At 36.4% G+C, this 57,671-nt stretch carries 38 protein-coding genes, 1 other RNA gene and 1 pseudogene (1 of these 40 running past the window's edge); 6 read left to right on the top strand and 34 right to left on the bottom strand.

From position 1 onward, the window contains the following. Positions 1-242, top strand: the 3' end of a protein-coding gene (locus tag BM157_RS06195) for an NAD(P)-dependent oxidoreductase (protein WP_022502502.1). It extends 994 nt beyond the left edge of the window; the window shows 242 of its 1,236 coding nt (coding positions 995-1,236); its start codon lies beyond the left edge, outside the window; its stop codon occupies positions 240-242. A gap of 324 nt (positions 243-566) precedes the next feature. Here BM157_RS06195 and BM157_RS06190 read toward each other — a convergent pair whose 3' ends face one another. The 12 genes and pseudogenes from BM157_RS06190 to BM157_RS06135 all read right to left on the bottom strand — a co-directional run bounded on the left by BM157_RS06190 (position 567) and on the right by BM157_RS06135 (position 19,506). Beyond that, positions 567-1,718, bottom strand: a complete 1,152-nt coding sequence (locus BM157_RS06190) for a CapA family protein (protein ID WP_055306964.1) — start codon at positions 1,716-1,718, stop codon at positions 567-569. 131 nt (positions 1,719-1,849) lie between these two features. After that, a complete protein-coding gene (locus tag BM157_RS06185; RefSeq protein WP_022502504.1) occupies positions 1,850-2,134 on the bottom strand; it encodes a hypothetical protein in 285 nt (94 codons plus the stop codon). Between the two features lie 193 nt (positions 2,135-2,327). Beyond that, a complete protein-coding gene (locus BM157_RS06180; RefSeq protein ID WP_055306965.1) occupies positions 2,328-7,505 on the bottom strand; it encodes a right-handed parallel beta-helix repeat-containing protein in 5,178 nt (1,725 codons plus the stop codon). A gap of 247 nt (positions 7,506-7,752) precedes the next feature. Then, positions 7,753-8,451 (bottom strand): hypothetical protein, encoded by a 699-nt coding sequence (locus BM157_RS06175; protein WP_055177451.1) that lies wholly within the window; start codon positions 8,449-8,451, stop codon positions 7,753-7,755. Positions 8,452-8,543: 92 nt separating this feature from the next. Continuing rightward, positions 8,544-8,897 carry a helix-turn-helix domain-containing protein gene (locus BM157_RS06170; protein ID WP_055177448.1) on the bottom strand — a complete coding sequence of 118 codons (354 nt, stop codon included), beginning with the start codon at positions 8,895-8,897 and terminating at the stop codon, positions 8,544-8,546. 29 nt (positions 8,898-8,926) lie between these two features. After that, a complete protein-coding gene (locus BM157_RS06165) occupies positions 8,927-9,916 on the bottom strand; it encodes a hypothetical protein (RefSeq protein WP_055177443.1) in 990 nt (329 codons plus the stop codon). Positions 9,917-10,326: 410 nt separating this feature from the next. Continuing rightward, on the bottom strand, positions 10,327-11,658 hold the full coding sequence (locus BM157_RS06160) for an MATE family efflux transporter (RefSeq protein ID WP_090140360.1): 1,332 nt from the start codon (positions 11,656-11,658) through the stop codon (positions 10,327-10,329). Positions 11,659-11,909: 251 nt separating this feature from the next. Further along, positions 11,910-12,941 (bottom strand): annotated as a pseudogene (locus tag BM157_RS06155) (branched-chain amino acid aminotransferase); the annotation flags it as partial. Between the two features lie 425 nt (positions 12,942-13,366). Then, a complete protein-coding gene (locus BM157_RS06150; RefSeq protein ID WP_022502510.1) occupies positions 13,367-14,344 on the bottom strand; it encodes an aldolase catalytic domain-containing protein in 978 nt (325 codons plus the stop codon). Positions 14,345-14,525: 181 nt separating this feature from the next. Then, positions 14,526-18,107 (bottom strand): transcription-repair coupling factor, encoded by a 3,582-nt coding sequence (gene mfd, locus BM157_RS06145; RefSeq protein ID WP_090140357.1) that lies wholly within the window; start codon positions 18,105-18,107, stop codon positions 14,526-14,528. 12 nt (positions 18,108-18,119) lie between these two features. Then, positions 18,120-18,680, bottom strand: a complete 561-nt coding sequence (pth, locus tag BM157_RS06140) for an aminoacyl-tRNA hydrolase (protein ID WP_055306968.1) — start codon at positions 18,678-18,680, stop codon at positions 18,120-18,122. A gap of 160 nt (positions 18,681-18,840) precedes the next feature. Continuing rightward, positions 18,841-19,506 (bottom strand): ATP-binding cassette domain-containing protein, encoded by a 666-nt coding sequence (locus BM157_RS06135; RefSeq protein WP_055306969.1) that lies wholly within the window; start codon positions 19,504-19,506, stop codon positions 18,841-18,843. Between the two features lie 367 nt (positions 19,507-19,873). Here BM157_RS06135 and BM157_RS06130 point away from each other — a divergent pair, with 367 nt between their 5' ends. Continuing rightward, positions 19,874-20,710, top strand: coding sequence for a helix-turn-helix transcriptional regulator (locus BM157_RS06130; RefSeq protein ID WP_022502514.1), 837 nt, complete (start codon positions 19,874-19,876; stop codon positions 20,708-20,710). 97 nt (positions 20,711-20,807) lie between these two features. On the opposite strand, the gene glgD is transcribed toward BM157_RS06130, so the two are convergent. Together glgD and BM157_RS06120 are read right to left on the bottom strand one after the other, a co-directional pair. Then, positions 20,808-21,923: a glucose-1-phosphate adenylyltransferase subunit GlgD gene (gene glgD, locus BM157_RS06125; RefSeq protein WP_022502515.1), complete on the bottom strand. Its 1,116-nt coding sequence runs from the start codon at positions 21,921-21,923 to the stop codon at positions 20,808-20,810. Next, positions 21,920-23,194: a glucose-1-phosphate adenylyltransferase gene (locus BM157_RS06120; RefSeq protein ID WP_055177438.1), complete on the bottom strand. Its 1,275-nt coding sequence runs from the start codon at positions 23,192-23,194 to the stop codon at positions 21,920-21,922. The genes glgD and BM157_RS06120 overlap by 4 nt, the downstream gene beginning before the upstream one ends. A gap of 212 nt (positions 23,195-23,406) precedes the next feature. Between BM157_RS06120 and murC the strand changes: the two genes are divergently transcribed. The 4 genes from murC to BM157_RS06100 all read left to right on the top strand — a co-directional run bounded on the left by murC (position 23,407) and on the right by BM157_RS06100 (position 28,666). Then, complete coding sequence (gene murC / locus BM157_RS06115) at positions 23,407-24,786, top strand: UDP-N-acetylmuramate--L-alanine ligase (RefSeq protein ID WP_055306970.1); 1,380 nt, start codon at positions 23,407-23,409, stop codon at positions 24,784-24,786. A gap of 303 nt (positions 24,787-25,089) precedes the next feature. Continuing rightward, positions 25,090-26,217, top strand: a complete 1,128-nt coding sequence (locus tag BM157_RS06110) for a DnaD domain protein (protein WP_055177435.1) — start codon at positions 25,090-25,092, stop codon at positions 26,215-26,217. 13 nt (positions 26,218-26,230) lie between these two features. Further along, on the top strand, positions 26,231-27,229 hold the full coding sequence (locus BM157_RS06105) for an ATP-binding protein (protein ID WP_022502519.1): 999 nt from the start codon (positions 26,231-26,233) through the stop codon (positions 27,227-27,229). Between the two features lie 255 nt (positions 27,230-27,484). Further along, positions 27,485-28,666 (top strand): ribose-phosphate pyrophosphokinase, encoded by a 1,182-nt coding sequence (locus BM157_RS06100; protein ID WP_090140354.1) that lies wholly within the window; start codon positions 27,485-27,487, stop codon positions 28,664-28,666. A gap of 243 nt (positions 28,667-28,909) precedes the next feature. Here BM157_RS06100 and BM157_RS06095 read toward each other — a convergent pair whose 3' ends face one another. From BM157_RS06095 to BM157_RS06000, 20 genes are all read right to left on the bottom strand, one after another. Then, positions 28,910-31,138: an ABC transporter permease gene (locus tag BM157_RS06095; protein ID WP_090140352.1), complete on the bottom strand. Its 2,229-nt coding sequence runs from the start codon at positions 31,136-31,138 to the stop codon at positions 28,910-28,912. A 116-nt stretch (positions 31,139-31,254) separates the two neighbouring features. Further along, positions 31,255-31,953 carry an ABC transporter ATP-binding protein gene (locus tag BM157_RS06090; RefSeq protein ID WP_090140349.1) on the bottom strand — a complete coding sequence of 233 codons (699 nt, stop codon included), beginning with the start codon at positions 31,951-31,953 and terminating at the stop codon, positions 31,255-31,257. A gap of 818 nt (positions 31,954-32,771) precedes the next feature. Continuing rightward, complete coding sequence (locus BM157_RS06085; protein WP_022502522.1) at positions 32,772-33,983, bottom strand: iron-containing alcohol dehydrogenase; 1,212 nt, start codon at positions 33,981-33,983, stop codon at positions 32,772-32,774. Between the two features lie 267 nt (positions 33,984-34,250). Continuing rightward, positions 34,251-35,531, bottom strand: a complete 1,281-nt coding sequence (locus BM157_RS06080; RefSeq protein WP_090140346.1) for a DNA cytosine methyltransferase — start codon at positions 35,529-35,531, stop codon at positions 34,251-34,253. A gap of 91 nt (positions 35,532-35,622) precedes the next feature. After that, positions 35,623-37,014, bottom strand: coding sequence for a hypothetical protein (locus tag BM157_RS06075; protein WP_090140344.1), 1,392 nt, complete (start codon positions 37,012-37,014; stop codon positions 35,623-35,625). Further along, positions 37,004-38,089, bottom strand: coding sequence for a hypothetical protein (locus tag BM157_RS06070; protein ID WP_090140342.1), 1,086 nt, complete (start codon positions 38,087-38,089; stop codon positions 37,004-37,006). The genes BM157_RS06075 and BM157_RS06070 overlap by 11 nt, the downstream gene beginning before the upstream one ends. 155 nt (positions 38,090-38,244) lie before the next feature. Further along, on the bottom strand, positions 38,245-40,236 hold the full coding sequence (gene tkt / locus BM157_RS06065; protein ID WP_055177433.1) for a transketolase: 1,992 nt from the start codon (positions 40,234-40,236) through the stop codon (positions 38,245-38,247). A 50-nt stretch (positions 40,237-40,286) separates the two neighbouring features. Continuing rightward, positions 40,287-43,331 carry a hypothetical protein gene (locus BM157_RS06060; protein WP_090140340.1) on the bottom strand — a complete coding sequence of 1,015 codons (3,045 nt, stop codon included), beginning with the start codon at positions 43,329-43,331 and terminating at the stop codon, positions 40,287-40,289. A 117-nt stretch (positions 43,332-43,448) separates the two neighbouring features. Continuing rightward, positions 43,449-47,903, bottom strand: a complete 4,455-nt coding sequence (locus BM157_RS06055) for a hypothetical protein (RefSeq protein ID WP_090140338.1) — start codon at positions 47,901-47,903, stop codon at positions 43,449-43,451. Positions 47,904-47,944: 41 nt separating this feature from the next. Further along, entirely contained in the window at positions 47,945-48,649 is a 705-nt protein-coding gene (locus BM157_RS06050; RefSeq protein ID WP_055306976.1) for a DUF6063 family protein, read from the bottom strand. Next, positions 48,639-50,171 carry a hypothetical protein gene (locus BM157_RS06045; protein WP_090140335.1) on the bottom strand — a complete coding sequence of 511 codons (1,533 nt, stop codon included), beginning with the start codon at positions 50,169-50,171 and terminating at the stop codon, positions 48,639-48,641. The genes BM157_RS06050 and BM157_RS06045 overlap by 11 nt, the downstream gene beginning before the upstream one ends. Before the next feature lie 136 nt (positions 50,172-50,307). Next, positions 50,308-50,904: a recombination mediator RecR gene (gene recR / locus BM157_RS06040; RefSeq protein WP_022503083.1), complete on the bottom strand. Its 597-nt coding sequence runs from the start codon at positions 50,902-50,904 to the stop codon at positions 50,308-50,310. Beyond that, complete coding sequence (locus BM157_RS06035) at positions 50,904-51,254, bottom strand: YbaB/EbfC family nucleoid-associated protein (RefSeq protein ID WP_022205992.1); 351 nt, start codon at positions 51,252-51,254, stop codon at positions 50,904-50,906. The genes recR and BM157_RS06035 overlap by 1 nt, the downstream gene beginning before the upstream one ends. Continuing rightward, on the bottom strand, positions 51,254-52,915 hold the full coding sequence (gene dnaX, locus BM157_RS06030; protein WP_022503084.1) for a DNA polymerase III subunit gamma/tau: 1,662 nt from the start codon (positions 52,913-52,915) through the stop codon (positions 51,254-51,256). The genes BM157_RS06035 and dnaX overlap by 1 nt, the downstream gene beginning before the upstream one ends. Positions 52,916-53,125: 210 nt before the next feature. After that, positions 53,126-53,388: signal recognition particle sRNA large type (ffs, locus tag BM157_RS06025), an RNA gene on the bottom strand. A 43-nt stretch (positions 53,389-53,431) separates the two neighbouring features. After that, positions 53,432-54,760, bottom strand: a complete 1,329-nt coding sequence (locus BM157_RS06020) for a GGDEF domain-containing response regulator (RefSeq protein WP_090140332.1) — start codon at positions 54,758-54,760, stop codon at positions 53,432-53,434. A 71-nt stretch (positions 54,761-54,831) separates the two neighbouring features. Continuing rightward, positions 54,832-55,539, bottom strand: coding sequence for a hypothetical protein (locus BM157_RS06015; RefSeq protein ID WP_090140329.1), 708 nt, complete (start codon positions 55,537-55,539; stop codon positions 54,832-54,834). A gap of 19 nt (positions 55,540-55,558) precedes the next feature. Next, positions 55,559-56,242, bottom strand: coding sequence for a hypothetical protein (locus BM157_RS06010; protein WP_090140327.1), 684 nt, complete (start codon positions 56,240-56,242; stop codon positions 55,559-55,561). Between the two features lie 13 nt (positions 56,243-56,255). Beyond that, the gene (locus BM157_RS06005; protein WP_022503088.1) at positions 56,256-57,131 is read right to left on the bottom strand and encodes an ABC transporter ATP-binding protein; all 876 of its coding nucleotides are present in this window, start codon (positions 57,129-57,131) and stop codon (positions 56,256-56,258) included. A 1-nt stretch (position 57,132) separates the two neighbouring features. Then, positions 57,133-57,498, bottom strand: coding sequence for a GntR family transcriptional regulator (locus BM157_RS06000; RefSeq protein WP_055177418.1), 366 nt, complete (start codon positions 57,496-57,498; stop codon positions 57,133-57,135). Positions 57,499-57,671: the final 173 nt, after the last annotated feature.

Here is a 57,671-nt window from a genome sequence, read left to right as displayed (position 1 = left end):
TTATTATCTCAATAAGCCAGGGACCAATGACAAGACTTGTCAACAGCACTAAAGGCTTAAATGCCAATAAACGTGGTCTTCTTGAAGCTGACGAAACAGGTCATACATCACGCCCGGGAATATTCGCATCTGGTGATGTCGTTAATGGGGCAAGAACTGTTGTAGAGGCTGTGGCACATAGTAAGATTGTTGCAGAATCTATGCATGAATATATGCAGTCGCTTAAAGATACTACAGACTAATACACATTGCTTCACGATAGTCATTCAATATATGACACTAATAAATGCTTTAGCTAAATAACAGTAATAACTAACAGACGACAGTAAATAAAATCGCGGTTATCATCAACGTCAGGCACGCTCTCGCTACTCTCGCACGTAGCGGATACTAAGGTGCTAAAATACAGCACCTAAGTACCGGCGTGCTCAAAGTACCTGACTTTTGATAATAACCGCGATTTTCTTTGCAATCTGTTTTATAACAATATCCAATTAAATATTCTGGCGTAAGCCCCTGATACCAGCCGCCACCTAAGCCATATACCGTCCGTTATGCCACCACACTTACTTAACCTGCGTAACCGTTCCGTCATCTGCCACATTTGCATTAATACTCACCTTATTAAGAAGGCTGAATATTCTGCTTTTATCTTCTTCCTGTGTGCATATACGTGTCACACAGCCCTGTAATGTGCCGTCCTGAACAGCTGGCACTACTGATACATCAATTTTATCACCATCATCATTGCCGCTTATTCTGATATTAACGAGCATTGTATCAACATTATATTCATCGAACCAGAAATTACCAAGACTATAGAATATAGGCTTATCCTCATAATACTCTATACCCTGAAGGCAATGGCTGTGACCGCCGATGATAACATCTGCTCCTGCATCTATATATTCCCTTGCACTAGACCTCTGAACGTCCTCAAGCACAGTTGTATGCTCAGTACCCCAGTGGACAACAGCAACTACATAATCTGCATTAGCTCTGGCCTCTTTAATTGTCTGGACAAATAACTCTGTATCATAACATCTGAGTATTCCCGGCGTAGTATCTGTAGCCTGTGGTGTCATCTTATACTTTTCAGCTCTTGAAGCTGCCACGATAGCTATCTTCTTTCCGTCAACTTCTGTATAATATGGTTTCATTGCTTCTTCAAGCGTTCTTCCAGCACCAACATACGGAATCCCAACTGCTTCTAAAGCAGAAAATGTATCATACATTGCCTCCTGTCCATAATCATATACATGATTATTAGCAAGCTGTGCAACATCTACTCCAAGTGCATTAAGCACCTTTGCTCTCTCTGGACCAGCTCTGAATGTCCACATTTTATTAGCAAGAGGTGCACCTCTGTCACTGTAGCAGAATTCATTATTAACCAATGTAATATCTGCATCTTTCATATACTTTATAAGCTCTGGCGATATACATTTAGTAATATCTCCGTTATTCTTATCAAGTTCTTTAGTTGTCGGCTCACCCTCCGCAATGTTAATATCACCTGTAAATGTCATTGTTATGTCAAACGGGTGTGTATCAATTGTTGTTTCTTCCTGTGTTGAAACCTCGCTTGTATCTAATACATCATTACTGCTTACACTTGATGATTTCCCACACCCTGATATAAACAACACACTCATAATGACAGCTATAATAACGGCTGATTTCGTCTTTAAAGCATTTTTTACTATGCTCTTTCTCATTATATAGTATTCTCCATTCCTGACCTATATGTATTCTGTTCTCGTTCAATCATTCATAAATAATTATTGATTATTATCAATTATTGATTATTCACAATTACTTATTACTATCAATCATTTATTCTTAACAATTATTTATTCTTAGAGTTCTTTGAATCCTTATGTTCACTGACTGATTCGTCCATAACGCCTCCTGCCGCAAGCAGTGCTTTAGCTCTCTCAAACGAATCCATATGAACTAAAATATCACATTTGGCATTCTTATCATTATTAAGAAATCTAAGAAGTCCTGTATGTAACTTCCATCTTTCAAAATATGAAATATTGTTCTTTCTAAGAACCTTCTCTATCTTCTTACATTCTTCCATTGATACATCAGAACGAATTACTCTTTCCATTGTTGAAACTTCACTCATCACATAACACCTCTTTTATTATAGTTTCAATTCACTTTTTCAGCCTAAATTTTATCACATAAGAATCAAAAAATCTATAAAAAAATAAAACTGCCACTTTATGTTAATCATAAAGTGGCAGTTTTTGTTACTATATATTAGGTTTTAGAAACATATCTTTTTAAGATGTGTTATAAGAAATAATCTACAATAATTACTTGCTTACAACTTTTCTTTTCTTACTATATACTATAGCACCTCCTGCTACAGCCATACTTGCTAAAAGAAGCACAACCATTACTGCAATATTATTAGAATCTCCTGTTAACGCACCTTCTGCACCATCTCTAAGGATAAATGCTGATTCTAATGATAAACCTAAAACTCTGTTCGCTTCATCATATCCTAATGCATCAATTACTAATGCATATCCTTCTGATGTAAGCTGTGGTGCTTTATCAAGACTATCTGCTCCAATACCAACACCAAGAGCTTTTCTAGTATCTGCTGTTAACATTCCCAAACCATTCATATTTATTGTGCCATTAGCGTTTCTTGTTACCTTAACATCATTTGTATTAAGAGTTACAAAATTAGCATCTGTTAATAATGTACTTGCTTCTTTAGCATCACCTGATGCTGATAACCAATAGTAATCTGTAGCATCGTATAATTTAGCTGTATCCTGAGTTCCTCTAGCCTTTAAATTATCAGCAACCTTAACATAAGCATTTCTGTATGAAATTATACCATTTGTTCTATAATTAGTATTCTTAGCATCATTAGTATATAATGCTACATTGCTGTTTTCATTGTTGAATGATGTACAACCAACAACTACATTATCTGGACAAGAGTTACTATCAATACCTTTTGCCTTATTATCAAATGCTACACTGTTAATAATAACGTGGCTTCCTGGAAGGCTTGAACCACCCATCTTAAATCCATTACCATTACCTGCATCGATTAAACCATTTTCGCTCTCAATATAACCATTGCCATATGCTACACAATTCATAATTACTACAGATGGAATATTTCCTGTTTCAACCTTAGCGAAGAAATCCCAACCATCATCTGCATTATGATGTGCAATACAACCAACGAATACATTTCCCTTACCGATTGTTAACTTAGCTGCAAATCCATCAGCATCTTCATAACCAGCATCTGCATTATTATGAGATGTACAATTCTTAATTGTATTATATGCTGGCCAATCAGCCTTATCCTGAGCTGATGAATATCTACTAATCTGAATACCTGTGTTACCATTCTTATATGTATTAACAGTATCAAGTACATTGTGACTACCACATACGTGAATACCATCTTTACCATTCGCTGAATTAGTAACATCTACATTTTGAATATACCAATAATTACCACAAAGTGTAATACCTTCTCCTGTAGTTCCTTCAAAATCAAGAACAACTCTTGAATCTGATGACTCTGACATAAGATATATAGGCTTCTCATCTGTACCATCAATACCAAATGGTATTAATAAATTATTAGCTACCTTATAATCTCCATCAAGAAGAAGAATCTTCTGACCTGGTCTTGCATATGCTACCGCATTGTAAATATCAATTGGATTATCTTTAGTTCCTTTACCTGAGTTAATCTGAGCCTTTGCTGAATATGTTTCATTAGCTTTTGCTTCATCAACTGCTTTAGTAGCATCTGCACTTACATATATAAGATCTCCTGTAAAGTAAGCATATGTTACTGTCTTTGAAACTTCAATTGGATCATATGATGTTGGAAGCTCATATTCACCGAACTTAAAGTTTTCATCTGGTGTAAATGTTGCAACGAACTTATTATCACCTGCTACAAGCTTTGTATCAATTGTAAATGATTCATTAGCTGTAACATCTGTTTCCCCTATAACATCATCACCCTTTGTTACTACAACGTGTCCATCAGCATTAGACATTCCCTTAAATGTATAATCTTCTGAACTAGCTGTTGAAGAAGATGTAACACTCACCTGAATATCCTTATATTCAACAGGTCTTTCTTCTGCTGGAGCATCGTCTGCTGGATCAATTGTTGTAAGTGAAATATCACTATATGTAACATCAAATGTTCTTGAAGCGAACATACCTACATAAACATTATCAGAATCAATCTGGCTTAATGCTTCTGTATCGTAATACTTCTTTGTTGTTGTGTTACCTTCAGCATCTGTATAGCTTACAAAGTAACCTGTATTATTCTTCTGAATTGTTAACTTAACTTCTGTTATTGGATTTTCTACTGTTGTTCCTTCAAATGTTGCATCTGTATTAGAATAGTTTCCAATAAGGTTAAATGTTCCTGCTGCAGAACCTAACTTAGAAGTTTCAAGTGTTGACATTGTTGTCTTAAATTCATTATTAACTGTATCTGAGTCATTATCTAATAACTTGCTAAGATTATTCTTATTAACACCAATCTTTTCCTGTGAACCAATACCAAGTTTCATAGATATCTTTTCGCCAGAAGTCTTACTTACTGTAGCTTCACCTGTCTCTTCATCAACATTACTATAGTATTCTACCTTTGTAACTGATGCCATATATGAGTTATTCCAGAATACTGATGAATCTCCATTATTGCCTACTGCATCCGCAGCCATAAGGCCGAAACCTTCCTGTCCATTAGTATACTTCCAGTTATTAACCTTAGCTGTTGCTGTAAGTGTAAAGTTCTTATTAGTTGGTATTGTAGCATAGTAGAATGCAACACCATCTGTAGAAGCTGGTACTAACTTACCCTTACTATCAAGCGACCATACATTTACTATACCTTCATCTGTATTAACGCCACCTGAGTAGCCATTCTTTGATTTATCTTTATCTGAAAGATTGTCATTGCTTACTGAAACACCCTGTCCAAATGCAGAGAACTTCCATGTAAACTGTTCATGCTCTGCAACCTTTAACTGTGCTTCGTTAGACATTTTTGTCTGTCCATCTACACTTCTAACAGCAGTTACTCTGAATATATAAACATCGCCTACTGTTAATGATGGTGTCTTTGCTGAAAGGTTAGTTGTTTCTTCTAAGAATGTAAATTCAGCTGCACCTTCTTTTTTGTACTCAACCTTATAAGCTGTAGCTTCTGGAACTGCATCCCATGTCACTTCAATCTTACTCTGTTCAGCTGTTCTTAACTGTAATACAGCTGCCTTAAGAGGAAGCATATATCCCTCTGACTTATACTTGCTTGATGCATATGTCTTCGCAACACCTGTTCTCTTAGCAACTGCTTCAAAATAATATGTTCCACTTGCCTCTGGCTCGAATTCAACTGTATTAGAAGTTGTGTTCCAAGCTGTTACTGTCTTTGTATCCTTAAGTTCACCAGCTTCATTGTACATATTAACATCTATTGAACCAGCACCATATGTACCAATTTCACCTGCAACTGTTACCTTAACTTTACCATTTTCATTATCATTTACTGCTTCTGTAACTGATGTTCCTTCATACGAATCCCAATTGTTACTAAATGGTGAGAACGAACCTTCAAATGTAGAAGCATCAATTAATGTATCAGAACCAGATACTACCTTTAAGTTATTAACAACTGCTGTAGTTCCTATTATAGCAAAACCTACATTAACAGCACCCTTAAGGTCTGCTGATGGTTCTTCACTAACGCTCTTTAAATCGACCTTACCATCTGCTGATTTTACTGCTGTAGTATAACTGCCATTTTCTCTTGTTACTGTTACAGAATATGTTGTATCAAGTGTATAAGCATTAACAGTACTATTATACTTACCGCCAGAGTAGCTATTATCAGCTTTATTTCTATAGTATACCATATCATAAACACCGCTATTAGCTCCTCTAAATCCAACCGCATAAAGCTTAGCTGCAGCTTTTTCAATGTCTGTAAATGCACCAACATACACACCACTTCCTGATGATGCCGGATTAGCCTTTACTGTTACATCTGCTGTAAGTGTAAAATCTTTATCTGCTGCAATCTGGTCATTTAATATAACATATGATGTATTAGCAAAACCTTTTGATGAAACGCCACCAGTTGTTGCTGGCTGGAATGCTGTAATTTCACTCTTATCTCTAATTACTGTTACAGGAAGTGTTGACTCCTGATTAACAAGCTTCATACCTGTAATAGCCTTAGATGTATCAATGTCCTCTAATACTCTTACTGTAACTACTTCACCACTCTTTACACCTGCTTCTCTTACAGCATCTACCTTTACATTATACTTAACACCTGCTGTAAGTCCTTCTGCTGTATAAGATATATCTGTCTTAGCTTCTTTAAATGCTGCTATCTCTTCTGTTGAAATAGTCTTTGTTGGTGTGCTTGGACACGCCTCTGTATTCTTATAAACATATACATTATAAGATGTTGCTGTCTCGATATCTGCCCATGTTGCAGTTAACTTATTAACATCACCTGTTACACTAACCTTAACATCAGCTTCATATGATACACCTGCTGTTGTTGCTGTACCTTCTGAATCATTAGCAGCTACACCTTTACCAACAACTCTGTAATAATATGTACCAGACTTGCTTAATGTATCTTCATATGTAAATGATGTTTCCTTACCTGTATATGTGCTTACTTCTTCTGCCTTAGTCCAATCTGGAGTAGCATCTGAACCATATGCAACCTTAGCTCTCTGTAATAAATAATATACATCTGGCCCTTTTTCATTAACAGCTAAATCCTTTACATCAACTGTTACCTTTGTTGCATCTTCTGCACTATTTGTCGCAGTTACAACTGACTTTGTTGCATCTGGTGCTGCAATATATTTAAAAGCACCTGTTACTTTAATTGCATCTTCACCAGTTATTTTTAATCTTTTAGCTTTATTAGCATATAAATATATTACATCACCGGCTTTAACATCTGTAATTTCTTCATTTGCTAACACTTTATTTGTTACAGCTTTATTACTTGCAATTACAGTCACTGTTCCATCTTTACTGACTTTTACGCAATTTGCATAATCACCTGTACTTTCTATATAATAATCTATACTTATCTTTGTACAGTCTTTTTTTACAGATATTTTGACATATCCATAATCTTCAGTAGGAACATCTCCATTTGCCTGTGATTTAACACCCTTAAGCTTTAAAGTATTTCCTGCTATTGAAAATTCTTCCCCTTTTCCTTTAACAGCTGTCACTTCATAAACTATACCATCTCCATCTTTTATTTCTGCTGACGATGATGATTTATCTTTACTAAGATCAGCTTCTTTAAATGTGTAGCCTAATGTCACATCATCATCTGCCTTAGCTGTTGTAGCAAATATACCACCCAACAGCCATGTTGGGACTAATGTCAACACCATAAGAACTGCCATAAATGCTGCCATAAGTCTTTTTCTGTTCTTCTTCATAACATACCTCCTTATAATATTACGGCTTAGCCGTTGTATTCGTCAGGCTCACCTTAACGAACGTTTCTCTAAGTATCTCATTTTCGTGTATAAAAATCAACTTTATTTTGGACATTTTTTATATTTTCAGCGAAATATATAATTACATTTTAGATATTTTGTACAAAATTAATGAAGATTGTATGAAAAACCTCTTAAATTTTAATTGTATACCGGTACAACCGTAATCCTGATATTAACAATTTAATTACCACACATTAGTTTCAATATGATGCTTTTCTTTTTTCTTTGCAATAATTTCAGTAATGTCCTCGTAATTCTCATCAGTTTTTATAACAATCCAATCATCAAAATACTGATATATTGCCTTATATTTACTGTATAAATTCATAATCAATAATTTATCATCTTCAATAATATCTTCTACAACTGTTTTCCAATCATAACCTTCATTTATAATAAAATCATTAAACTCTGGATGTGTAACTCTATATTCTTCCATTATATACCTAAGCACTTTATCCCCTACTGTTAAAATATATTTAAATTCATCATTATTTTCATCAAGGTTATTATTTATCAATCCTAATGGAATTTTAATCTGAAATGGTCCTCTCGTAATATAATACCATTCGTTATCTAAATCATAAAAATATGTATAATCCGTCATTATTTCATTAAATATATCCTGCTCAGTTTCTCCAATCCAAAACTCTTTTCCTATAGGTGAGTGTGTCAAATATGCAGGAAACCCTCCATTTTCGCTACCTTTTTTACCTATTAATCTTGTCTGTCCCAATCCGAAAAGATAATCAACATCTGCTGGGTTATCATACCAGGCTAACAAACGAATTCCTACTGAACTATAATATCCACCATTACCGCTCCAGCCATATTCCACATTTCCATTCTTAAGTCTTCTTGCTATTATACTTATATCTGCCATCTTGCATTTCTCCTTTTAGTATCGCATATACGATATATATTACATAATAAAACGTATGTCAATATATCAACATACGTTTTTCCTATATTATTCTAATTATCACTTTCCTGCAAAGCTTCCAGATATCCAAGTAATCTTTCCTTTTGCTTGTTCTTAAGATTTCTAAATCCCCTAAGTAACAATTCTTCATCTTTGTTCAATACAATTGTGTAGTCCATACTTTCCTTACGATTTTTATCACCTTTAATCCAGCTCTCTGAAAGCAGCTCGTATGGTGTAATATTTAGCACCTCGCATATTTTTAAGATTTTATCTGCTGACGGATTGGTCTTTTTTCTTCTCCAATCACTTATTGTGCTTTGTGAAATCCCCGTGCACTGTGAGAATTCTTTCTGTGTCATACCTTTCTGTTCCATATACTTATATATTTTTTCACTAATTAACAAATCTTCTCTCCTGTCTGTGTTATAATACTCTACTTCTGCTTATTTAATATCTTTCGATATTCCTCCCTATCTTTTTCCTCTATATCCAGCGTATCCATTGCCTCTTCTGCTGTCTGATTCAACTTTCTCATTAATGTTCTTATGCTGTCAAGACGCGCCTGTTTCTCCCCTCGTGCCATTCCACGTTCCATTCCTCGTCTTTCTCCGCGTTCCTCGCTTTCTTCTACCAGCAAATCACTTATATTACACATATCATTCACACACCCTTCTAATTCTGTTGTCATCTCAAGTCCGTATTCTTCTAACCGGTTCATCTTATCCTGTCTTGCCCTGCAAGAAAATAATACTTCCAGCATTGCTATAAGCTTATTTTTTGATTCTTCGACATCTGCCCTGCTTCTTATTCTTATAACCGCTCCATTCATTATGCTTCGCTGTGGAAGCCAGCTTGTATTGCCATAGATTACTCTTGGCTGCAAGCCTAATTCTATTATAGAGTCTTCATCGGCTTCTGTATCCATACATATCCATATGCTGTATACATCTTTGATGTCATCATAGTTTGATTTTATGAATTCTACATTTTTCTGTGAAGACACTAGTCTTGCCATATAATACACCATTCTTGATTCGATATGATAACCAAGCTTTGTATATGAAATACTTTTCTGTGCCTCAACATTTACAAGTATTTTAATTGTTCTATTATTATAATACAATGGAAATCTTATGTCGTAAATAATTTTTCCATCTTCTATATCTACGTCTTCGGTTCCATCACTTTCAATTTTAATGCACAGCTTTTCCGGAACTGTAAGTGATACTATTGTCTCTCCTATGCAGGGAATTATGTCTTTTATGCTGTATTCCCTGAATTCTGGCACTATTACTTTTACTATATTGGCTAATATCTGTGGGTCTGCCAATATACATTTAGCATAGTCGTCTCTCATTGCTTTATCTACATCAAGCTTTGACATTGTTTCTGCAAGATGTGTGGTTACTCTCTGATACTTCATTAAACCTCCTTTTCATTGGTTATCATTTATCCACCATAGTCAGTTATTCGCACTAAAATTTTAAATATTGGAATTATATTGGCGAATTGCCATTAGATTTCATATATAGTTCCGATATGGTTGCCACATATTACTATCAAACATTATTATATTTAGATTAGATACTATATAAATAGAATACCACATATCACTATGTATTGCAATAGAATATTTAGAAAACAAAAAGGCATTGCCAGACCACTCAAATGGACTTTCCTTCCGTGCACACCTGGCCAGTCAAGAAAGCCCATACCATAGGCCCGATAATACCTCTCTTTATTAATTACATTAGGTGATTGCGGTTACTTGTGTTCACAGTACAAATAACAATCAATTTTGCTGAGTTTCGCAAACGCCTATTAATTACATAATTATGCCAATGACCCTCTCTTAAGCCATCTTCCACTAACAAACCTTACAACAAAGCATACTGACCTTGCTGCCCAGTCAATGAACATTCCTATCCATACGCCAAGAACTCCCATTCCAAGCATTACGCCAAGGACGTAGCTGCTTCCGACCCTGAACAGCCACATCGAGATAATACTTGCTGTCATTGTAAATTTTACATCTCCCGCCGCTCTTAATGGGTTGGATAATGTAAATGAAAGCGGCCATATAAATAATGAAACCACATTAAAGCACCTTAAAATCATTACTGTAATCTGTGTTGCCTCACCTGATAAGTTAAACCACGAAGCAATAAATGGTGCTAAGAAGAATAATGGAATATTACATATCCAGTCGCCGAAATACGCATATTTAAGTACCTTTTTAGTATACATTTTTGCCTGCTCTTTTTCCCCTGCACCTATGCACTGTCCAACAACTGTGATAAGCGCAAGTCCCATAGATGAAGCCGGAATATTTGCAAAATCGATAACTGTATAGCCAACCGAATTAGCGGCTGTAGATGCTGTTCCAAATGTTGCAACCATACTTACAACCATAAGCTTTCCTATCTGGAACATACCATTTTCTATGCCTGATGGAATACCTATTGTCAGAATCTTCTTTATATATATCCAGTCTGGAACAAAATATTTTATATGATCTATTCTTATCGGATTAGTCTTTCCGCATACAAGTACTGTCATAACTATTCCAGCTGCAACACGGCTAAGCGCTGTTGACAGTGCAACACCAGCTACACTCCACTTAAATACGAATACAAACAAAGCATTTCCAGCTACATTAATCACATTCATAAGTATGCTTATATTCATACTTACCTTACTGTTGCCTACGCTCCTGAATATTGCAGCTCCTGCATTGTACATTCCAAGGAAAGGATATGAAAGGGCTGTTATCACAAAATATAACACAGCACAATCCATAACTGAATCTTCAACAGTTCCGAATATCACCTTAAGTAATGGTCTTGTAAATGAAACTGAAAATGCTGTCATTATAACTGAAAATATTAACAAAACAGTTTCAAGCTGTGCTCCTGACTTTCTCGATTCATCATCCCTGCCTTTACCTATATACTGACTGCAGACAACAGCGCCACCTGTCGCAAGTGCTGCCATAACCTGTATGATAAGCCTGTTGATATTATCAACAAGTGCAACTCCTGCAACTGCCGCTTCTCCTGACTGTGATACCATAAGTGTATCAACAAGTCCAACAAGCACTGCAAGAAGCTGTTCAAACATGAGCGGAATTATAAGCTTCCTTAAATCTTTACTACTAAACAACATATGTTTACTCCATCTATATTTTCATTTTATGGTGTAAGTGTTAATTGCACAACTATTCTGCACAGCTTATATTAAAGAGCTGCAGAATATGCCTTTAACCCCATCACCAATCATACATTTATCACACAAAAATTCGGTCAGAACGTACTTTTAACATTCTGACCGAATATAATAATTACATTATCAGCTGTAATAAACATCTATAAACCAGTTATCTAAGCTTCTAACCAGCCTGTTAACCATCAGCAATATTAGTCTACTGTGTAAATCCAGCCCTTAGGAGCTTCGATTCTGCCCATCTGGATACCTGTGAGTGTTTCGTATAACTTCTTAGTTACAGGTCCCATCTCGTCCATACCGCTTGGTAAGCAGATTTCCTTGCCGTGATCAACTATCTTTCCTACAGGAGAGATAACTGCTGCTGTACCGCAAAGACCACATTCAGCAAAGTCCTTAACTTCATCAAAGAGGACTTCTCTTTCTTCAACTTCAAGTCCAAGGTATTCCTTAGCAACGTGTACTAATGAACGTCTTGTAATAGATGGTAAGATACTATCTGACTTAGGTGTTACAACCTTGCCGTCCTTAGTAACAAAGAGGAAGTTAGCTCCACCTGTCTCTTCAACCTTAGTTCTTGTAGCTGGGTCAAGATACATATTCTCAGCATATCCTTCTGCGTGAGCTGTAACGATTGCGTGAAGGCTCATTGCATAGTTAAGACCAGCCTTGATATGACCTGTTCCGTGTGGTGCTGCTCTATCAAAATCTGAAACCTTGATTGTAAGTGGCTTAGCACCTCCCTTGAAGTATGGTCCAACAGGTGTTGTAAATACTCTGAACTGATATTCATCAGCAGGCTTAACACCTATAACTGGATTGCTTCCGAACATATATGGACGTATATAAAGTGATGCACCTGAACCATAAGGTGGTACCCAGTCCTCATTAGCTCTTACTGTTTCAGCAATAGCTTCTACAAACTTATCTTCTGGGAATACAGGCATCTCAAGTCTTCTACAAGAATCTGCCATTCTGCTTGCGTTCATATCTGGTCTGAAAATAACTGTGTGACCATTCTCTGTTGTGTATGCCTTCATACCTTCAAAACATGACTGTGAATACTGTAATACACCAGCACATTCGCTGATAACGACTTTATCATCATCTGTGATAACACCATTATCCCATGCTCCATTCTTATAATTAGCTACGAATCTCTTATCAGTCTTTACATAGCCAAATCCTAAATTAGACCAATCAATATCTTTCTTTGCCATAACTTTATACTTCCTTTCGTATTCGACAGTCTACTCACCTTACTGTCAGGAGCTTCTGCAATACCAGCCATAAATGTCTGCTTTGCTGTAAAATGTCCTTACAATACCGCTGACAACCAGTAAATACGCTGACCCCTTGGCATAACACTCTTTCTTTGGTGTTTACTATAATGGATCCCATCGATTAATTAAATTAGGGATATTTTATACCCACATTTTATATAAGTCAATAAATTTTGCCTATCTAATAATTTCACAAGTATATTTTTTATGTATTTTACAGCTTTTTGAGCCGCACTATTAGTCCAGCGCCGCTTCGCCGCACTGGACACGCGGGCGTTCGCCCTATCAGACATAATGCAAAGCCACAATTTTGTGCAAGCACAACTGTGTCTTTACATTATGTCTGGCACGGCTCATTGCTTTCGCGATCATTCATAGCTTGTAATCTGTGTGTAGAAGTTGTCGTAGTCTGTTCTGCCTTCTCCTGTGAATGCGATTGCTGTTCTTGGGTGCTGGTTAGCATTTCCTGTAATCATATACTGGACGTCACACCCCCATACAACTCCGGCTTTCTTAAGTGGAACCATATGATTTTCAATGAACTTAAGAACTGGTGAAATTCTGTACTTTGGATTTCTTAAGAAGCCCATAAGAAGTTCTGTATAACAGTTACCTGCACCTCTGCCCATTCCGCTCATTGTAACATCAAGATAGCTTACACCTATTGTGCACGCCTCAATAGTATTGGCAAATGCAAGCTGCTGGTTATTGTGTGCATGTATACCAACTCTCTTTCCGTATTTCTCAGCAATCCTGATATATTTATCTGCAAGTCTTCTTATCTGTTCAGGATAAAGTGAACCGTAGCTGTCTACAAGGTAGATTACGCTTGCCTTGCTCTGTGCAGCAAGAAGTTCAAGTGCAAGGTCTAACTCATTCTCACTTGCTGTAGAGATAGCCATAATATTAATAGTAACTTCATATCCCATATCTGCACAGTAATTAATCATCTCTATAGCCGCAGGTATAGTATTAATATATGTAGCTACCCTTACCATATCTATAACACTTTCAGACTTAGGAATTATATCCTTCTTATAATCAGTTCTTCCTACGTCTGCCATAACAGAAATCTTTAAGTCTGTATCATTATCACCAACGATAGCTCTTATATCTTTCTCATCGCAGAACTTCCACTTGCCGTAATCCTCAACCTTAAAGACTTCCTTTGATGCCTTATATCCAAATTCCATATAATCAACGCCTGCGGCTACATTTGCCTTATACAAATCGCGCACAAAATCTTCGCTGAATTCAAAATTGTTAACAAGACCTCCATCTCTAAGTGTACAATCAACGACCTTAATATCTGGTCTGAATGATACTAACTCGCCTTTCTGTTCCATAGTAATCCTCCATTCTTTCCCGGTAAAAGCTAAGAAAATAATTCGCGCACCGGGTGTTCTCAATCTAGTATCAGTGTGCAGGAAAAGATTGCATATGCCTGATATGCTTCTGCACACGCTTTATTATACTTTAAAGCGTTACACTTTAAAGTGCTAAATTGTCATTATTATACCACTATATTTAATTTTGTAAAGTACTAATTGCATCTTCCATAATATCCATCATATCTAAAAGTCCGTTAAGGTATTCTTTCTGGCTTGTAAATTTTCTTTTAGTAACTGTCCATATAAAATGTGGCACTCCATTTACTTTAAAATCCAAAGCCCCACCGAAGCTTTCAAGAAGTTTAGGAATTGCATCAGAATCTATATCAGCCTTAGGATATATATTCATAACTGTTCTCCAGTTAGATGCACCTCCTGCCGGATTAGCGGCAGTTTCGCCCTTAATCTCCATAATTCCTATCTTATGTGCCTTGCTCTTTATAAGTGCTACCATCAAAAGATTAGAAGCACACGAAGGAATACTTCCATATCTGTCTGAGAGTTCATCTTTCATATCTGACAATTCTTCCCTCGTTTCAAGTGCTGCAATCCTTTTATAGATATCTAATTTCTGGTATTCGCTCTTAATATATGAAGCTGGAATATATGCATCAACTTCCAGATCAACAGTAGTCTCAAAACTGTATTCGTTCTTTATGCCCTTTAAGTTATTGACTGCCTGATTAAGCATTTTACAATACAAGTCATAACCTACTGCCGCCATATGCCCGTGCTGGCTCTTTCCAAGCACATTTCCTGCACCTCTTATCTCAAGGTCTTTCATAGCAATCTTAAAGCCCGAACCAAGGTCAGAGAATTCCTTTATAGCACTTAATCTCTTCTCTGCAACCTCGGATATCATCTTATCCCTTTTGTACATAAGAAAAGCATATGACGTTCTTGTACTTCGTCCAACTCTTCCCCTTAACTGGTAAAGCTGGGAAAGCCCGAACTGGTCAGCATTTTCTATAATCATAGTGTTACAGTTAGGTATATCCATACCTGTTTCTATAATTGTCGTAGATACAAGAACATCTATCTCTCCATTGACGAACTCATACATAATCTTTTCAAGCATACGCTTATCCATCTGTCCATGTGCATACGCAACAACCGCATTAGGAACAAGATTTTGTATATACTCAGCACGTTCCTCAATGTCCCTTACCTTGTTGTATACATAATACACCTGTCCATTTCGTGCAAGTTCTCTTGTAACCGCCTCTCTTATCATCTCATCATTATGTTCTGTAACAAATGTCTGTATCGGATGTCTGTCCACCGGCGGCTCTTCAAGAACACTCATATCCCTAATACCGACAAGGCTCATATGAAGTGTTCTTGGAATAGGAGTTGCACTTAATGTAAGAACGTCTATGTTGTTCTTTAATTCTTTAATCTTTTCTTTATGTGCAACACCAAAACGCTGTTCCTCATCAATAATAAGCAGTCCCAGATCCTTAAACTGCACATCCTTTGACAATACACGGTGCGTTCCTATAACAACATCTATCGTGCCATTCTTAAGCCCTTCAATCGTCTTTTTATTCTGTGCACTTGTCCTGAAGCTTGACAACTGACCGACATTAACAGGAAAGCCTTTCATTCTCTCCTCAAATGTTGAAAAATGCTGGCTTGCAAGCACCGTTGTAGGAACAAGGTAAGCCACCTGCTTGCCGTCCTGAACAGCCTTAAATGCAGCTCGTATTGCAACTTCTGTCTTTCCATAGCCGACATCGCCGCATATAAGTCTGTCCATAACCCTGCCGCTTTCCATATCCTTCTTGGTATCCTCAATGGCATTAAGCTGATCATCCGTCTCCTCATAAGGAAACATTTCCTCAAATTCCTTCTGCCATACAGTATCCTGTGAAAATCTGTATCCCTCAACCTTCTGCCTTATCGCATAAAGCCTTACAAGCTCTTTAGCCACTTCCTCAACTGCCCCTGTAACCTTGGCTTTTGTCTTCTTCCACTCAACACCACCAAGACTGTTAAGCTTAGGCTTTTTCTCCGTATCCTGATTAGCGTACTTCTGCAGACGGTCAAGCTGTGTTGCAAGCACATATAGATTGCCGTTATTCGCATACGCAATCTTAATATAATCCTTCTCAACACCTTCTACCTGTATCTTTTCTATTCCCTTGTATACACCAAGTCCGTGGCTCTCGTGCACAACATAATCACCTATATTAAGTTCGTTAAAGCTGGCAATGTTCTTTCCATCGTGCTTTTTCTTCTTAAGCTTCTTCATCTTTCTTGCACTGAATATATCATTCTCTGCAATAACAACAAATGAAAGAACAGGATACTCAAAGCCTTTATGCAGGCTCCCATATGTCACTATAATAAGCCCGCTTCCGTAATCCTTATTAAAATCCTCGCTGTAAAAGCTGGCAATTCCAAGCTTTCCCAGATCATCAACTATTCTTAATGCCCTCGTTCTTGAACTGCATACAAGTATTGTTGTATATCCATTTTTCTTGTACTTTTCCAAATCCTTAGCCAGATACTCAAAACTGTTATTATATGAGCTTATGCTTCTTGCCGTGATGTACATAGAATAATCTATCTCAAAGCCCTCAGGCTTATAATCAAGTGTCGTTAATATAAGCTTTTTATTATTCCTTAAATCACTGATAATCTCATTCATAGCCTTGACCTTATTAGTCTGGCTTGGAAGCACATAACCTGCAGCAAGACGGTTCTTCATACTCTCGTTGTATTCATACAATGTCAGCTCATTACATTCTTTCAGCCTGTTAGGCTCGTCTAACACAACAAGAGTATTCTCCTCTGGAAAATACTCTGCCAGTCCAACTGTATCTGCCACAATTGTATCTGTGAACTTCTCATAATTACCGGTACGCTCGACATCTGCAACAAGCTTGTTAAGATTATTACCGGCCTCAATCTGCTCCTTTGTACGCTTTCTCTTACCATAATCAAAACACTCTAGCTGCCTGTCGCACTCTTTCTTAATATTGTACAGACCATTTTTTAACTCATCTTCTGTAAATATATATTCAGTAGCCGGGAAAATGCTGTAGCTTTGGAGCCTTTCAATCGACCTCTGGCTCTCAACATCGAACATTCTTATAGAATCAACTTCCGTATCCCACAGCTCAATTCTAACCGGTGCTTCATCTGTGTATGAGAAAATATCTATAATTCCACCACGTATTGCAAACTGTCCCTTGTCCTCCACCATTCCAGTACGCACAAAGCCCATAGCCACCAGCTTCTTTGCCAGCTTCTCTGGTTCTATTTCGCTGGAATAATCAAGGGTTATAACTGCCTCCTTAAATCTTTCGACAGGTATGAGCCTGTCTGCAATTCCGTCCATAGTTGTAACAACTGTAAGCACTCCCTCGCCCGTACTGCTATGGTTGATTATACGGCTTATACATCTTAATCTCTCGCCTGTAATCTGGTTGCCGTGTACGTCCGCACTATAGAATATGGCATCCTTGGCTGGATAGTATATTGCTTCTTTATTAAAAAATGAAGCATCATCACACATTTTTCTTGCTTTTGCTTCATCACTTGTAACAATAAGCATATACTTATATCCTGATGCTATTGCACTTGATATGTGCACCTTCTGTGTATCAATACAGCCGCTTATAAGCACAGTTCTTCCGCCGTCTTTGCCAAGCTCTTTATTTAATTGTTCAACTGCCGCCGTATTATTTACAGGGTCAAAAAATGTGTTCAAAATATCTGCTCCTTATCCATTGAATTTATTCATTCCACTTTCAATACCTTCTGTCATTATGCACTCTACTGCCTCACAGACTCTCTTAGTTCCCTCTCTTAAAGCTGGATAAAGTTCCTCCGGAAATCTTCCAAGAACCCAGTCAGCAAGATCCCAGCCCTTTGGCTTATCCCCAACTCCGAATTTAACTCTCTTAAACTGGTCACTTCCAAGGTGTGCAATTATGCTCTTAATTCCATTGTGTCCGCCTGCACTTCCCTTTGGACGGAGTCTTAACCTTCCCGGTTCAAGGCTTATATCATCAAATATAACAATTAAATCATCTATATCTGCCTTGTAATAATCCATAACTTCTCTTATACACTCGCCTGAATTATTCATATAAGTCATAGGCTTTACAAGAATTACTTTATGTCCTTCTATAACACCTTTTCCTATAAGACCTTTATGTTTAGATGTGTCTACACTTATATTATATTGGTCGGCAAGTTCATCTATGCAGGCGAAACCAACATTGTGTCTTGTTCCTGCGTATTGTGCTCCTGGGTTGCCTAATCCTGCTATTATATACATATTTTGTTCCTTCCTTTGGTGGGGATTTATAATTATTTTATATTGTACAGATTTTGGGGAGGTTATTCAATGTATTATTGAATATATTATTGGGTGTATTATTAGGTGTGCTGGAAAAATAAACTGCCATCAGGTTAGTAGACTGATGGCAGTTATTTCATTAAGATACTTTTTCGTCTGGGTGTTCTATATGACCTGTGATTTCGCCGTCATAGATTTCGTATATCTCATCTGAAAGATAGTTAAGTTCTTCTGTGTCGTGGCACGCAATTATTATAAGTGAACCATTGGCTTTAAGCTCATCTAAAAGTCCCTTTATAAGTCCTGCTCCTGCCTCATCAAGTGCATTGATAGGCTCATCAAGAATAACTATATCAGGGCGTTCCATTATAGCCGCCGCAATTCCTAATCTCTGCTTCATTCCTAATGAATATTTCTTAAATGTTCTCTTATCGTCCGGGTCAAGTCCGACCTTTCTTATAGCATCTCTTATCTCATCATCACTAATACGGTTCTGGATAGATGCAAGTATCTTTAGGTTCTTAAAACCTGTATAATTGCTTATAAATGAAGGATTCTCAATTAAAATCCCTATACTTGGCGGAAATGAAATCTGCCTGCCAAGCTCCTTATCGTTAATGTATACCTTTCCTGATGTTGGAAGTATAAGCCCGCTTATAGCCCTCATAAGCATTGTCTTACCTGAACCATTCTTACCTTTAAGTCCTATAACTTTCCCGCTCTCTAGTGTCAGGTTAATATTCTTTAATACCTCAGCACTTTTGAATGACTTGCAATAATCTTCAAGTCTTACCACTGTACCCATATGCGTACCTCCTCATTACTCTTTTAAAGTTATTCACTATTATAATCATTTAACATTAAAATCACTTATAGCTTTATTTATAATAACACTTTTTAAGCTAATTGTATATACACAATGTCCATGTATACACTAATAATCTGTCATTAATATATCATTATAAATTCATTTACATTACAGCTAATCGTGTGTAATATTATTATATAATGATATCAGGGTCAAAGGGTCTAAACCCGCATAAGCTTGCTCATAGGTGGGGGCCTTTGACCCCAACATCATATAATGCAGATACTAAAAATATAAAAGCTATTATTCCTTAGCAAAATAACTTTTTTACCTATAGCACACCTAACACCGAAAGAGGTATCCTATGGCTTCAAGATTTGAAATATCACAGCAGATTTATAATTCAGCCTATGCTATGCACTCTGCCCATTCACATTCATATTATGAGCTTTATTATCTTATGAATGGCTCGTGCAATATGTTTATACACGATAATACATACCGTATGGAAGCTGGCACAATATTGTTTATTCCTGATAACGTGCTTCATAAGACCACTTATCTTAATAACGCTTATCACGAACGCCTTTATATAGAATTCACTGACGATTATATAAGCGACCTTATCGACATACTAGGCTTTGAACAGTTTAAAGATACATTTTATATGCACTTCTTCTCAATACCGGATAATCACAGGCACGAATTCCTATCTATATTCAGTGTTCTGATTAACGAAAGACAGAACAGTAATGCTCTTTCACCCTGTGTATACAAGAATTACCTGCAAAATCTGTTAATACTGCTCTGCCGGTATTGTGATAACAAGCCTGCTTCCCCTGCAAGCCTTGTTGATACTGTATCCATCGCAGATGTATCCGTACAAAAGGCTATGAATTATATTATGCTTAATTATAATAAAGATATTACACTTGATGAAATAGCTGATATGCTTCATCTGAACCCATCTTATTTTTCTAAAAAGTTTAAAGCTGTTAACGGATTTGGATTTAAGGAATACCTCAATACCATAAGAATTAACCATTCTGAGCAACTTCTTTTAGAAACGGATATGAGCATAACAGAGATTGCACTTGAATGCGGTTATGATAACAGCAACTATTTTGGTGATGCCTTCAAACACCTCAACCACTTATCGCCAACACAATTCCGCAAAGCAAAGGGTAATAAAGGAATATAGTGCGAGTGTGCATCCCCGGCACATAAAAATAACTAACAAAGCCTCCAGTGTTATATACACCGGAGGCTTTTATTAATTATTTAATATCAAAATGGCATTAATAATATGATGGGCTGTCCTCAATAACTATCTTAACACCATTCTCGCCAACATATCTTGAGTTAGCTTTTATAGTGCTGTTGCTTTCAACTATGCAGTTCTCAATATAAGCATTATCACCTATATAAGCATTATTCATAATTATTGAATTCTTAACAACTGCGTTATTACCAATATATATCTTCTTGAACAGCACTGAATTCTCCACTGTACCATTAACAATACAGCCACAGGATACAAGGCTGTTAGAAACATTTGCCCCATAATTATACTTAGCTGGTGGCAGATCCTCAACCTTAGAATATATATCCGGATACTGCTTGAAGAAGTAATCTCTTACATCTCTCTTTAAGAAGTCCATATTGGTCTTATAATATGAATCTACTGATGATATATTATTCCAGTATGTATCAAGCATATAGCCATATATCTTCTTGATATTTCTGTATCTTACAAGAATATCCCTTACAAAATCGTATCTGTCTTCTTCAGCAGCTTTCTCAAGAAGTTCAATAAGAAGCCTTCTTCTTACAACATAGATACCTGTTGATACTGTTGAAAGATTAGTCTCTAACGGCTTCTCATCAATATCTGTTATACGTCCCTCGTCTGTAAGTGCAACAACTCCGTATCTTCCAATATCTGCTCTGTTATCAAGCTTCTTTACGACAACTGTAACATCTGCCTTCTTCTCAATATGATATTGAAGAATCTTGTTATAATCAAGCTTATATATTCCATCACCAGAGGCTATTACAACATATGGCTCGTGGCTTGACTTTAAGAAATCTATATTCTGATACAATGAATCTGCTGTTCCTCTGTACCAGCTGCTGCTCTCAGCAGTGATAGTAGGTGTGAACACATAAAGTCCACCCTGTTTTCTACCAAAATCCCACCATTTAGATGAGCTTAAATGCTCATTAAGTGAGCGTGCATTATACTGTGTTATTACTGCAACCTTCTGGATATGCGAATTCGACATATTACTAAGTGCGAAATCTATTGCTCTGTAGCTTCCTGCAACAGGCATTGAAGCAATAGCTCTCTTATTAGTCAATTCGCGCATCATTCTGTTATTACCACCTGCTAATACTATACCTATTGCTTTCATTCAACTTCACCTGCCTTAATAATAATTCCTCCGCTTGGCAACAATCCATCTGGATAATCTTCAACAGTTGTAACACCTGATATAGCTGTGTTCTTTCCAACCTTAACTCCATCAGGAACAACTGAACACTCACCAATTGTTACAAGTCCAGAATTATATATCTTAGGAAGTTTAACATTAGGTACTTCTTCTCCTACACCAAGCTCTACGTTGTCACCTATAACAACTTCCTCTGCAATTATTGACTTATTAACGATTGTATTCTTACCAATAACAGAATTATTCATAATAATTGAATCTCTGACTACGGCACCTTCTTCGATAGTAACACCAGAACCTATTACTGAATTATATATTCTTCCATATACTTCTGTTCCATCACCAATAATACTCTTCTCTATAAATGTATTATCCGCAATATACTGTGGTGGAATTGTATCTGTTCTTGTATATATCTTCCAGAATTCTTCATAAAGATTAAATACTGGAATAATATCTATAAGTTCCATATTAGCTTCCCAATATGAGCTTAATGTTCCTACATCCTTCCAATAACTGTTATATTCGTATGCAAATATTCTCTTATTATTATTGAAGCAATACGGAATTACATGCTTACCAAAATCACATTCCTGCTGATCCTTAAGCTTAATAAGTGCGTCCTTTAATACACTCCACTTAAATATGTAGATACCCATTGAAGCAAGATTGCTCTTAGGATTAGCTGGCTTTTCTTCAAATTCTGTTATTCTGTTGTCTGAATCGGTAACAACTATACCAAATCTGCTTGCTTCCTCAATTGGAACAGGCATAGCTGCAATTGTAATATCGGCATTATTAGCCTTGTGATAATCTAACATTATCTTATAATCCATCTTGTAAATATGGTCGCCAGATAATATAAGAACATACTCTGGATTGTACTGTTCCATATATTCAAGATTCTGGTAGATAGCATTAGCAGTTCCTGTATACCATTCACTATTGGTACTCTTCTCATATGGAGGAAGAACTGTTACACCACCTACATTGCGGTCCAGATCCCAAGGAATACCTATTCCGATATGGGAATTAAGACGAAGGGGACGATACTGTGTAAGGACACCTACAGTATCAATTCCTGAGTTAATACAGTTGCTTAATGGAAAGTCTATTATTCTGTACTTACCACCAAATGCTACTGCTGGTTTCGCAACCTTAGCCGTCAGAACACCGAGTCTGCTACCCTGTCCACCAGCTAACAGCATTGCTATCATTTCTTTTTTAATCATGCTACCACCTCTGATGTTTATTTTACTATCTTAAGTTGTATAAATTATATCACATATTTTCCATTAAGTAAAAATAATTTTGCATTTTTTTGATAATTTTTCGTACAATTTCTTAATCAGTATTTTTTATGTACTTAACAACAAAACAATTTGAAAAAAAAAGCTTTTAGGCATATAATCTTACTTGAATTAGTTTAAGAAAGGAAATTCCTATGTTTACAATTGATTTTAATACTCCAATACATGTACATTTTATCGGAATCGGCGGAATAAGCATGAGCGGTCTTGCAAAGATTCTTCTTGATCGTCATTTTACCGTATCCGGTTCTGATGCACATATATCAGATTTAACAACTGAATTACAGCAGGACGGATGTATAATCTCTTATCCACAGTCTGCTGACAATATCACAGGTGACATTGACCTTGTTGTATACACAGCCGCAATCCACCCTGATAATCCTGAACTTAAAGCTGCTGTTGATGCTGGTATCCCAACACTGACAAGAGCTGAGCTTCTCGGACAGATTATGAAGAATTACCATACCGCAGTAAATGTAGCTGGTACTCACGGTAAGACTACTACAACTTCTATGATTACTGAAATTCTTCTTGCTGCTGATGCTGACCCTACAATCTCGGTAGGAGGCATACTTAACAGCATAGGCGGTAATATAAGAGTTGGACGTTCTGACCTTTTCGTTACAGAAGCCTGCGAATACACTAACAGCTTCTTATCATTTAACCCTACTATCAATATTATACTTAATGTCAAAGCTGACCACCTTGATTTTTTCAAAGACCTTGATGATATACGTCATTCATTCAAGCTTTTTACTGAAAAGCTTCCATCTGACGGAACACTTATCATCAACTCAGACATAGACAATTATGAATATTTTTATAAGGATACTGACTGTGAAGTCATAACATTTGGTTCTGACCCTGAAAAGAGTATGTATAGTGCAACAAATATCACTTACGACAAATATGGCTGCTGTTCATATACTCTTCTTATTAATAAAGAAGATAGTGGAACAATTGAATTATCAGTTCCTGGTCTTCACAATGTATACAATTCACTTTCAGCTGTAGCTGCAGCCTTTAAGCTTGGCATAAGCATAGACAATATCAAGGCCGGTCTTAAGCATTTCACAGGTACTAACCGAAGATTTGAAAAGAAAGGCGAATTCAACGGTGTCACCGTAATTGATGATTATGCACACCACCCTGATGAGATAACAGCTACCCTTAATTCAGCTAAGAATTATCCACATAATAAAATATGGTGCGTATTCCAGCCACATACTTATTCAAGAACCAAAGCTTTGATGCCAGAATTTGCTAAAGCATTAAGCCTTGCTGATAATATTGTGCTCGCCAAAATATATCCTGCAAGAGAAACAGATAATCTTGGCATAAGTTCTGCTGACCTTATGGAACTTATTAAAGCAGAAGGCAAAGATTGCTACTATTACGAATCTTTTGAGGACATCGAAAAATTTTTATTAAATAATTGTATCAACGGCGACCTGTTGATAACTATGGGGGCCGGAGATGTATATAAAATTGGCGAAGAACTTCTAAAATAGCCATTTTTTACACATTTTTATATTTTGTCAACAAAGTTATCCACATTATCCACATTTTTATCCCGTTATCCACGGTTTAAGAATGTGGATTTTTTTGTGAAAAATCACATTGTTAAAAATACAGCAATTTACTGACTTTTCTTAATTCTATCCACGAGTTATCCACATTATCCACATTATCCACATTGATAACCACCTGCTTTTAGCTTGCTTTTCATTTATTATCCACTATGCTATAATGAACACAAATAAGCGGGAACAAGGAGGGTAAGTCTGCCTTTACAGACTTATTAACATAGATATATGAGTAGTTTAATTTTATCAACAGAATCAAGTGAAGGATACACATCCGTTTCTAATATTTTTATCAGCGAGTATGTTCCTGGTGCTAATGGTGAATTTGTAAAAGTTTACCTTTATCTTCTGCACCTTATGTCGTTACGAAGCAATAACATAAGCATTTCCCTGCTTGCTGATACATTTAACCAGACAGAAGCTGATATTATGAGAGCTCTGCGTTACTGGGACAGCCTTGATGTTATATCACTTTCCTTTAATGGTCCCGGCAACGGCCTGTCCAACATTGTACTTCGTGATATTAAGCACACTGGGCAAGCTGCTAATGCTATGGCTGACCCAATAGCTGCTGAAAGTGCTTCAGTTAATAGTACTTCTTCATACCAGACTGAAACTGTGAGAGCTGCCAAGCCTGATATTAAACAGACCGAGGTTATATACACAGCAGAGCCTTCAAAAGTATCCTATTCAAAGGAACAGCTTAACGGTTTTCTTGCTAATGACAACTTTTCAATGCTTCTGTTCGTTATTGAGCAGTATATGGGACGTCCACTTTCCACTAAGGAAACCAATTCCATTGTATATTTCTACGATGGATTGAAGCTTTCAACTGACCTTATTGAATATCTTTTTGAATATTGTGTAGAACACAACAAAAAAAGCATTAACTACATTGAAAAAGTCGCTCTTTCGTGGGCTTCCAAGAATATACATACAATCGCCGAAGCTAAAGAGGAGACTTCTAACCACACAGATTATGTATACCAGATTATGAAAGCATTTGGCCTATCTAACAGAGAACCTGCACAGCACGAAAAGGCTATGATTGCCAAATGGGCTGACACTTACTGCTTTGATACCGATATGATAATTGAGGCCTGCAACAGGACAATCAAAGCTATACACCAGCCAAGCTTTGAATATGCCGACACCATACTTGCTAACTGGAAGAATTCCAATGTAAGCTCATTAGAAGATGTTAAAAAAGCCGATGCCGCATATGCCGCTGGCAACAATATAAAGCCTAAACAGACAGCTTCTTCAAAGCCGGCTAACAACCGTTTTAACAATTTCCAGCAAAGAGACAAGAAGTCTGATGACTGGTACAATTCACTACTTAGCAACAATAACTAGAAAGGTTTAAACTATGCCGCTTACCAATACCCAATATGCCTCAGTTATGCGTGTATATGACGATATACGCTCACATAATCAGGCATTACAGACTGAACGCTATAACGAAGTCGTTAATAAATGTCCTGAATATAGTTTAATTGAGAATGAGATAATCACGCTTTCTATGAAAGAAGCTTCAAGGCGTATTGTTTCTGATTCATCTGACACGGATTTAGATGAATATAACTTAAAGCTCAAAAAGCTGATTGCCAGAAAAGCTGAATTACTCGCCTCAATCGGCAAACCAAAAGATTATCTTGATGATATCTATACATGTCCGGTATGCCACGATACCGGTTATGTTAATGGTTCACGTTGTTCTTGTTTTAAGAAAAAGGCTATTGACCTTATATATGAAGACTCTAACCTTAAGAACATAACTTCAAGTGAGAATTTCTCTACATTTTCATTTGAATGGTACGATAAGAAACAGGTCGATCCTGTCACAGGGCTCACACCTTACAATAATATGCACAAAGTTCTTGATGTATGCCAGTCTTTTGTACAGACCTTTGATAATAGTTTCTCTAACTTGTTATTAACAGGCGAGACCGGCGTTGGAAAGACATTTCTTGCCAACTGTATCGCTAAGGAATTATTAGACACTTACCACAGTGTGATATACCTGACTGCAACTGAGTTCTTTAAATGCTTTGAGAACAGCGATTTCAGACGTAACCTTGATAACAGTATAGATGTTAATTACTTTCTTGAATGTGACCTGTTAATAATTGATGATCTTGGTACGGAAAGCAGCAACTCTTACACTAATTCCAAACTTTTTTATGTAATTAATGAGAGGCTTCTCCGCAATAAAAGTGTGATAATATCATCAAATTTTACAATTTCACAGATTGAGGATTTCTACTCAGAAAGAATATTCTCAAGAATAATAAGCTCATATACAATTCTAAGATTATTTGGAACTGATATACGTTACCTTAAACGAACCAAGATGCTTAAGAATTGATAATTCATATCATTAATTATATTTCAGTTGTAGAAGTCATTTTAATCATTTTAATTATGCTAAAGTGATTGACTTATAATGTAATTAAGATTATATTTAACTATGTATGTTTATTCAGTTAGTTGTAAATGCTTATATTACTTCTATAACCGAATTAATATATATGCGGTAATGCAAAGCACTCCGCATACATTCGTGGGTGATAATACCCATATCCCAATATATTTATAATCATATACAATGGAGGACAATACAATGCCACGAGACGAACGTCATACTGCAACAATTCCATACGGAACATTAGGAATAGTACCATTAAAGAGCTGTTCTAAAATGGGCGAAAAGGTTGATGATTACCTTGTACAATGGAGAGAACAAAGAGAACATGAGAATCAGTCTAATCTTGCTTTTAGCGGATACAAAAGAGACAGCTATGTTGTAAGTGCAAGCACACCTAGATTCGGTTCAGGAGAAGGTAAGGGTGTCCTTAACGATTCTATACGTGGCTACGATTTATATATTATGGTTGACGTATGCAACTACAGCATTGAATATTCACTCTGTGGTACAACTAACCATATGTCACCTGATGATCACTATGCAGACCTTAAGAGAGTAATCGCAGCTGCAGGTGGAAAGGCAAGAAGAATTAATGTTATTATGCCTTTCCTTTATGAAAGCAGACAGCACAAAAGATCAGGAAGAGAATCTCTTGATTGTGCACTTATGCTTCAGGAACTTACAGCCATGGGCGTTGAAAATATTATTACATTTGATGCACATGACCCTAGAGTACACAATTCAATTCCTCTTAAGGGATTTGAATCAGTATCTTGTACTTATCAGTTCATCAAGTATCTTTTACTTGGTGTTGACGACCTTCACATCGACAGCGAACATATGATGGTTATCAGCCCTGATGAGGGTGGTATGGGACGTGCTGTATACTTTGCCAATGTACTTGGTCTTGATATGGGTATGTTCTATAAGAGAAGAGATTATACTAAGATTGTCAACGGACGTAATCCTATCGTTGCACACGAATTCCTTGGTACTAATGTAGAAGGCAAGGACGTTATTATTATTGACGATATGATTTCATCTGGTGAAAGTATGATTGATGTTGCTTCTGAGTTAAAGAAGAGAGGTGCAAGCAGAGTATTCTGTGCTACTACATTCGGTCTTTTCACTAATGGTTTCGATAAGTTTGATGAAGCTTACGAAAAAGGTATCATTGATAAGATTCTTACTACTAATCTTGTATACCAGCCAGATGAACTTCTTTCTAAGCCTTGGTATATCAATGTAGATATGAGCAAGTATATGGCTCTCCTTATCGATACACTTAACCACGACTCTTCAATCAGCGACCTTCTTAATCCTGTTGACAGAATACAGAAGAGAGTTAAAGAATATAATGAAAGATATGCTAAATAATAGCAAATGATTTTTCTATAACAGCATAATCTGAATATATAAAAACAGCCGGTGCAATACTGATAAGCTTTCCCTTAAGTAATAAATGAATTATAGAACTTGTCATTTAAGGGAGACTATTCAATATTAGTACACCGACTGTTTTTCTTTAATCTATAATGTTTCAAAAAACATTTCAAACTTTCCATATTGGAAATCCAGCGTAGGATTTAACTTTACAATATTGCCATACTTATATTATGACTACTCACGGTTGTCTTTAAGGCTTTCGACCATATCAACCTTTTCTGCCTTTCTTCTTACCACAAGCAATGATAATGCGTAACAGCACACAACAATAAGCACTGTAAGAATAATGCTTTTAAGTGATATATATGGTTCATACAGGACACCTTCTATTCCTGAATATATCTTAAATACAGATACCATCATTCCATATCCGCCAGCTATTCCTATTAATATTCCTACAGGTATAATAATATGATTTACATCAAGCACCATACTATTTATCTCCCTGCTCTTAAAGCCTAACACCTTAAGCATTGATATATTATGCCTGTTCTCTGACACAAGCATATTGACTGATACATATAATGCCGCGGCACATATTATTGTGCCTATAACAGCAAGCGAATATATTATAGAATTCATCTCATCAAGGATCGTGTTCATCTGTTCTTTGATATCCTCTGATGTAACTGTCTTTGATATTTTATCACCAAGATTTAATGCCTTTTCAGATAACAATCCATTGTAGGTATCCGCCTTCCAGCCAAGTAATTCCCTTGCATTTTCCTGACTGCATACAATGAATTTCTGTGAATTATTGCTTATTACTCCCGCAACTTTCACGGTCTTTTCTTCCATAGTTGTCGGATTAACAAATGTAAAATCATCTCCTGCTTTACAACCATACGAATATGCCATAACATTTGTTATATAAAATCCATCATTAAGGTCAGCACGGTTACCGTCCGTTGTGTATATATTAAGATACTTCACATCACTATCTGCACCTATTAGCATAAATGTACTGTCATTGTATTCATATCTTCCGATGACCAGCTTATCTACATCTGCTGATGATACATTTTCTATATCCTTATCCCCAAGCCTGTTCAATATGTACTCGTACTTAAAGCTTCCCATATTCTCTGAACCGGTGTCAATTAAATTGTTAAGTGAGTCTATGAACATAAACGCTACCGTTATCATAAGTGCCCCAAGAAATGCACCTAAGAACACAACAAGGCTTCTTCCCGGATTGGCTAGTATACTTCTTATTGCAAATTTATTTCTTACTTTTCCTTTCTTACCGACCATAACGCGTTTGATTTTGCTCTCGTCAGCCGTGCCATTTAACATAGCAACAGTATCCTTTTTAAGAAGCTTGTTGACCTTGTGCATAGCTTCAAGCATATATATTAACGTTGGAACAATTATTCCAAGCAGTGCAATATATAAAGGAAGCACGAATTTCACTGGCATTGGCTCATAATCTGCAAGACTCAGCTCACCATATGGCTGCTGGATAAGCTTTGTAATCACACTTACAAGCACGCCTCCCACAAGTCCTGGTATCATTGCAAGCACCGCATAATGCCACATAAGCTGCTTTTTCTTATAACCAAGTGCCGACAGCGTGCCTATAAGCTTCTGCTCGCTCTTTATCTTTCTTCCAATTATAATAGATATGAGTGCCACCGTAATTAATGGAATTGTAACAAGAAATACATAAGCCATTACAATAAACATCATCGCCTGATCGTCAACCATTGTTATTCGCTGGTTGTCTTCCTTTGAAAGGTACTCACTCATTTTATAACTATCGTTCATATCTTTTCTAAACTGGCTCTTATCCGTATCATCGCCATATATAACCTTGTACTGGCACGAGCTTGAATTTATTTCATCATACGCCTCATCTGTCATATAGGCAAGGAAAAATGATGTTATATTCTTGTAGCTGTCATCTGTATTTTCAAGCATATAAAGATAATCAGGGCGCAGAAAATATCCCGTAACAGTGTAATCTTTTCCTCTTATGGCTATTTTATCTCCTATGCCCACATTATTATTAACAGCATAACCTTTTGATATTACTATCTCATCATTACTGCTTATATCCCTGCCATCGATAACCTCATAAAGGTCTATTTTCTTATTGGCTTTAAATAACCGCACTTTATAATCAGCTTCATTAATATTCGTAAAATGTTCCTTCTCAAAGGTTACGTTATACTTGCTTTCAATATCAGATATCTTATCATCTGGTATCTCTAAATATGTTGAAAATGTTGCATCTTCCAGATTATTATCAACAAAGAAATTATCTCCATATGATTTTATTCCAACTCCAGCTATATAAAACAAATAAAACAGCAATAATGCAACAATCGTAAGAATCGAAGCTGCTATATAAAATGAAAGATTTTCTTTAATATTTCTTTTATATCTTTTATTAAGTGTCATACTTTCCTCTTTTCATATCATTTTATAAATATGATGCCAGCGGCGAAAGTCTTAAAGACATTCATATCTGCACAATAAGACTTCTGCTTGTCAACATACATATTCAGATAAATATACTATAACTCAAGTTCATCAGCAGACATTTTCTGCTTATTGTCTATGCAGTCTGCTACTTTTCCATCTCGTATTCTTACAACAGTATCTGCCATATGAGCTATTGCTTCGTTGTGCGTAATTATTATTATTGTTGTTTTAAAACTGCTATTGACTTTCTCTATAACTCTAAGTACATCTCTTGATGATTTGGAATCCAATGCACCTGTAAGCTCATCACATAAAAGTATTTTAGGATTTTTAATCAAGGCTCTTGCTATTGCAACTCTCTGCTGCTGTCCACCAGACAATTCCTTCGGAAATCTGTTCTTATAAGCTGCTATGCCTAGTTCTTCCATTACTTCATTGATATTTAATGGATTATCGGATATATCAGCCACAACCTCTATGTTTTCCTGAACTGTAATGTCTGGAATAAGATTATAGAACTGGAATACAAATCCAATATCTTCACGTCTGTATTCTGTCATACTTTCCTTATCTGCCCTGCTTATATTTCTTCCTGATATAATTATTTCACCATCATCAAGTGAGTCCAGTCCACCCACCATATTGAGCAGAGTGCTTTTTCCAGAGCCTGACGGACCTAATATTACATATACTTTACCTTCATCAAGCGAAAGATTTATATCATCAAGGGCTTTAACAAGTGCATCTCCCTCGCCATAATGTTTTCTTGCATTCTTAATCTCTATAAACATATCTGCCTCCTTATATCACGGGTTAGGTGGTTCTAACTTTAGTTTGATATTACCACTTATGGTTACCTATTGCAATATAAGAAAGAATTTCCTATTAAATAAAAAACGGCTACTATATTATCGCTATGTAATATAGTAACCGTTACTTTGAGTTATTCAATTGTTCTTCCTCCAAATCATTACTTTCTTTAATTAACTATTCTACAATGAATATAATTATTAATAATGCTTGGTATGTGTTATATTTCCATTGGATTATACCTGCCTTTCTCAATTCCTTATAATTTATATTAACATTCTTAATGAATGGTATCGATATATTCTATGTATTAATATATTGTCTGCTGAACTTGTCTTCTTTAATATGATTAATATATGTAGTTATATCGATTTATTAATATGTTTAAGGTCTTGTTTGTTTGTAATTGTATATTAACACTCACTTATACATTTGTCAACTCTTTTTTTGATTATTTTTAATTTATTTTTAAATTATTTCTTACTCTTGCGTGTTACATTTAATTATTTGAATTGTTTGCAAATTAATCATTATTGTATACGCATTTGTGGATAATAAGCCTGTTATCCCGACCTCTGTGTAATCCGGATAATAGGCTTGTAACCATACCCATATATTTATATTTTGCTACATATTGTATTCTCTGAGTAGAACAAATATTCAAAGGATGCAACATTTTAAGATAAATTGTTGCATCCTTTTGAATTTTTATACTTATATTTTAACAAAAAACAGAGCGGTACATAATGCACCACTCTGTCCGAAATATTATGAAAATAAGAAAATTAAACTGACAATATTAGAAATCTACTTCTGTATCATAGTAGCAGCACTTAAGGAGCTTCTCCATCTCTTCCTGACTTGGCTGACGTGGGTTAGAACCTGTACAAGCATCGCTGATTGCATTAGCTGCTACTTCTGGGAGCTTAGCAAGGAATTCATCTTCTGGAACAATTCCCTGTTCTGCTGGAAGACCACCTTCGCCATAGTTCTTAATGCACTGTGGAATATTAAGCTCATCATTCATCTTACGAAGCATTGCGATTAAGTTATCAATCTTAGCTTCTGTTGTATCACCGCCTAATCCTAAGAAGTCAGCTATGTATGCATAACGCTTAGCTGCTGTCTCATCCTTAGAATTGTACTTGATAACCTTTGGAAGATACATAGCATTAGCTGCACCGTGGATAATATGTCCGCCTTCAAACGCTGCACCAGTCTTATGTGCCATTGAATGAACGATACCAAGTAATGCGTTAGAGAATGCCATACCTGCAAGACACTGTGCATTGTGCATTGCATCTCTCTTTTCCATATCTTCGTTATATGAACCAACAAGATCGTCCTTAATCATCTTCATAGCATGAAGTGCAAGTGCATCTGTATAATCGCAGTTAGCTGTAGATACATATGCCTCAATGGCGTGTGTCATAGCATCCATACCTGTATGTGCTACAAGCTTCTTAGGCATTGTCTCTGCAAGCTCTGGATCAACAATAGCTACATCTGGTGTAATCTCAAAGTCAGCTAATGGATATTTAATACCTTTCTCATAATCTGTTATAACTGAGAATGCTGTAACTTCTGTAGCTGTACCTGATGTAGATGAGACTGCACAGAAATGAGCTTTCGTACGAAGCTTTGGTAAGCCGAATACCTTGCACATATCCTCAAATGTTGTATCTGGATATTCATATTTAATCCACATAGCCTTGGCTGCATCGATAGGAGAACCACCACCAATAGCTACTATCCAGTCTGGCTGATATTCTTCCATAACCTTTGCACCCTTCATAACTGTATCAACTGAAGGGTCTGATTCGATACCCTCGAATAACTTAACTTCCATTCCAGCTTCCTTAAGATAATCTTCTGCTCTCTGAAGAAATCCGAAACGCTTCATTGAACCACCACCAACACAGATGATAGCCTTCTTTCCTTTAAGAGTCTTAAGTGCTTCAAGAGCTCCTTTACCATGATATAAATCTCTTGGTAATGTAAAACGTACCATAACCCAATACCTCCTATAAATAAAAATATTAATAAGTGATTCGAATGGATTGTTAATTCTCTAACAATCTCTATATTAATAGTATATACCCCTGTCTTTATTTTTTCAAGTAAATATATGATAATTTATTGTATTTTATATGTATTTTGTGTACTTTTAACTATTACATTACATTATTCCCGTTATTCTTATTTAATAACTGAATATTCACACAAGCCTGCTTATAAATGGCTTAAGGTCCTTTTAATTCCCAACAGTTCAAATTAATTAAATATCATTTTCCTTTAATGCTTTTGTTACAGCAACACCTATCGCCCTTCCAAGCAATGGTGGTACAGCATTGCCTATCTGTACCAGCTGCCATTTTTTAGATCCTTTAAATATAAAATCATCGGGGAAAGACTGCAACGCGGCAAGTTCTCTCGGCGTCAGCACTCTTGGAAGCTTAGGATGAAGATTAACCCCGCCATGGTTCTCCTTAACTGTACATGATGGTTTATCCCATGGAGATTTCTTCCACGCATCAGAATAATTGCCATATAAGCTCATACCTTCTGGTACATTCATAATACGCTTTTTCATATCCTCAGTATGCCTGCTGAAAATATGATTTATTGATTTATTCTCTGGCATATCCATAAATCTTTGTATTTCTTCACCAAGTGTTTTGTATTCCTCCATAAAAGGTTTTGGATGGTAATTAGTTCCTCCAATTCTGTTACCTATAAATATAACTCTCCGCCTTGTCTGTGCCACACCATAATCAGCACTATTAAGCACAGTAACATTAATTTCATAGCCTATTTCTCTATAGTCTGAAATTATCTTTTCTTCTATTTTGCCGTTCAGCATAGACCTAAGACCTTCAACATTTTCCATTACAATATATTCAGGCTTTATATGATCAACTATTTTTAACATTTCTAAATAAAGGCTGTTTCTTTCATCTGTTACAACCCTGTTTCCAGCAAGACTGAATCCCTGGCATGGGAAACCGCCTGCCAATAAATGAATATGTCTGTCACCAATACTCTCATATAAAGCTTTCTTTGCTTCTTCGGTTCTGATATCCCTTGCTTCAACATCCTCTTTATAATTCTTCTGCCCTACAAAATTATACTTATATGTTTCAACAGCTTCTGGCATTATTTCAATTGATGCAACCGGAGTAAATCCTGCCATAGTCAGTCCACAGCTTAATCCACCTGCTCCTGAGAATAAATCAACAAAATTATATCCATTTCTTAACTCATTATGCTTCCAGCCATCATACTCTTCTTTAGTACATTCATCTTTGACATCAATCCAGTTCACAACATCGTTATATGCTGTAGCTGTATTGCTTCCCATAATTGCAAATGTATCCTTATCATTAGCCTCTTCACAATCCCCTGACTGTATCCATCTGTCATAATCATCTAGCAATATTCTCCACTTATTCTGAATTCTTGAAGCCTTTAATTTCTTTGCAGCTATATGCCTTCTAATTGTCTTCTGGCTCTTTCCTGTCTTTAAAGCTATATCCTGAATCGTATAATATTCTGACATTATAGTATCTCCTCTGAACATTAGTTTGTCCACTTCACATGTATTTATATCTAGTTTACATAATACAATAATCTTTGTCAATTTTTTTCGCTTATTTTTTTATTAATCTAAGCAGATTAGGCATATTAAATCTGAACTTGTAACAATTTCGATTCTTATGTACCTGAAATTCTCCAACTGACATTCCATTATATTTTACAGTATTACTTTCATTCCATTCATCAACCGTTTGCTTTGTAAATGTAAATTTATCAAACTCCCATTCAAAGTCCTTAATATCGTCCTTAGATATAGCTAAATAATCAAAAGCATCCTTTACTTCATATATCCACAATAACCAGTCAGAATCAAAAAGATTTTCAACATATATAGGCATAATCTTATCAATCTGTGTCAAGACCATTTTCTTAAAGGCTTCCCTGGTAACTTCCGTTATTCCTTCTTTAAGAAACTCCTTAAAATACAAAAGACATGTCTTAGATCCCGGTTGTCCTACTTCCGGAGGACACACCATTTTACCTTTATTGGTTTTTAATGATAAAGTCTGGTTACCTTTTAACACAAAATCATACGAACACTTGCTTTGTCCTCCACGTTCACCTACTGTTGAACCACTGTGTTCTATTGCCGCTGGCAGTTCTTCAAATGCCTTCTTTACTACAGGCATTAATTTTTCAACATACGATTTCATAACTCGTTTTTGGAAACTCTCCGGCTTTTTCAAATTAAAATAGTCACAAACAGCACCCTCAGCAGACATTCCCAATGTTTCATTAGTTTCTTTTACTATACTGAACCATTCCGGAATACTGGATATAATAAATCTGAACTTAAATGTTCTTCCTTTATGTGTCTGTATCTCTGCTATAGACTTGTTATGATATTTCAATGTCGTACTTTCTGTCCAATTAGACAAATCTCTCGTAAATCGAAATTCATCTCTTGTAAATGAATACTCAGCCAGCTCCTCACTTTTTATCAACTGCACATCATATATATTCTTTCTTGAAAATAACACCGTATAATCAGACTGGAATAAATTATCAATAAATACGGGCAAAATTTCATGTATATGCTCATAAATAAGCACTCTGACATCCTCCTGACTATTAATCTGACTGCCATATATATCTGCAAAATATTCATTGAGTATACCAAAACCAGCCTGTCCAACTGTTCTTGGAGCGACTTTATCACTGTTCTTTGTCGTTCTGATAGAAAGGGTCTTGCCATTATCCAGCATAAAATTATGTGGTGAAGTTGTCTGTCTTCCTTTAGTCAATTCCTGTGTATATGTAAGCAGACTTATAGGAACTGCGTTAACTTTCTCAAAAATAATAGGTATAACCTTCTCTAATTCAGAATCATACTCGCTGTTATAATTAGCATTAAACTGTGCTTCTGCCTGATTATTAATATCTAAATTATATTTTTCACAAATTTTCTTTTGTAAGCTCAGACCATAATCTGCATTATTCATCATTTTCTTCCTCATATTTATTAAATGTTATTTCATCATCAATTCTATATGTATATATGTCTATTTCTTTAAACCCATAAATTTCAGGCAGACTCTTTATTGCAGATTTTATATCTTTATCTTTCAGTCCTTTATTAACAGTTCTTGAGTTTTCTCCACATATAATCACAGGTCTTACAATATTCTTTCCATTTGTTACTGATTCAGCAACCCATTTAGAATACTTTAAACATCTGTTTATGTGATCAAGGTCAATCACATCACGTTGAAGTTCTATTACAACGATACTGTTTATAACCACACCGTCTACACTTTCCATTACCATATAATCTATTTCAGACCTTTCAAGTCCATATGGCAGATAATTGGCATACCACATAACATCTTCCCGTACTATATCAAGTTCAGCCAATTTATCGTTTCTTCTATCCCTGAACAATTGATTTAATATACACTCAATTGCTTTTTCGTATCTTATGCAATTGCCGCTTCGGACTCTTAGTGGCTCATAATCATAATCATACAGACTATCAGGAACTTTTAGATTATTCTCATTGTTATAATCTAAAGTGATTTCGTCTTCAACTTCAATCACGTCATATTCTCTTATAAATTCATACTGGGAATCATTGACATCTATCAAAGATTGTATTAAAAACTGCATTTCCTCTGGTGTAACCGGACTTGACCCTCTTGCCTTACCTGCTACTTTCTTTCCGATAATATTCCACAATTTATTTTTCATATATGGATTATTAATTACATCGTATTCATTAATCGGTCTTTCAAATACATATGCTTCGCTAATTTTTATATGAAATATAGCATTTACTCCAACGTCTTTTCTGTAAAACGGTAAAGAGACAGCCCTGTATACTCCATAAATATTTTCTGTACCTGACTCCCATAGAAAAATATAGTCGCCTATTTCTACCTGCATTAAATCACTTATAATGTCCGTTAATGTTTTATACCATCTCAATTTACCTTTGGGTTCTGGAACAAACACTGATACTTCCATTGAATCCAGTGTATTTATAATAGTATCTTTATTTACAACGAATAATCTTGCTTTCATTTACATCACACCTTTTTATTTTATTGTATCATAATTCCACAATACACAACACAAAAAATAAAAAGGACGCTCCCGACATTCTCCATTAAGAGAAACATCTGAAACGTCCTATATATTATTATTATCTAACCATTAACACCTAATCCCATTAAACATTAAGCATTAACAACTTCTTTAACAGTCTTAACAACATTATCAACTGTAAATCCAAAATGTTCAAACAATGTAGCTGCTGGACCTGAAGCGCCAAAGCCTTCCATAGCGATAACCTTGCCGTCAAGACCTACATACTTGTACCAGCCAAAGTCTGAAAGTGCTTCTACTGCAACTCTCTTTCTAACAGCATTTGGAAGTACACTTTCCTTATATTCTGCTGACTGCTTATCGAAAAGCTCCATACTTGGCATACTTACAACTCTTACATCAATGCCTGATTTCTTAAGTTCTTCCTTGGCATTAACCGCAAGGCTTACTTCTGAACCGCTTGCTATGATAATAGCATCTGGAACTGCCTTTTCTGACTCAGCAATTACATAGCCACCCTTAAGTGCATCCTTTGATGAGCCCTCCATCTGTGGAAGATTCTGTCTTGTAAGCACAAGTCCTGTTGGACCACATTCATTCTCTACTGCATACATCCAGGCTGCTGCTGTTTCTGTTCTGTCACAAGGTCTGAATACTGTGAAATCAGGAAGTGAACGGAATGCAGCAAGCTGTTCAATTGGTTCATGTGTTGGTCCATCTTCTCCGACACCAATGCTATCATGTGTGAATACATAAGTAAGCGGAAGCTTCATAAGTGCTGAAAGTCTTGCCATTGGCTTAACATAATCACTGAACACGAAGAATGTTGCAACAAATGCTTTTAAACCGCCGTGAAGTGCAAGTCCATTACCGATTGCCGCCATAGCCTGCTCTCTTACACCAAAATGAAGATTAGTTCCAGCATAATTATCCTTAGAGAAATCACCGGCATCCTTCATATTAGTCTTATTAGATGGTGCAAGATCTGCTGACCCACCTATTAAGTTAGGCATTGCCTTTTTAATCATATTAAGAATAGTTCCGCTTGTGCTTCTTGTAGCTTCTGGCTTATCACCTTTTGCCCAATATTCATCAGAATTGAACAAATCGGACATATCATATCCATCAAAGTAATTATCCCATAATTCTTTCATTTCTGGATACTTCTCCACATATGCAGCAAAAAGTTCATTCCATTTATCCTCTGCCTTTGCCATATTATCAGCAAGTTCCTTGTAATGGTCATATACTTCCTTAGGAACTTCAAAATCACCCTTGCAAGGCCAGTTAATATTTTCCTTAAGAGCAGCCACATTATCAACACCAAGAGGTTCTCCGTGTGCACTTGCCTTGCCCTGCTTAGCTGGACAGCCATAACCAATAAGTGTATTAACCTTAATAAGTGATGGTCTTGTCTTATCAGCCTTAGCTTCCTCTATTGCCTTGCCAATTGCTTCAAGGTCGTTGCCGTCCTCAACTTCTATTGTCTGGAAACCAAATGCCTTAAATCTTGTAACTACATCTTCTGTAAATGCTATATCTGTGCTTCCCTCAATAGATATATTGTTTGAATCATAGAATACAATAAGCTTTGAAAGTCCTAATGTACCAGCAAGTGAGAAACACTCTGATGAAATACCTTCCATCATACATCCATCTCCACCAAGTACATAAGTATAATGGTCTACAACTGGAAAGCCTTCCTTGTTAAATACTGATGAAAGATGTGCCTCTGCCATTGCCATACCAACTGCCATTGCCATGCCCTGTCCTAATGGACCCGTTGTAGCCTCAACACCTACAGTATGTCCATATTCCGGATGACCCGGTGTGAGTGAACCAAACTGTCTGAAATTCTTAACTTCTTCAAGTGAAAGATTACCTATTCCAAATAAATGGAATAATGAATAAAGAAGCATTGAGCCGTGTCCACCTGATAACACAAATCTATCTCTGTTAACCCAGTCTGGATTGTGTGGATTATAATTCATATGTTTTGCAAATAATTCATAAGCAACAGGTGCTGTTCCAAGTGGTAATCCAGGATGTCCTGAATTAGCTTTCTGTATCGCATCAGCGGATAAAACCCTGATTGCGTTTACTGACATTTCTTCAATATTCATAAGTATCCTCCATTCTTGTGCATATGCACACTATAAGTTATATTTTATTATCAATCTTTAAAATCTGCTTCTGTAAGGAATATAACATCTCCTCGTTCACTACGCTTCTTCTTAAGTCCACCAAAGAACTTTCTTGACGCTCTCTTTTCAGAGTTGGCAATTGCCCGGTTGATAATCTCTTTAATATCATCAAGCTTGATATTATCATTAACACTATGAAGCTTGTCAATCTTTAAATACAGTTCAAGAAGTGCATCATCATCAACCTCATACTGTCTCTTTCTTGCAAAACGCTTTGCCATATCAACAAGTTCATTAACTGTGTACTGCTTTAATGTAATTCTATGGTTAAATGTCTTTACCATATCCGGATTAAAGTTCACAAGCACATTCATCTCTGCATCTGAATCTTCAAATATAACAACCATTCTATCTGTATCTTCGTTAAGACAGGATATAATCTCATTAATCCTCTTAGGCTGTATTGTGCCTGCACCTTCAACGATAAGAGCTGTACCCTTAAGCTTGCCCATAGCTTTGGTTATGCCTCTCTGGTTAATACTCTCGCCAGATGTCTTGGCAATCTTCTTTGGTCTGTCAGGATATACATAATTAATAGCTCTTACAATTGTTCTAGCAAGATCTGTCTTATCAGAGCTTGAATTACCTGATATAAGAATGTTACCACACGAAGAATTAGTCATAGCCATCTCTTCATCAAGTGACTCGAATAAATCTACAAGCTGTTCCTCAAGTCCAGGCATCTCTCTGTATTTTTTAAATATCTTAGCAAGCTCCCCGGATAATTTCTTATCATTATGCCAAACCCTGTCATTGTCATCTTCATTATCCATTGAAGATACATTGAACTTCATATTCATACCCGGCGTAACAAAATCTGTAGCTGCAATCTCTGGCTCAGCGGCTCTGCTGTACTCTGCTTCTGAATTATTAACGTTGTTATAATTGTTAAGAACCTCATCTGTTACTGGCTCAAAATGTGTTGTGTTAAGAGTGAGTTCTTCATTCTCAGGTTCAGCGGCTTTTTCATTAACAGTATCTGATACTTCTGGTCTTTGCCATTCGCTGTCGTCCTGTGCCTGTTCACTATTATTGGCAATTACATTACCACTCACCGCTTCAACATTATTGGCAACTGTATTGCCACTCACCGCTTCACCGTTATTAACAACTGCGCTACCGCTCACTGCTTCGCTATTATTAACATCTTCTGCCACTTTTAAAGCTTCTCTGGCTTTCTCAAGCTCCTGTGTCATTGTCTGATCTAATATAAACGAAGCCTTTCCTGTTCTCATAGCCAGATCTCTCTTAGCCGCACCAAGTAAAACCTCTGCATCAGCTAATCTCTTAGCCTCCCTCTCGCTGAATTCTGTTCCCTTTCTTAAAGCCTCTTCTTTCTTCATGGCAACAATCTTCTCGTAAGCTTCACTCTTCTCATCTTTCTCATCAAGCATACGCTCTAACTCAACCTTAGAGAACTCTCTTGTATCCTGCTTGCCATACTTTTCTTCTCTTACAGTTTCCATCCAGTCAGCTATGCTTAACTGTCCTTCAATCTGCTCATCTTCTATGTTCTCTGCTTCACCATCTGCGTAAACAGTATTAGCATTTCCTGCATTACTATCTGCTGTACCATCAGTTCTTGACTCACTTGTCTTTGCCGGACTCTCATTCAATGCTTCGGACATTCCTGTCTTTCTTTCAAATGGAGGCTTAAATGACTCCTCATCACTAAATATATCATTAATATTCTTAGCAAGTTCTTCCTGAATATTATGAGTATCATAAAGGTTATAATTAGGTACTTTAACCTCTATGTCCATAGCATCAGCTTTCTCATCAATACGCTTTCTTGCCGCCTCCCGTGCTTCTTCCTCGTCTTCCTTGGTAATCTTATCACAGCTGTTCTCAATATTTCTTTTTGCGTTCTCGATAAGCTCCTTTAATGACATAGAAGCTTTGCTGACATTTTCATTAAGCTTCTTATCTGCACTCTCATCTAATATTCTGTTGTCCTGCTCTTTTTCAAGCTTTGCAGCACTCTCATCTACAGAATTCCCTTCTGCTTCCTGTCTTCTAAGAGCATTTACAATTGACTCTTTTAATGCACTGCTCTGGTCATTCTGGACAAGATCCATTGATAAACCAGATGTATCTTTTACACCAGCCACGTCTGAACTTCCCGCCACATTAACATTTCCTGTTGAACGGTCATTTCCGGTATAATCAATATTACCCACTGGCTGTTCTCCTGCAACATCTTCAGATTTAAATCTTAAAGCTTTATCAGTCACATTAGAATACCTGCTGTCTGAAGCCTTGTTAGAAGGTGCTGCTTTGTCTGAATCAGCTTTATCATCTTCATCAAGCAGATCGCCGACTTCGTCCTTTTTAAGACGTGCAAGCTCTTTCTGCTCCATAAATAATCTTTCTTTGTTAGCTTCTTCGTCAGACTTTCTTGCGTTAATCTCACTTAAAATCTTCTTCTGTGTGTTAGTCATAGTAACACCCAGCTTTTCCTTAAGCTTTACAGCTTTCTCTACATATATGCCATCCTGAAACCATAATACAAGGTTATCACAGGTCTTAGAACAATCTTCTTTTCTTCCTGTCTTGTAATATAATTCTGCAAGCTCATACATATATTTCTCGTCAATCTCAGCTTCCTTATACTTTTCAAGTATATCAACAAGCTCAGTATCAGGTGCATCCTGTGCCCTTCTTAAGTCGTAATATAAGATATACTTATTAACATCGTGTGCTGATAATTTGGCGTATTCCCTGTATAATTCTTCAGCATTTTCAAAATCGTCAACTTTGATAAAGAATTCTGTGAGCTTATATATAAGCTTTCTGCCTCCAAGGTTACGGTTGTATGCAAGAATTGCCATATCTCTTGCTTCTTCGTAGTCTCCTGCCGCTTCCTGTACATTAATTATCGTTGCAAGCGTAGACCAGTCTTTTACTTTATTCCAGTTCATCTGCTTTGCAATCTCTGCTGCCTGCTTATATTCTTTCTTAGCTGCAAGCTTCTTTATCTGTTCCAACTTTATATTAAACTCATATTTATCCACGTTAAAGACCTCCATTATGTCAATGAATCGACCCTCAAATTCCAATAATACGGCATATTAATGCCAATTTAAACATTCCGTATAATTTTATCACAGTAAAGTATCCTTGTAAACCTGCTATATGAAATCAAAGCTTGCCTGTTCATAGTCCATTCTTGTGTATTCCAATTCAGTCTCTTTAACATTACTATAATAGTCAACAACAACTGTCTGCTGCCTTTTGTCTGCCATCTTCTGCCCAAGTATATAATTAACATCAAACCTTGAGGTAATCGCCGGTGTTGCACCTCTTGCAGGAACAATGAGCTGTACATGGTTTACTGCAAGCAGTTTAAAGATTGGCTCCCATATATATATATCCTTTGCCGCACCAAATGGATTATCTATAAATATAGTCTTACCCAAAGGCTGTCCATCTGATACTGTGTTCATATTGGAAATATAATTAATAATAGCTATAAGGAACTGTATATATATCCCCTGCGACTGTCCTGTTGAGCCTACAGCTTCCTCATATCTTAAATATCTGCTCTGGTCTTTTATTCTCTCTCTCTTGTAAAGATTAATTCTTACTGAATTCATATCCGTTACAATTACTGAGAAAAGCCGTTTCCATGAAAGCCTGCTTCTTATATATCTGAAACGTTCTTCCTGCTCCTTAAAGCTTTCCGCTGCAACAATTGTCTCATCAATGTAAGCTGACATTCTGTCCTTATACATTTCTTCCCTAACATAAGGAATATAAAGCCCGATTATTGCAATATCTTCATTGTCCATTCTGATATGCGAAAGCTTTGGAAGTCTTTCAAGCTCAGTCTTTATATTACTGCATGTCTGTATACATCCGTTTTCAAAGTTATCCTTGATACGTTCCATATCCTCTATTCCCTTGTGAACACGCTCTTTCTCAAGTTCGATAAATGAATTCGTATCCTCTATTGATTTAACAAGCTGTTCTGTCTTTGCGGCATTAACAGGAAGCACAACCGATACATTAACCTCAACGGCAAGTTCAGCACCATTATAGTTCTTAAGTTCATCTATTAGCTTTGTTTTATATTTGTTGAACTCATCAGCTTTCTTGTATTCAAGCTTTAATATAGATGAATACTCTTTTGCTGTCTGCTCGTATTCTTTCGCAACACTTTCAAAATCTTTAATCTCAATATCCGATTCTGACAATTCTGCATAATTCTCAATATCAATTCCTGCATTATATGTTATTCTTTCAAGGTCTTTTCTTATAAGCTGTATCTCTTTGAGTTCATCTGACATATGCTTTCTTAACTGTGCATACTTTTCTATATTCTTCTCTAATTCTGCTACTGCCACAGACATATCATCTGCGAACTTTTCAGGATTGTCACACTCAAATTCTTCATATCGTCCATATTTTTCCTCAATCTGGCTCTTAGCGTGTGCAATACTTCCCTCAAGTCTGTTAAGAAGTGCTTCTTTAGCTTCTGTCTCCCTGCTTCCGGCATCATATTCTTTCTGATACTCGTGCAGTTCATTATTAAGCCCCATAAGCTTTGTCCTGTCACTTACAGATATTGTTCCAGTCTCATACATTCCCTTAAGTTCTTCTAATGTATGACCTCTGTACTCAATAGCTTCAATACATTTATCAACAGAAGCTTTCAGGTGCTTTCTAAGATTTTCCTTATCAGAAACATCTGAATTCTTATTAGCCAAAATGTCTTTAAGACCTGTTATCTTAGCGGTAAGTTCGTCAGGGTTAATCTTATCCGCTCCATCATTATTATAATCAATGCCCTCATTGTAAAAATGCGACACTGTATTTTCCCAGACGCTTACAAGCTCTGAATACTGATTATCAACATTAGTCTTATACTCATCTGCCTTAATATAGTCTTCTCTTATTTTATCAAGATAATCTGCACGTTCTATAATCTGTGCTTCGGCAGCCTTAAGCTTTTCAGTAAGCTGTTTTAATGTCACATATCCCGCCGTTACCCTCTCATTTACAACTGCAATTTCTTCATATCTGCTTATGTTTAATTCAACAGACTTCTTGGACTTTCTGACATTTTCAAGTTCTGCCATATCCTGTGACTTCTTATCATTATATCGTCCAAGCTCTGCTCTGTATGCGGCGATATTCTCTTTGATATCATTTTTTCTCTTAAGAAGCTCCTCAGGTGCATCAAGCTTTTCCGCTGATGTATCACCAGCATTAACCGAAAGCACATAATCTTCAAGAACTGTCTGCTTTCTGCTGTTAAGCTTTGTTATGGTATCGTTAAGATTATCAAGTTCTTCCCTTAAAATGCGCACCTTTACATCACGTCTTTTATCGTCTGTAAGATAACTTATGTCATTAAATGCAAATATAACTTTATCGCTGTTTATATTAACATTTTCATCTTTAAGTGCCTCTGCACTTATTACCGGATATACAGCACTATCCTGTGTTTCAGTTTCCAGTTCCGCTTCCTTTAACCTGTCAAAACCACTGTCAATTACAAAGCTGTACTGGATAAATGGTATTCTTTTAACAATATCTTTTCTCTGCTGTTCGCTTGCATTTTCAAGATACTTATAACCTTCTGTTACAGCTTCACCGCACACTGATTTAAGATATTCCCTGAACTTATTGTAAGAAGGATTGTCTATATAATAAGAACCTGCACTTACTGCTTCTATAAGTTTTCCAAGCTTAACTGCCTTCTGGCTGTCTTCATTATATTTGTCATTCATTCTTAAAAATTCTTTGAAAATGCCTTCTTTTAATCTGTCAGTTCCTGCAATTCCATATATTCTCTGCAAATCCTTAAGCTTGCTCTCATTCTCCTGCCTGCTTATAATCTGTGATTGAAGTTGGTCAATTCTTTCATCTAACATCGCAATATTAGACTCAGCAATATTAATCTTTTCCTCTGTCTTGTATACCGACTTGGTTGTTTCTTTAATGCTTTCCTCTAAAAAAGCCTCCTCCTTAAGAATACCATTATGCTGTACCCTTAATTCCTCTATCTTGGATATAATATCATCAACAATCAGTATTCCATAAGCGTCAGCAAGCCTTTTAAGCTCTTTCTCGTCCTTTTCAATATGCTGTTTTACAGTGCTTTCCTGCCCATGTATAACAGCACAGTTATTCTTTGCTTCCTGATGTTTATCGTCTGCCTTTTTAAGTTCATCTCTTAAATTCTTCTCATCTATAGCCGCTCTGGCAGTCTTGTCTGAAAATTCTTTTTCTGCCTTGTCATAATACTGCTTATATATAGCTGCAAGCCTGTTTAATTCTGCCGCTATGTCCTCGTCCTCTATCATACGGCTGTCAATTGCAGTATTAACTTTAACAAGTTCTTTTTCGTAATTGATATAGTCACAATAATTATTAGCTGCCTCTAAAAGCATAAGCTTTTCCCTTGCAGTCTTTATCTGGTTCTCTTTCTTATTTCTATCTGAAAGTGCTTCCTTGACAAGCTTATCAAGCTCATTTAATGACTTCTTTTCCTTTAATACATCAGCCACTGCAATCTTGTATTTCTTATCATAAAGTTCATTATAAAGTTCCTGCTCTTTTTCATTATGTCCTGAAAGCTCTGCTTCTTTCCTGCCCTCAGCATTAATCACTGATAAGAGCATATTGGCAAGCCTGTTCTCAATATCTCTTTTATTGGAATAGAATTCCTTATATGTGGCGATATAATCTTTAAAATATGTTAAAGCTTCTATCTGGTTATCATAATCATTAATCTGGCTGTTCTTCTTGGAAAGTTCTATAAGCTTATCCTTAATATCAAGTAGTGTCTTTGCCATCATAGAGTCATCATTATCAACTGAAAGCCTGTTATTGTAAGACTTCTGTATAATCTCCTCTATAAGAAGGTCCTCAACAACCTTTCTGCTTGTCCTGTAATTAGTCTCAAAATAAGTTCTTACATGTCCCTCTGTCTTATTGATGCCTCTTACTATCTCCCACGCACTTTCATATATTCCGTAACGTGATATAAAGCTCTGATAGTCACCTTTTCTGTCAAAAATGTATACTTTAATGTTATAATCTGACTTCTCCGCTTCTCTTAAATATGCCTTTAAGCCATTATAAGTAACCCTCTCGCCATTAACAGCAAGCGGCAGGTTCTTTATGTCATTTTCCCCGAACTTTCTATAGAAAATGCAGTAATTGAAATACTCTACACTTGTATTATCAGATGATGAAGCCTGTGTCAATGTGCCCGTGCTGTCAGTAACATTTTCTTCATCTTTGGCATCTCTTGCCTTTCTTGCACAAAAACCTGTTGTCATATATCTGAAACCATCTTTAACTGCATTGTTATCAAGCTTCCACTCAACAAGTGAGTGTATGCAGGTGTTGTCACTCCCTTTTCTGAAAAGCTTCTCTATAGGCTGTTTCTCATCAAGTGTACAATTAGGAATCATATTCTGCATAAGAAGAAGCATTAAAAGACTCTTTCCACCACCATTAGCAAGGTCATATATTGTATTTTTGCAATTAAAACGCATTAGAAAATCGTCATAGAACTGCGTTCCAAAATTATATTTAACATTATTAACTCTTATTCTATTAATCTGTGGCATATCTACCTCTTTCCTGCACTACATAGTACATTCTTAAGCTGTTAAATCAAAGACTGCATAATCTCTGCCATACGTCCCTTGTATTCATCAAAATAATTCTCGATAAGTGCTTTAAATCTGTCTGTTGGATAATATCTTGACTGTGCTTCCATTAAAAGCCCCTGTGACACACAGAAGTTAAGTACCATTTTTACAAAACCTGTCTTAGAGTTTCTTGCAGCTCTTACATCTGCCGTATCTTCAACTGTTATGACCGGAAGCTCGTCCCAGCTTAAAGCTATCTGTTTAAAGCTGTTCTCCTCTATGTCATCAATAATCATTCCCAACTTCTTATCAATAATTGCTGACACTGAATAATCAACATTTTTAACAATATCCTCAACCTTTACGAACTCCACATAAGTCGTATTAGATGATGCCGTATAGAATTCTGTTATAATATTGTATATAACAAAATATGCCATATATAAATCTTTATTCACCTTAATGCCAAGTTCTTTACGCAGTTCTTCATTCGTATAGCCAAACACCCTGTTGTTCTCTCCTGCACTGACATATAGTCCATTATTATACTCATATATTGAAAGGTTAAGCTTCTTAAGTGACATATGTACTATGTCATAGATTTCTGCATTGTTGTTATATTCCTGATATAAAGAACTATTGTCACCACGCTCAGTAAGTTCTTCACCTGTTATAAGCTTCGATACTATATCCAATGCTTTTTCAAGATTTCTATTTTCCATCGTCTGCCTCTTTTCTGAATGTAATATTCATTACCTGCACATTGGTGTAATCTATTATTTCATCTGTTCCCTTTTCCATAATTATATGTACAGGCTCACTTCCTTCAAAACCCTCCTTTAATATGTCATCAAGAAATGTTTCTGACTGCATATTATCTCCACCGATAACATAGCTGTCCTTCTGGCACAGATTAACAAAGAAAGAATAATAATCAGCATTATTAAGAATTTCCTCTCCATAAGCTTCTGACATTATATTATTGAATTCTCCAAGCGTTAAAATGTCCGATTTATTCATACATTTCCTGTTAATACACTCCTTAAGATTATTCATTATAAAGATGTAATTATGTCTTATTCTTTTATCTTCTATCTCATCTTCATATAATATATCTTCTGGTGTGTCCTCTGTTACATATTCCTTCTTATCATATCTTGCCGGCTTTACAAGAAGTGCTTCATCTATTGTCTTTATGTCAAATGTCTTCTTTATATTAAGCTTTAACAGCGGCTCTATTATAAATGCCAACAATGAAGCATCATCTGTCCTAATCATATCTGAGAGTGTAGCTGTGAAATCCATATGTGGACGAAGCCTTGAAAGCTTTGCTTTCTTTACTGCCTCATCTGTATTATTCTGCATATCAGTACAGTCACGAAGAAGTTCCGCGTGCTTGTTCATTGCTATTTTAAGCTGGTCCTCAAGATAATGGATTTCTTTTAATGTCCTGTAATAGCTTTCTGTCGCTGATGAATTACTCTCAAGCCTTTCTATTGCCTTGTCAATAAGTTCCTTGTTCTTCTTAAAAAGCTTCTCCTCATCAACGAACCATTTCATTCCTGTATTGACAAAATCCTCATAATGTTCAAGTCCTGTCTTTACATCTTTGGAAAGCATATCCATAACTTCATTCTTCTTAACCTTAAGCCTTCCAACTTCCTCATTAATTCTTTCTATAACCTCTACTCCGCCTTTAAAGTTATTGGAATTAATCATTTTCTCCAAAAGGAGCTGTGACACGCTTATACGGCTTTCGTCCTTAATCTCTTTCGTATCAAGATAAAACTCGACCGCATCAGCACTTATACTGTACCACACAGTATTATCTTTTATTGTACTTTCTATAAGCTTAACCCTTGATACTCTCTTCTTCTTCTCCACAGGGTCATAATACGCATACTCAAATGGCTTTCCCTCATTCTTCATCTTATCAAAGACATAATCTGCCACTTCCCTGCTTTCTTCCTCAGTAAGCTTCATATCAAAGTCGTGCCTTATTATGTTATTAAAGAACTCCTGATACTCCTTGTATGTAACTTCCTTTTCCTTGAAGTTATTTTCCTCAATAAAAAAACGCAGAACAGCCATCACGATATATCCCATATCAAGTGCTTCATATCTGCCCTCCTTAAACTGGGAAAATGAAGTATCAATAAGCTTGAAAAAAGGATAATATTTCTTAAGATTAAGCATTCTTTCTCTGTGCTCTGTTATTATCTCTCCAATCATATTCTCCGCCATATGTATACCTCTTCATATCATTATGCCATTCTGCATATGTCCGATTTATTCAATATTAATATGTAACTTTTATATCTTTTCAATACACCTAATTAAGTTGCAATTATACAGAACTTCAACTCCATATATTAAATGGTTATAATTCTGTCCTGCCTTCAAGTGCTCTTAGGAGTGTAACCTCATCTATATATTCAAGGTCGCCGCCTACAGGCACTCCACTGGCTATTCTTGTAACCTTTATGCCTGCCTGCTTTATCATCTTGCTTATATACATAGCTGTTGTTTCTCCCTCAAGATTAGAGTTCGTAGCGATTATTACCTCGTCTACATCTTTCTGAAGACGCTTCATAAGTTCTGCCAGCTTAATATCTGATGGGCCTATTCCAAGCATTGGACTTATAGCCCCGTGAAGTACATGATACACGCCCTCATACTTTCCTGTCTTTTCGTATGCTGCCATATCCCTTGTCTGTTCAACGACCATAATCTGCTTGTGATTTCTGTTAGGATCTTTGCATATCGGACAAAGTTCCTCATCAGTAAGCGTATAACATTCTTTACAGTAATGTATATGCTCTTTAGCACTAATCATTGCATTGGCTATGCCCTCAACTTCTTCTTTAGGCATATTTATAATGTGAAATGCCAGGCGCTGGGCACTCTTAGCCCCAACCCCTGGTAATCTTGACAACTGCTCTATTAACTTATTAATATGACCGCTGTATATGTCCATTAGAAAAGGCCTCCTCCAAGTCCTGAAAGACCACCTGTTATCTTAGACATAGAAGCCTGTGATTCTTCTTCGCATTTACGAAGTGCTTCGTTAGTTGCAGCAACTATTAAATCCTCTAACATTTCTACATCATCTGGATCAACTGCTTCTGGATCAATCTTAACCTTAGTCACTTCTCTTTTACCTGTTACAGTAACTTCAACAACTCCGCCACCTGCTGTAGCTGTGAATTCTTTAGACTCAAGAGCTGCCTGCTGTTCCTCCATCTGTCTTTGCATTCTCTGTGCCTGCTTCATAAGATTGTTCATATTGCCAGGCATTCCTCCTGGAAATCCACCTCTTTTAGCCATTATATAAATTCCTCCTTATCATCTATTTCGATATCCATTCCAACAAGCTCCTCTAATGCTATATAACGCCTGTTAAAATCCTCATCTTCATCAATTCTTGTGCATACCACTCTTACTGATATACCTGTTCTTTCTTCGATAAGCTCCTCTATCTTAGCGATTGTTTCTTCCCTGCTTATCACGTTATAACCACTAATAGATTTTACCATAATCTCAAGGCTATTACCATCCTCTGTTACAGTAACATCAGCCTGCTTTAACAAATTCATAAGCAGTGCATCATCCATTGAAGCCACTATCTGACTCCACTGTCCTGCTATCTGCTTTATATCATCTGTGACTGCATCATAATTTCTTCTAAGAACAGGCTTTTCTTCCTGTACTGCATCATTCCTGCTGCCAGTGCCTAAAGCACCAGCACCACCTGACTGTAATGACATATTATCAAGCATATCCTTAGTTATATATGCACCTGACTGTAATTTACTAAGAGCTTCACTTAACTGGTTCTCAAGGTCATTTACCCTGCCTGCAAGCTCCTGCATATCCTTAGGACTTTCCATGGCCGGCTTCATAAGCTTAATAAAAGCTACCTCTGCCTTAACTCTCTTCTGCGTTGCATACTTCATCTCATTGGAAAGCTCTGACAGAACTCTTATATGACGCATTATACTGTCAACATCTACGTCCCTGGCATCTTCTATCATATCCTTAATATTATCCTTGGATACCTCGATAACATCTTCTATCTTATCTATATCATCTGTTGTCTTAATCAGCAGAAGATTTCTTAAATACCACACAAAATCTGTCACAAACTGAGACAAATCCCTGCCCTGCATAATTATGTCTTCCATAAGATTCATACAGCCTGCAACATCTGATGTCTTTATTGTCTTATACATCTTGCTGAACACTTCTGTATCAACTGCTCCAAGCACGTCAAGTACATTTTCATACTTAAGCTCTTTGCCAAGATAAAATGCTATGCACTGGTCTAACAGACTGAGTGCATCTCGCATAGAACCATCAGCCGCTTTGGCTACATATTTTATTGCCCTATCCTCAACGCTTATATTCTCTGCTTTCATAAGCTGAGTGAGCCTGTCTGCTATTGTTTCTATTGATATTCTGTGAAAATCATATCTTTGACAGCGCGACATAATAGTTATCGGTATCTTAGCCGCCTCTGTTGTTGCAAGTATAAATATTACATATGCAGGTGGTTCTTCAAGTGTCTTTAACAGTGCATTGAACGCTCCTATAGACAACATATGAACCTCATCTATTATATATACTTTGTACTTTCCCTCTGTTGGAGAGTATTGTACTTCTTCTCTTATCTCTCTTATATTATCGACACCATTATTAGATGCCGCATCAATCTCTATTACATTCATAGACGTTCCTGCTGCAATTGCCTTACATGCAGGACATTCGCCACATGGACTTCCATTAACCGGGTGTTCGCAGTTAACTGCCCTGGCAAATATCTTTGCAACACTCGTCTTGCCAGTTCCCCTGGTACCACAGAAAAGGTATGCGTGTCCTATTCTGTCTGCCAATATCTGATTTTTTAATGTTGTAACTATATGATCCTGACCTTTAACATCTTCAAAGGTGTCAGGACGCCACTTTCTGTATAGGGCCTGATATGACATACTTAGAGGACTTCCTTTCTGAAGGGGTGTTTCGCTCATCGCGTATTACAATACGTTACACTTCGCTCAACTCGTAACGATGGCGTTCCAGAAGCTTCCGCTTCTGTCACTGTCGCGGTGCTCCTCGAATCGATTGCAATAAGGCCTTTTTCCTGCTAGCAGGAAACGTCCTTCTTTCAATCCATTCTCATCGTTACTCGCGCAAAAATACCGTGCGTTCAGCTTCGAATGATCATCCACAGACGTTACCGATACAGTTAGCTCGATCCAGGCTGCCTTTCGGCACACAGAAGGTTTCACTTAATGCTGCTTCATTCCTGACCTGACATGGTTCATGAATTCCTGTTGCGAAAGACCCAAATGTCATCACCACTTATATCGGGCGGCTCCATAAAATCTCGCCCTCTGCCGAACATCACCCCTGCTATAGCGGATTGCAGGTACAAGGTGCCGCTAACTCCCCGGCTGCACGGTTCCTTTATTATAAATGTTATATACCAACTCTGTCAAGTAAAGTTAATCACTTATCTTACTCCTGTAAGCTGCGATACGGCGTTTGAGCTGTTGTGGCTCAATTGGTGCAAATAATATGTCTTTAACACAATCATAGCCTGCTGCAAGACGTATCTGCTCCATACTTCCCTCTTTACATATAATGGCAATTGGCATATTCTTTATTATTAAATTGTCTGTATTAGTTATATCCTCAAGTACCCTATATCCATTATCTTCCATCTCGGATATATCTACATAAATGCACGGAATATTCTTTACCCCACTGATTAATTTTTCAAAATCATTAATATTATCTATCTTTCTTATATCATAAGATGATTCGTGCACGAACTCAATTATACTTATCACATTTCTTGAGCGTGTAATAACAGGTATTGTCTTTGATGCCTTCCTGCCGTCAAGCTTGACACCATATTCGCGGTAACACGACTTTCCTGCATGCTTTGACTCATAAAGTGCTTCATCTGCCTTAGCAAATAACTCTGTATAATCTTTCTCTGTTCCATCAGTAAATACAACACCTATGCTAATTGTTACATCCTCTGGAATAGACATATTCTCTTTGGCTGATATTATATCAACAATATTTTGTGCCTTTTCATACACATATTTCCTGCTTTCAATGTCACGAACAAATAACACAAACTCATCGCCGCCTATTCTTCCTGCAATGTCTGTTTTTTCAAATTGTGATGCCATAACACTTGCAACAATTGATATTGTATGGTCACCCACTGTATGTCCATACACATCATTAATTGCCTTGAAATTATCAATATCCACTGCCATCAAAGCGTGCAGTCCATTCGGATATTCTTTTAATGCATCCGTTATAAGCTTTATTGTTGCTGACTTATTAAGAAGTCCTGTCATCTCATCAATCTTTGATTTAAACTTGAAATCGTCATACTCTTTAATAAGACTTGCTATTCTGTGCTTTGACTTAAGAAGGTTCTGAATTCTAAAAAATGCTGTCTTAGGGTCAATCGGCTTAATAAGAAAGTCATTAGCTCCAAGCTCGTACACACTTGCCTGAACATCACTGCTGTTAGTCGCTGTAAGGACTATTACAGGTATATCAGCAAAATGCTGTATCTCCTGTCGCCGCCTTAAAACATCGAAGCCGTCTATTCCCGGCATTTCAAGATCAAGAATGAGTAAATCAATAGACACCTTGTCCTTTTTAATTATACCAAGACACTCTTCACCAGATTCAGCTTCAAAAATATTAAAATGTTCCCTTAACAATTCCCTTATTATAGTACGCTGGAAACGTGAATCATCAACTATAAGTATTGTTGCCCCCTTAGTTGCATTAAAAGTATCCATCACTTGCTCCTTTAAATATATACTACAATGTGTGATACTTTATTATAACATTCTTTTTTGATTTTACCACTCTAATTTGCAACCTGTTGTTTTTTAATTAATAGTATTGCCACCACTGCTGATACAGCCGCTATAATTAATGTCACCAGCCATAATAATATATCTGTTCCAATTGGCAGGGTTAATATTCTCTCATATATCCCCTGATATATATTCTCTGCCTTAGCCATCGAGAAGCAGATTATCATATATGCGAATGCCATTATTCTTCTGCCCTTTATTCCATATTTTATAATCAGTGAACTAATAAGCATATTAAATGAACTTAACATTATCAATGAAACAACAAAATATTTGAAGTGAAAAAGCGGTGTTATGCTAAGCTCCAGACTATATTCTGAATAAAATGCCGCAAACTTCCAGTTCTCATACAGATATGTAATACCTAATCCTGCCCACGCCATAATAATAACCACAATATCAAACACCCATTGTCTTATAATATACATCTTCCTCGTGCATCCATATGATACATCCATATTGAATCTTGTGTAGTTATAAGTTGTCGCTGCAAATATAACTGTGGCAATAATTCCAATTATTACCATAAAGCTTCCCATTGGAAATACTGTATAATCTTTCTCTACAAGTCCTATGTTCTCCATTAACATAATTACATCGTGGATAATATTCCCTGCAACCGAACATATTATGAGTATGATAAATGTCTGCATTATACCTGTCTTGTTTATTTTAAAAATCTTCGCTATCTCTTCCATATTCTTCTCCATTCCAGCCCTAGCTTCTCACTACAAGCTTTCTTATCGCAAGGTAATATATATACATTGATATTAACACAGCTATAAATGCGGCTATTATTCCTGTAGTACAGGTGCCTGCATTAAGATTTATAAATCCACCCATAATGCTATATCCTGCAGCTAATGTTGATTTGATGAAAACCGTCATAATTCCCATTGCAAATCCCATTATTAAAACCATCGACATATAACCTATTCTTCCCACTTTTAATGTTATGCTTGAACTTATATTAGCCACAGCTATACATATAAGCATAACAAGTACCGCCTGCAATATCCATATTCCAAGACTGATATCAACTCCCATTAAACCAGCTGTTAATGCTCCTGCTACTGACACAATAATTAAGAAAATGCCCATTAGAAACTCAATAATATAGGTCACCACCACAGCCTGCTTTCTTGTGCAGCTGAAAGAAACTGCAAGTGAAATATTCTGACAGGTATAACAAATCATAAATAATACTATGACATATCCACCAATATATATAATACACTGGGAAAACAACATTCCAACTGCCAAAGCGGAATGTGCTCCCTTATCATTAACTACAAACATACTATATATTGTCAATGCAAATGCACCTATTATTATATACATAGTGTTCCTCAATGCCTGATACAATGATTCTTTGATTATTCTTGCCAATCCATAATTCATAGGTCACCCCTCCTTACATATTCGACTGTCCACATATCGCAATAAATAAATTCTGAAGTGAAACCGGCTGTACCGTAACATGTTGAACTGCTTTGATTTTCCCATCGCCATCCTGCATTACTGTAACAGCGTAGCTTCTTCCTATATGTTCTTCATTGATAATTTTACAGCCATCAACAGCATTTTTTACATCTTCTTCAAGACCTGATACATAACGGCATTTATCAAGTAATTCAACTGTATTTTCCTTTAAATATACACATTTATCTTTAAGTATTATAACTTCTTCGAATACATTTGCCGCTTCTTCAATGATGTGTGTTGATATTATAAATGTTCTGCCATTCTCCTGCTGCTCATCTATAATAAGCTTGTAGAATTCTTCCCTGACGATTACATCAAGCCCTGCTGCCGGCTCATCAAGAATTGTTATCTCTGCCTTGCTTGCAAGTCCTATTATCACTGTGAGCATTGACAACATTCCTTTTGAAAGATTACATACCTTCTTCTTTTTATCAATACCAAACCTTTTCACAAGTTCCTCTGCCATATCCTTGTCCCAGTTCTTATAATATATTGAAGCAAGACGAAGATATTCTTTAACCTTCTGGTTGTTCATTCCAAGCAGGCTCTTGGTATTAATCTCTCTTGAAAAGCATATATGGCTTAACGCCTCTGCATTTTCCCACACAGGCTGTCCATTATATGTAACTTCTCCGCTGTCCGCTGGATTCTGTCCTGTCATAATTGACATAAGTGTTGTCTTTCCAACACCATTTCTCCCTATAAGACCATATATCTTTCCCTGTTCAATATTAAGGCTCACATTATCAAGCACCTTATTATCCTTATAGCTTTTACTTATATTCTTACACTCCAGACCGCTCATATTAACCCTCGCTTTCTTCAATCATCTTGATTAATTCTTTAGTTGTTATTCCGATACTCTTAGCTTCCTCTATCAATGACTTGACATAATTCTCATAAAATGCACCTTTTCTTTTATTGAGTATCATATCTTTAGCACCCTTACTTACAAACATTCCAATACCTCTTTTCTTATAAAGTATTCCCTCATCAACAAGTATGTTGACACCTTTGGCCGCCGTTGCAGGGTTAATCGTATACAGCTTCGCCAGCTCATTCGTGCTTGGAACTTTTTCTTCTTCAAGCAGAATTCCACGGCAGATATCTGTTTCTATCATCTCACTTATCTGTATATATATGGATTTTTCCTGCGTCAAATGTTCCTGCATGCAATCTCTCCATTCTGTTATTTTGTTAATCACCATAATTCGTTATTTGGTTCATTACTTATGTAACTAACCATACAACTAAGGGTCAGGTTTGTCAATATATTTTTAAAAATTTTATTTTTATGATATAATATGACTACTTCGTAGTCACTTAGAAGTTTCTTCGAAACTTC

Source organism: [Lactobacillus] rogosae, assembly GCA_900112995.1.
In the GTDB taxonomy this organism is placed as follows: Bacteria; Bacillota; Clostridia; order Lachnospirales; family Lachnospiraceae; genus Lachnospira; species Lachnospira rogosae.
The sequence above is the reverse complement of the archived record's forward strand: the minus strand, read 5'-3'. Positions and strand labels throughout refer to the sequence as shown.

Excerpts from the sequence above, each read along its gene's own strand:
- BM157_RS06190 (WP_055306964.1), bottom strand. The coding sequence starts at position 1,718 with ATGAGAAAGAGCATAGTAAAAAATGCTTTAAAGACGAAATCAGCCGTT.
- BM157_RS06185 (WP_022502504.1), bottom strand. The coding sequence starts at position 2,134 with ATGAGTGAAGTTTCAACAATGGAAAGAGTAATTCGTTCTGATGTATCA.
- BM157_RS06180 (WP_055306965.1), bottom strand. The coding sequence starts at position 7,505 with ATGAAGAAGAACAGAAAAAGACTTATGGCAGCATTTATGGCAGTTCTT.
- BM157_RS06175 (WP_055177451.1), bottom strand. The coding sequence starts at position 8,451 with ATGGCAGATATAAGTATAATAGCAAGAAGACTTAAGAATGGAAATGTG.
- BM157_RS06165 (WP_055177443.1), bottom strand. The coding sequence starts at position 9,916 with ATGAAGTATCAGAGAGTAACCACACATCTTGCAGAAACAATGTCAAAG.
- BM157_RS06160 (WP_090140360.1), bottom strand. The coding sequence starts at position 11,658 with ATGTTGTTTAGTAGTAAAGATTTAAGGAAGCTTATAATTCCGCTCATG.
- BM157_RS06150 (WP_022502510.1), bottom strand. The coding sequence starts at position 14,344 with ATGGAACAGAAAGGCGAGTTAGTATCATTCAGACCAGATATTAAGGTC.
- pth (WP_055306968.1), bottom strand. The coding sequence starts at position 18,680 with ATGTATATAATAGCAGGATTAGGCAACCCAGGAGCACAATACGCAGGA.
- BM157_RS06135 (WP_055306969.1), bottom strand. The coding sequence starts at position 19,506 with ATGGGTACAGTGGTAAGACTTGAAGATTATTGCAAGTCATTCAAAAGT.
- BM157_RS06130 (WP_022502514.1), top strand. The coding sequence starts at position 19,874 with ATGGCTTCAAGATTTGAAATATCACAGCAGATTTATAATTCAGCCTAT.
- glgD (WP_022502515.1), bottom strand. The coding sequence starts at position 21,923 with ATGAAAGCAATAGGTATAGTATTAGCAGGTGGTAATAACAGAATGATG.
- BM157_RS06120 (WP_055177438.1), bottom strand. The coding sequence starts at position 23,194 with ATGATTAAAAAAGAAATGATAGCAATGCTGTTAGCTGGTGGACAGGGT.
- murC (WP_055306970.1), top strand. The coding sequence starts at position 23,407 with ATGTTTACAATTGATTTTAATACTCCAATACATGTACATTTTATCGGA.
- BM157_RS06110 (WP_055177435.1), top strand. The coding sequence starts at position 25,090 with ATGAGTAGTTTAATTTTATCAACAGAATCAAGTGAAGGATACACATCC.
- BM157_RS06105 (WP_022502519.1), top strand. The coding sequence starts at position 26,231 with ATGCCGCTTACCAATACCCAATATGCCTCAGTTATGCGTGTATATGAC.
- BM157_RS06100 (WP_090140354.1), top strand. The coding sequence starts at position 27,485 with ATGCCACGAGACGAACGTCATACTGCAACAATTCCATACGGAACATTA.
- BM157_RS06095 (WP_090140352.1), bottom strand. The coding sequence starts at position 31,138 with ATGACACTTAATAAAAGATATAAAAGAAATATTAAAGAAAATCTTTCA.
- BM157_RS06090 (WP_090140349.1), bottom strand. The coding sequence starts at position 31,953 with ATGTTTATAGAGATTAAGAATGCAAGAAAACATTATGGCGAGGGAGAT.
- BM157_RS06085 (WP_022502522.1), bottom strand. The coding sequence starts at position 33,983 with ATGGTACGTTTTACATTACCAAGAGATTTATATCATGGTAAAGGAGCT.
- BM157_RS06080 (WP_090140346.1), bottom strand. The coding sequence starts at position 35,531 with ATGTCAGAATATTATACGATTCAGGATATAGCTTTAAAGACAGGAAAG.
- BM157_RS06075 (WP_090140344.1), bottom strand. The coding sequence starts at position 37,014 with ATGATGAATAATGCAGATTATGGTCTGAGCTTACAAAAGAAAATTTGT.
- BM157_RS06070 (WP_090140342.1), bottom strand. The coding sequence starts at position 38,089 with ATGAAAGCAAGATTATTCGTTGTAAATAAAGATACTATTATAAATACA.
- tkt (WP_055177433.1), bottom strand. The coding sequence starts at position 40,236 with ATGAATATTGAAGAAATGTCAGTAAACGCAATCAGGGTTTTATCCGCT.
- BM157_RS06055 (WP_090140338.1), bottom strand. The coding sequence starts at position 47,903 with ATGCCACAGATTAATAGAATAAGAGTTAATAATGTTAAATATAATTTT.
- BM157_RS06050 (WP_055306976.1), bottom strand. The coding sequence starts at position 48,649 with ATGGAAAATAGAAATCTTGAAAAAGCATTGGATATAGTATCGAAGCTT.
- BM157_RS06045 (WP_090140335.1), bottom strand. The coding sequence starts at position 50,171 with ATGGCGGAGAATATGATTGGAGAGATAATAACAGAGCACAGAGAAAGA.
- recR (WP_022503083.1), bottom strand. The coding sequence starts at position 50,904 with ATGGACATATACAGCGGTCATATTAATAAGTTAATAGAGCAGTTGTCA.
- BM157_RS06035 (WP_022205992.1), bottom strand. The coding sequence starts at position 51,254 with ATGGCTAAAAGAGGTGGATTTCCAGGAGGAATGCCTGGCAATATGAAC.
- dnaX (WP_022503084.1), bottom strand. The coding sequence starts at position 52,915 with ATGTCATATCAGGCCCTATACAGAAAGTGGCGTCCTGACACCTTTGAA.
- BM157_RS06020 (WP_090140332.1), bottom strand. The coding sequence starts at position 54,760 with ATGGATACTTTTAATGCAACTAAGGGGGCAACAATACTTATAGTTGAT.
- BM157_RS06015 (WP_090140329.1), bottom strand. The coding sequence starts at position 55,539 with ATGGAAGAGATAGCGAAGATTTTTAAAATAAACAAGACAGGTATAATG.
- BM157_RS06010 (WP_090140327.1), bottom strand. The coding sequence starts at position 56,242 with ATGAATTATGGATTGGCAAGAATAATCAAAGAATCATTGTATCAGGCA.
- BM157_RS06005 (WP_022503088.1), bottom strand. The coding sequence starts at position 57,131 with ATGAGCGGTCTGGAGTGTAAGAATATAAGTAAAAGCTATAAGGATAAT.
- BM157_RS06000 (WP_055177418.1), bottom strand. The coding sequence starts at position 57,498 with ATGCAGGAACATTTGACGCAGGAAAAATCCATATATATACAGATAAGT.